54 protein-coding genes and 2 tRNA genes are annotated in these 54,834 nt (G+C 67.1%); 26 read left to right on the top strand and 30 right to left on the bottom strand.

Annotated features, from left to right (window positions below):
- Positions 1-127: 127 nt before the first annotated feature.
- Both ACFPAH_RS10655 and ACFPAH_RS10650 read right to left on the bottom strand, forming a co-directional pair.
- A complete protein-coding gene (locus ACFPAH_RS10655) occupies positions 128-406 on the bottom strand; it encodes a DUF1289 domain-containing protein (protein WP_379744512.1) in 279 nt (92 codons plus the stop codon).
- Complete coding sequence (locus ACFPAH_RS10650; RefSeq protein ID WP_379744510.1) at positions 387-953, bottom strand: DUF1415 domain-containing protein; 567 nt, start codon at positions 951-953, stop codon at positions 387-389. Before ACFPAH_RS10650 ends, ACFPAH_RS10655 begins: the two co-directional genes overlap by 20 nt.
- 451 nt (positions 954-1,404) lie before the next feature.
- On the opposite strand from ACFPAH_RS10650, the gene ACFPAH_RS10645 reads away from it, so the two are divergent.
- The 5 genes from ACFPAH_RS10645 (at position 1,405) to ACFPAH_RS10625 (ending at position 8,192) form a co-directional block, all read left to right on the top strand.
- Positions 1,405-2,715, top strand: coding sequence for a transglycosylase SLT domain-containing protein (locus tag ACFPAH_RS10645; protein WP_379744508.1), 1,311 nt, complete (start codon positions 1,405-1,407; stop codon positions 2,713-2,715).
- A gap of 523 nt (positions 2,716-3,238) precedes the next feature.
- Positions 3,239-4,711: a DEAD/DEAH box helicase gene (locus tag ACFPAH_RS10640; protein ID WP_379744506.1), complete on the top strand. Its 1,473-nt coding sequence runs from the start codon at positions 3,239-3,241 to the stop codon at positions 4,709-4,711.
- A gap of 151 nt (positions 4,712-4,862) precedes the next feature.
- Positions 4,863-5,831 (top strand): selenoneine biosynthesis selenosugar synthase SenB, encoded by a 969-nt coding sequence (gene senB, locus ACFPAH_RS10635; RefSeq protein ID WP_379744504.1) that lies wholly within the window; start codon positions 4,863-4,865, stop codon positions 5,829-5,831.
- A 26-nt stretch (positions 5,832-5,857) separates the two neighbouring features.
- Entirely contained in the window at positions 5,858-6,913 is a 1,056-nt protein-coding gene (gene selD, locus ACFPAH_RS10630; RefSeq protein WP_379744502.1) for a selenide, water dikinase SelD, read from the top strand.
- 130 nt (positions 6,914-7,043) lie between these two features.
- Complete coding sequence (locus ACFPAH_RS10625; RefSeq protein WP_379744500.1) at positions 7,044-8,192, top strand: GGDEF domain-containing protein; 1,149 nt, start codon at positions 7,044-7,046, stop codon at positions 8,190-8,192.
- Positions 8,193-8,257: 65 nt separating this feature from the next.
- Here ACFPAH_RS10625 and ACFPAH_RS10620 read toward each other — a convergent pair whose 3' ends face one another.
- The 4 genes from ACFPAH_RS10620 to egtD form a co-directional block, all read right to left on the bottom strand.
- Positions 8,258-8,428, bottom strand: a complete 171-nt coding sequence (locus ACFPAH_RS10620; RefSeq protein WP_379744498.1) for a hypothetical protein — start codon at positions 8,426-8,428, stop codon at positions 8,258-8,260.
- Positions 8,429-8,599: 171 nt separating this feature from the next.
- The gene (locus tag ACFPAH_RS10615; protein WP_379745982.1) at positions 8,600-9,562 is read right to left on the bottom strand and encodes a YihY/virulence factor BrkB family protein; all 963 of its coding nucleotides are present in this window, start codon (positions 9,560-9,562) and stop codon (positions 8,600-8,602) included.
- A gap of 20 nt (positions 9,563-9,582) precedes the next feature.
- The gene (egtB, locus tag ACFPAH_RS10610) at positions 9,583-10,851 is read right to left on the bottom strand and encodes an ergothioneine biosynthesis protein EgtB (RefSeq protein WP_379744496.1); all 1,269 of its coding nucleotides are present in this window, start codon (positions 10,849-10,851) and stop codon (positions 9,583-9,585) included.
- 11 nt (positions 10,852-10,862) lie between these two features.
- A complete protein-coding gene (gene egtD / locus ACFPAH_RS10605; protein WP_379744494.1) occupies positions 10,863-11,861 on the bottom strand; it encodes an L-histidine N(alpha)-methyltransferase in 999 nt (332 codons plus the stop codon).
- A 141-nt stretch (positions 11,862-12,002) separates the two neighbouring features.
- On the opposite strand from egtD, the gene ACFPAH_RS10600 reads away from it, so the two are divergent.
- The 6 genes from ACFPAH_RS10600 (at position 12,003) to ACFPAH_RS10575 (ending at position 16,460) form a co-directional block, all read left to right on the top strand.
- The gene (locus ACFPAH_RS10600; protein WP_379744492.1) at positions 12,003-12,878 is read left to right on the top strand and encodes a putative selenate ABC transporter substrate-binding protein; all 876 of its coding nucleotides are present in this window, start codon (positions 12,003-12,005) and stop codon (positions 12,876-12,878) included.
- A gap of 13 nt (positions 12,879-12,891) precedes the next feature.
- Entirely contained in the window at positions 12,892-13,704 is an 813-nt protein-coding gene (locus tag ACFPAH_RS10595; RefSeq protein WP_379744490.1) for a phosphonate ABC transporter ATP-binding protein, read from the top strand.
- A 2-nt stretch (positions 13,705-13,706) separates the two neighbouring features.
- On the top strand, positions 13,707-14,534 hold the full coding sequence (locus tag ACFPAH_RS10590; protein WP_379744488.1) for a PhnE/PtxC family ABC transporter permease: 828 nt from the start codon (positions 13,707-13,709) through the stop codon (positions 14,532-14,534).
- Positions 14,531-15,328: a phosphonate ABC transporter, permease protein PhnE gene (gene phnE / locus ACFPAH_RS10585; protein WP_379744486.1), complete on the top strand. Its 798-nt coding sequence runs from the start codon at positions 14,531-14,533 to the stop codon at positions 15,326-15,328. Before ACFPAH_RS10590 ends, phnE begins: the two co-directional genes overlap by 4 nt.
- A 14-nt stretch (positions 15,329-15,342) precedes the next feature.
- The gene (locus ACFPAH_RS10580; RefSeq protein ID WP_379744484.1) at positions 15,343-15,990 is read left to right on the top strand and encodes an ABC transporter ATP-binding protein; all 648 of its coding nucleotides are present in this window, start codon (positions 15,343-15,345) and stop codon (positions 15,988-15,990) included.
- Between the two features lie 182 nt (positions 15,991-16,172).
- Entirely contained in the window at positions 16,173-16,460 is a 288-nt protein-coding gene (locus ACFPAH_RS10575; protein ID WP_379744482.1) for a hypothetical protein, read from the top strand.
- A 25-nt stretch (positions 16,461-16,485) separates the two neighbouring features.
- Here the strand turns inward: ACFPAH_RS10575 and ACFPAH_RS10570 are convergent, their stop codons facing one another.
- The gene (locus ACFPAH_RS10570; protein ID WP_379744480.1) at positions 16,486-16,782 is read right to left on the bottom strand and encodes a hypothetical protein; all 297 of its coding nucleotides are present in this window, start codon (positions 16,780-16,782) and stop codon (positions 16,486-16,488) included.
- On the opposite strand from ACFPAH_RS10570, the gene ACFPAH_RS10565 reads away from it, so the two are divergent.
- Positions 16,781-17,317: a hypothetical protein gene (locus ACFPAH_RS10565; protein ID WP_379744478.1), complete on the top strand. Its 537-nt coding sequence runs from the start codon at positions 16,781-16,783 to the stop codon at positions 17,315-17,317. The genes ACFPAH_RS10570 and ACFPAH_RS10565 overlap by 2 nt on opposite strands.
- A 21-nt stretch (positions 17,318-17,338) precedes the next feature.
- Here the strand turns inward: ACFPAH_RS10565 and ACFPAH_RS10560 are convergent, their stop codons facing one another.
- From ACFPAH_RS10560 to ACFPAH_RS10550, 3 genes are all read right to left on the bottom strand, one after another.
- Positions 17,339-18,310 (bottom strand): hypothetical protein, encoded by a 972-nt coding sequence (locus tag ACFPAH_RS10560; RefSeq protein WP_379744476.1) that lies wholly within the window; start codon positions 18,308-18,310, stop codon positions 17,339-17,341.
- A gap of 67 nt (positions 18,311-18,377) precedes the next feature.
- Complete coding sequence (locus tag ACFPAH_RS10555) at positions 18,378-19,556, bottom strand: GGDEF domain-containing protein (protein WP_379744474.1); 1,179 nt, start codon at positions 19,554-19,556, stop codon at positions 18,378-18,380.
- 8 nt (positions 19,557-19,564) lie between these two features.
- Positions 19,565-19,840, bottom strand: a complete 276-nt coding sequence (locus tag ACFPAH_RS10550; protein WP_379744472.1) for a hypothetical protein — start codon at positions 19,838-19,840, stop codon at positions 19,565-19,567.
- A 140-nt stretch (positions 19,841-19,980) separates the two neighbouring features.
- Between ACFPAH_RS10550 and ACFPAH_RS10545 the strand changes: the two genes are divergently transcribed.
- The 3 genes from ACFPAH_RS10545 to ACFPAH_RS10535 all read left to right on the top strand — a co-directional run bounded on the left by ACFPAH_RS10545 (position 19,981) and on the right by ACFPAH_RS10535 (position 24,052).
- Positions 19,981-20,760, top strand: coding sequence for a fused MFS/spermidine synthase (locus tag ACFPAH_RS10545; protein ID WP_379744470.1), 780 nt, complete (start codon positions 19,981-19,983; stop codon positions 20,758-20,760).
- A gap of 121 nt (positions 20,761-20,881) precedes the next feature.
- Positions 20,882-23,734, top strand: coding sequence for an EAL domain-containing protein (locus tag ACFPAH_RS10540; protein ID WP_379744468.1), 2,853 nt, complete (start codon positions 20,882-20,884; stop codon positions 23,732-23,734).
- Positions 23,735-23,839: 105 nt separating this feature from the next.
- A complete protein-coding gene (locus tag ACFPAH_RS10535) occupies positions 23,840-24,052 on the top strand; it encodes a hypothetical protein (RefSeq protein WP_379744466.1) in 213 nt (70 codons plus the stop codon).
- 129 nt (positions 24,053-24,181) lie between these two features.
- Here the strand turns inward: ACFPAH_RS10535 and ACFPAH_RS10530 are convergent, their stop codons facing one another.
- The gene (locus ACFPAH_RS10530; RefSeq protein ID WP_379744464.1) at positions 24,182-24,553 is read right to left on the bottom strand and encodes a hypothetical protein; all 372 of its coding nucleotides are present in this window, start codon (positions 24,551-24,553) and stop codon (positions 24,182-24,184) included.
- A gap of 101 nt (positions 24,554-24,654) precedes the next feature.
- Complete coding sequence (locus ACFPAH_RS10525) at positions 24,655-24,792, bottom strand: hypothetical protein (RefSeq protein ID WP_379744462.1); 138 nt, start codon at positions 24,790-24,792, stop codon at positions 24,655-24,657.
- A gap of 196 nt (positions 24,793-24,988) precedes the next feature.
- Between ACFPAH_RS10525 and ACFPAH_RS10520 the strand changes: the two genes are divergently transcribed.
- Positions 24,989-25,195, top strand: a complete 207-nt coding sequence (locus ACFPAH_RS10520) for a hypothetical protein (protein WP_379744460.1) — start codon at positions 24,989-24,991, stop codon at positions 25,193-25,195.
- 120 nt (positions 25,196-25,315) lie between these two features.
- On the opposite strand, the gene ACFPAH_RS10515 is transcribed toward ACFPAH_RS10520, so the two are convergent.
- Both ACFPAH_RS10515 and ACFPAH_RS10510 read right to left on the bottom strand, forming a co-directional pair.
- Positions 25,316-25,495, bottom strand: a complete 180-nt coding sequence (locus ACFPAH_RS10515; RefSeq protein WP_379744458.1) for a hypothetical protein — start codon at positions 25,493-25,495, stop codon at positions 25,316-25,318.
- A 108-nt stretch (positions 25,496-25,603) separates the two neighbouring features.
- The gene (locus ACFPAH_RS10510; RefSeq protein WP_379744456.1) at positions 25,604-25,786 is read right to left on the bottom strand and encodes a hypothetical protein; all 183 of its coding nucleotides are present in this window, start codon (positions 25,784-25,786) and stop codon (positions 25,604-25,606) included.
- A 150-nt stretch (positions 25,787-25,936) separates the two neighbouring features.
- Between ACFPAH_RS10510 and ACFPAH_RS10505 the strand changes: the two genes are divergently transcribed.
- Positions 25,937-26,887 carry an alpha/beta hydrolase gene (locus ACFPAH_RS10505; RefSeq protein ID WP_379744454.1) on the top strand — a complete coding sequence of 317 codons (951 nt, stop codon included), beginning with the start codon at positions 25,937-25,939 and terminating at the stop codon, positions 26,885-26,887.
- Here the strand turns inward: ACFPAH_RS10505 and ACFPAH_RS10500 are convergent.
- Positions 26,859-27,167, bottom strand: a complete 309-nt coding sequence (locus ACFPAH_RS10500) for a 2Fe-2S iron-sulfur cluster-binding protein (protein WP_379744452.1) — start codon at positions 27,165-27,167, stop codon at positions 26,859-26,861. The two genes, ACFPAH_RS10505 and ACFPAH_RS10500, sit on opposite strands and share 29 nt — an antisense overlap.
- A gap of 147 nt (positions 27,168-27,314) precedes the next feature.
- Between ACFPAH_RS10500 and ACFPAH_RS10495 the strand changes: the two genes are divergently transcribed.
- Together ACFPAH_RS10495 and ACFPAH_RS10490 are read left to right on the top strand one after the other, a co-directional pair.
- Complete coding sequence (locus tag ACFPAH_RS10495; protein ID WP_379744450.1) at positions 27,315-28,322, top strand: L,D-transpeptidase family protein; 1,008 nt, start codon at positions 27,315-27,317, stop codon at positions 28,320-28,322.
- Between the two features lie 28 nt (positions 28,323-28,350).
- Complete coding sequence (locus ACFPAH_RS10490; protein ID WP_379744448.1) at positions 28,351-29,046, top strand: M23 family metallopeptidase; 696 nt, start codon at positions 28,351-28,353, stop codon at positions 29,044-29,046.
- A gap of 98 nt (positions 29,047-29,144) precedes the next feature.
- Here the strand turns inward: ACFPAH_RS10490 and ACFPAH_RS10485 are convergent, their stop codons facing one another.
- The 5 genes from ACFPAH_RS10485 to ACFPAH_RS10465 all read right to left on the bottom strand — a co-directional run bounded on the left by ACFPAH_RS10485 (position 29,145) and on the right by ACFPAH_RS10465 (position 34,241).
- Complete coding sequence (locus ACFPAH_RS10485) at positions 29,145-30,932, bottom strand: M4 family metallopeptidase (RefSeq protein WP_379744446.1); 1,788 nt, start codon at positions 30,930-30,932, stop codon at positions 29,145-29,147.
- Positions 30,933-31,115: 183 nt separating this feature from the next.
- Positions 31,116-31,808 carry a hypothetical protein gene (locus tag ACFPAH_RS10480; protein WP_379744444.1) on the bottom strand — a complete coding sequence of 231 codons (693 nt, stop codon included), beginning with the start codon at positions 31,806-31,808 and terminating at the stop codon, positions 31,116-31,118.
- A 9-nt stretch (positions 31,809-31,817) separates the two neighbouring features.
- The gene (locus tag ACFPAH_RS10475; RefSeq protein WP_379744442.1) at positions 31,818-33,002 is read right to left on the bottom strand and encodes a zinc-dependent alcohol dehydrogenase; all 1,185 of its coding nucleotides are present in this window, start codon (positions 33,000-33,002) and stop codon (positions 31,818-31,820) included.
- Positions 33,003-33,201: 199 nt separating this feature from the next.
- Complete coding sequence (locus tag ACFPAH_RS10470; protein ID WP_379744440.1) at positions 33,202-34,068, bottom strand: neutral zinc metallopeptidase; 867 nt, start codon at positions 34,066-34,068, stop codon at positions 33,202-33,204.
- A complete protein-coding gene (locus ACFPAH_RS10465; protein ID WP_379744438.1) occupies positions 34,065-34,241 on the bottom strand; it encodes a hypothetical protein in 177 nt (58 codons plus the stop codon). The genes ACFPAH_RS10470 and ACFPAH_RS10465 overlap by 4 nt, the downstream gene beginning before the upstream one ends.
- A 200-nt stretch (positions 34,242-34,441) precedes the next feature.
- Here ACFPAH_RS10465 and ACFPAH_RS10460 point away from each other — a divergent pair, with 200 nt between their 5' ends.
- Complete coding sequence (locus ACFPAH_RS10460; RefSeq protein ID WP_379744436.1) at positions 34,442-35,377, top strand: methyltransferase; 936 nt, start codon at positions 34,442-34,444, stop codon at positions 35,375-35,377.
- On the opposite strand, the gene ACFPAH_RS10455 is transcribed toward ACFPAH_RS10460, so the two are convergent.
- Together ACFPAH_RS10455 and ACFPAH_RS10450 are read right to left on the bottom strand one after the other, a co-directional pair.
- Positions 35,374-36,573: an MFS transporter gene (locus ACFPAH_RS10455; RefSeq protein ID WP_379744434.1), complete on the bottom strand. Its 1,200-nt coding sequence runs from the start codon at positions 36,571-36,573 to the stop codon at positions 35,374-35,376. The genes ACFPAH_RS10460 and ACFPAH_RS10455 overlap by 4 nt on opposite strands.
- A gap of 70 nt (positions 36,574-36,643) precedes the next feature.
- Entirely contained in the window at positions 36,644-37,702 is a 1,059-nt protein-coding gene (locus tag ACFPAH_RS10450) for an NAD(P)-dependent alcohol dehydrogenase (protein ID WP_379744432.1), read from the bottom strand.
- A gap of 275 nt (positions 37,703-37,977) precedes the next feature.
- Between ACFPAH_RS10450 and ACFPAH_RS10445 the strand changes: the two genes are divergently transcribed.
- A complete protein-coding gene (locus ACFPAH_RS10445; RefSeq protein ID WP_379744430.1) occupies positions 37,978-38,871 on the top strand; it encodes a LysR family transcriptional regulator in 894 nt (297 codons plus the stop codon).
- Between the two features lie 494 nt (positions 38,872-39,365).
- Here the strand turns inward: ACFPAH_RS10445 and ACFPAH_RS10440 are convergent.
- The 6 genes from ACFPAH_RS10440 to ACFPAH_RS10415 all read right to left on the bottom strand — a co-directional run bounded on the left by ACFPAH_RS10440 (position 39,366) and on the right by ACFPAH_RS10415 (position 46,111).
- Positions 39,366-39,455: transfer RNA gene (locus ACFPAH_RS10440), tRNA-Ser, on the bottom strand.
- A gap of 412 nt (positions 39,456-39,867) precedes the next feature.
- Positions 39,868-39,957: transfer RNA gene (locus tag ACFPAH_RS10435), tRNA-Ser, on the bottom strand.
- A gap of 108 nt (positions 39,958-40,065) precedes the next feature.
- Positions 40,066-41,364, bottom strand: coding sequence for a serine--tRNA ligase (serS, locus tag ACFPAH_RS10430; protein ID WP_379744428.1), 1,299 nt, complete (start codon positions 41,362-41,364; stop codon positions 40,066-40,068).
- Between the two features lie 108 nt (positions 41,365-41,472).
- Positions 41,473-42,777 carry a replication-associated recombination protein A gene (locus ACFPAH_RS10425; protein WP_379744426.1) on the bottom strand — a complete coding sequence of 435 codons (1,305 nt, stop codon included), beginning with the start codon at positions 42,775-42,777 and terminating at the stop codon, positions 41,473-41,475.
- Between the two features lie 127 nt (positions 42,778-42,904).
- Entirely contained in the window at positions 42,905-43,537 is a 633-nt protein-coding gene (lolA, locus tag ACFPAH_RS10420; RefSeq protein ID WP_379744424.1) for an outer membrane lipoprotein chaperone LolA, read from the bottom strand.
- 105 nt (positions 43,538-43,642) lie between these two features.
- Positions 43,643-46,111: a DNA translocase FtsK gene (locus ACFPAH_RS10415; RefSeq protein ID WP_379744422.1), complete on the bottom strand. Its 2,469-nt coding sequence runs from the start codon at positions 46,109-46,111 to the stop codon at positions 43,643-43,645.
- A 195-nt stretch (positions 46,112-46,306) separates the two neighbouring features.
- Here ACFPAH_RS10415 and trxB point away from each other — a divergent pair, with 195 nt between their 5' ends.
- From trxB to ACFPAH_RS10395, 4 genes are all read left to right on the top strand, one after another.
- Complete coding sequence (gene trxB / locus ACFPAH_RS10410) at positions 46,307-47,266, top strand: thioredoxin-disulfide reductase (protein WP_379744420.1); 960 nt, start codon at positions 46,307-46,309, stop codon at positions 47,264-47,266.
- 38 nt (positions 47,267-47,304) lie between these two features.
- Positions 47,305-47,967 (top strand): Smr/MutS family protein, encoded by a 663-nt coding sequence (locus ACFPAH_RS10405; RefSeq protein WP_379744418.1) that lies wholly within the window; start codon positions 47,305-47,307, stop codon positions 47,965-47,967.
- A gap of 148 nt (positions 47,968-48,115) precedes the next feature.
- Positions 48,116-50,284, top strand: coding sequence for an ATP-binding protein (locus ACFPAH_RS10400; RefSeq protein WP_379744416.1), 2,169 nt, complete (start codon positions 48,116-48,118; stop codon positions 50,282-50,284).
- 102 nt (positions 50,285-50,386) lie between these two features.
- The gene (locus ACFPAH_RS10395; RefSeq protein ID WP_379744414.1) at positions 50,387-50,995 is read left to right on the top strand and encodes a trimeric intracellular cation channel family protein; all 609 of its coding nucleotides are present in this window, start codon (positions 50,387-50,389) and stop codon (positions 50,993-50,995) included.
- A 121-nt stretch (positions 50,996-51,116) separates the two neighbouring features.
- Here ACFPAH_RS10395 and ACFPAH_RS10390 read toward each other — a convergent pair whose 3' ends face one another.
- Positions 51,117-51,455 (bottom strand): P-II family nitrogen regulator, encoded by a 339-nt coding sequence (locus ACFPAH_RS10390; protein WP_379744412.1) that lies wholly within the window; start codon positions 51,453-51,455, stop codon positions 51,117-51,119.
- A 24-nt stretch (positions 51,456-51,479) separates the two neighbouring features.
- Positions 51,480-53,528, bottom strand: coding sequence for an NAD(+) synthase (locus ACFPAH_RS10385; protein WP_379744410.1), 2,049 nt, complete (start codon positions 53,526-53,528; stop codon positions 51,480-51,482).
- Between the two features lie 76 nt (positions 53,529-53,604).
- Here ACFPAH_RS10385 and ACFPAH_RS10380 point away from each other — a divergent pair, with 76 nt between their 5' ends.
- Positions 53,605-54,750 carry a GNAT family N-acetyltransferase gene (locus ACFPAH_RS10380; protein WP_379744408.1) on the top strand — a complete coding sequence of 382 codons (1,146 nt, stop codon included), beginning with the start codon at positions 53,605-53,607 and terminating at the stop codon, positions 54,748-54,750.
- Positions 54,751-54,834 lie beyond the last annotated feature (84 nt).

The raw sequence follows: 54,834 nt of genomic DNA, 5'->3' as shown, positions 1-54,834 counted from the left end.
CTCCGAAGTGCGTGGCGCCACCCGGAATCGGCCCGCAACTGCCGGTTGCAGGCCGGGCGAACCCGCCTGTCACAAGCCTATGATCGCACAGGCGCGGGCGGTCTGGCGGCCTGGTGTGCAAGCGTGTTCAGGTGTTGCGGCGGGGATAGCCTTGCGCCAGGATGCGCTGCCACACGATTTCCTTCTGCGCCGGCGTCATCGACACCCAGTGCGCCACCTCGGCCACGGTGCGCCCGCAGCCGCGGCAGATCTCGTCGAAGGTGGTCGAGCAGACGGCAACGCAGGGAGTGTCGGGGCGCTGCGGGAGCGCCCCGACAGGGCGCTGCGGGAGCGCCCCGACAGGTCGCCCATTGTCCGGCTCGTTGGGCGCGGCTGCGCCCGACGGGTCAGCGTGCAGGTCCGACATCGAGCTTGTCCCAGCCTTCGTGGCCGAGCTGTTCCAGGGTCTCGATATTCTTCTCGAAGATCGCCTCGGCCTCCGGGAAGGCCTCGACCGCGCGCTCGATGCTGTCTTCGCGCAGCAACTGCAGGATCGGGTAAGGTGCGCGGTTGGTGTAATTCGAGATATCGTTCTTGTCGGTGTCGGCGAACTGGTATTCCGGGTGGAAGCTGGCCACCTGCAGTTCGCCGTCGAGATGCATGTCTTCGACCGCGGCATCGGCCACGTCGAGGAATTCGTTGTAGTCGAGGAAATCGCCGAGGACGAAGGGGTGGATCAGCAGCGTCGTGTCCACCTGCTCGGCCGGGGTGTCGGACAGCAGTTGCAGCTCGTCCATCAGTTGCTCGAGCAAGGCCTCGGGCGTGCGCGCCGGCGAGACGACATAGCGCACCTGCTCCTTGACATAGACCGCCTTGGCGAACGGGCACAGGTTCAGGCCGATGACGGCCTTTTCCAGCCAGCGGCGGGTGGCGCCGACGATCGCGTCGTCGTCGGCATGGGTATTCGTGTTCATGAGTGCTTTCGATAAGAAAAACGCCGGAGGCGATATGCGGATTGTACGCACAGTTTGCGTGTGCTCATAGGTCAGCTATTCGCAAGGCGTAAGTTGACAGCTTAACCGGCGCATGCGGGAAGCATTGCAGTTATTAAATCTTTTGCAATGTTTTAAAGCTGATCTTTTGTTGCTCGAAAGAAGTTATATTTGGTGAAAGGCTTTTTATACTCCCACGGGGTATCCTGAATTGACGGCTTCACAGCCCTATGAAAAACAGGTGGCCCGGCCAGCATACCCCAGGTACCCTCGTCCAAAATCGTTGAGTGTTAGCAAAAAGAATAGACAAGAAAATTTGTAACCGTCCGGGCTTATTGCTTGACTGGCTCGACAGGGGCTCCTTACACTCCCCCCTGATCATCAGTCCCGTAGTTCCTGGACGCAACACTGGAAGGCCAAGTACGACATGACCATGACCCGCTCTACCTCGATTGCCGCCGCGCTGGCGCTCCTGCTTTCGGCTCCCCTCGCCCACGCCGTCGACACCATGTCGAGCAGCGCGCTGCAAGGCGTCGCCGCCCGAGCCGGCGCCCCGACCGGCGCCGTGTCGTTCAAGGTCGACGAGTACAAGGAAACCGACGTCTGGGGCCGTATCCGCAGCGGTTACGCCATTCCCGACATCAACAACAACCTGGTCGAACGCCACACCAAGTCGTACAGCCTGAAGCCTGATTACATGGCGCGCATCTCCGGCCGCGCCTCGCCCTACCTGTACCACGTGGTCCAGGAACTGGAAAAGCGCGGCATGCCGACCGAACTGGCCCTGCTGCCGGTGATCGAGTCCGCCTTCAACCCGCAGGCCCTGTCGACCGCCAGCGCGGCCGGCATCTGGCAGTTCATGCCGGGCACCGGCAAGGACTTCAACCTCAAGCAGAACATGTTCAAGGACGAGCGCCGCGGCGTGCTGGCCTCGACCGACGCCGCCCTGACCTACCTGCAGCGCCTGTACTCGATGTTCGGCGACTGGCAGCTGGCCCTGGCCGCCTATAACTGGGGCGAAGGCAACGTTCTGAAGGCGATCAAGAAGAACCAGCAACTCGGCAAGCCGACCGATTTCGAAAGCCTGGCCGACCTCATGCCGGCCGAAACCCGCAACTATGTACCGAAGCTGCAGGCGGTCAAGAATATCGTCAGCAACCCGAGCCAGTACAACGTCGTTCTGCCGGTGATCGACAACCAGCCGTATTTCACGGCCATCGACAAGACCAGCGACATCGACCTGGCGATTGCCGCCCAGCTGGCCGAAATGTCGCTCGACGAATTCAAGGCGCTCAACCCGCAGTTCAACCGCCCGGTGATCACCGGCGGCGAACGGACCAAGATCCTGCTGCCCAAGGAAAACGCCGAGAAATTCCACCTGAACCTGGCATCCTGGGGCCAGGCGCTGTCGACCTGGACTACGCACAAGATCACGGGCGCCAAGGAAAGCATCTCGTCGCTGGCCTCGAAGTTCGGCACCACCCCGGAAGTCATTCGCCAGGCCAACAACATCCCGGCCCAGACCCGCCTGAAGGCCGGCTCCACGATCCTGGTGCCGAAGACCTCGGCCTCGATGCACTCGGACATCGCCGAGAACATCGTCGAGAGCGCCGTGCTGGCGCTCGAAGCGGACCGCGGCGAGAAGCGCAGCGGCGCGCGCACCCAGCGTTTCAAGGCAAAGGCCGTGACGTCGTCGAAGTCGCGCGTGTCCCGCAATACCAACAGCCGCCGCAAACAACGGTGAGGGGACCTCGATAAACCTACTGCGCGTCGGAGCTTTGTCCTGCGATGCTCGCTGTACTACTCGTACAGCTGTGCGTCTCGGACAAATCTCCTTCCGCTCGCTACGGTTTCTCGAGGCCCCGATGCGCTAGTGGTTTCAAGGTCAAACCCAAAAGCTCGTTTTGTGTTCAAGATGCCGGTGGTTTGCGCGGCGTTAGGTATTTGTTTGCGCTAGCTCAAAGTGAGCGGCCTGTGCAAGCATTTACAAACTACTGTATAGTGTCGTTTGTGCGCTGCAATAAGACACTTCGTCGCAGCAGCAAGCAGTACAACAAGCAGCATCGCAACCCAGGCCTGCCACTTTCCGGCAGCCCTCCATAAAGCCCTCCCGCCCTGCGTGTCGAACCTTTGACACCGTCCCGGCGCAAAGCTTTTGTGCCGAAATTTCTTTCATTTCTGAGTCATTTCGTTCTGTTGGTTCGCGTTGCTATTTCGCGCCCGTTCATACCGACGAGCGCTGATCACTACCGAAAGAAAAGCAAACAATGAGTTTTGAAGCACTAGGCCTCCACGCCACGATCGTCAAAGCAGTCAGCGAAGCCGGTTACACGGTCCCGACCCCGGTCCAGGCACAAGCCGTCCCGGCCGCCATCGAAGGCCGCGACCTGCTGGTGTCGTCGCAGACCGGTTCGGGCAAGACCGCCGCGTTCATGCTGCCCGCCCTGCACAAGCTGGTGAGCGCCGAGCCGGCAGCAGCGCCAGGCCGCACCCCTGCGCAAGAAGCGCAGTCGGCCCGTTCGCGCGGCGAGCGCGTCCGTTTCACCGCAGCCAAGCCGAAGATGCTGGTGCTGACCCCGACGCGCGAACTGGCCCTGCAGGTCACCACCGCGACCGAAAAATACGGCAGCTACATGCGCCGCATCCGCGCCGTGTCGATCCTGGGCGGCATGCCTTACCCGAAGCAGATGCAACTGCTGTCGAAGAACCCTGAAATCCTGGTGGCAACGCCGGGCCGCCTGATCGACCACATGGAATCGGGCAAGATCGACTTCTCCCAGCTGGAAATCCTGGTGCTCGACGAAGCCGACCGCATGCTGGACATGGGCTTCATCGAAGACATCGAGAAGATCGTCGCCGCCACCCCGAGCACCCGCCAGACCATGCTGTTCTCGGCCACGCTCGACGGCGTCGTCGGCAACATGGCGCGCCGCATCACGAAAGACCCGCTGACGATCCAGATCGCCAGCGGCACCAAGCGTCACGAGAACATCGTGCAGCGCGTGCACTTCGTCGACGACCTGTCGCACAAGAACCGCCTGCTCGACCACCTGCTGCGCGACGAGTCGATGGACCAGGCCGTGGTGTTTACCGCCACCAAGCGTGACGCCGACACCATCGCCGACCGCCTGAACATCGCCGGCTTCGCAGCCGCTGCGCTGCACGGCGACATGCACCAGGGCGCGCGCAACCGCACGCTCGACAGCATGCGCCGCGGCCAGGTGCGCGTGCTGGTGGCAACCGACGTCGCCGCCCGCGGCATCGACGTGCCGACCATCACCCACGTGGTGAACTACGACCTGCCGAAGTTCCCCGAGGACTACGTGCACCGTATCGGCCGTACCGGCCGCGCCGGCCGCAATGGTGTCGCCGTTTCGCTGGTGAACCACGCCGAGGGCATGAACGTCAAGCGCATCGAGCGCTTCACCAAGCAGACCATCCCGGTCGACGTGGTGGAAGGTTTCGAGCCGAAGCGTTCGGCACCTGCTGCACGCAGCAACGCCCGTCCAGGCGGTTGGAAGCCGGGCGACGGCCGCAGCGCCGCCAAGCCGGGCCAGCGCAGCTTCAGCAAGCCTTCGGCTCCGCGCGAAGGCGGCTACAACCGTGACGCGGCACCGCGCGAAGGCTTCCGCACCGGCCCGAGCGCAGGCGCACCGCGCCGCGAAGGCAGCGGCGGCGGCTACCGCGGCGCCCACCCGCGCTCGTCGGACGGCGCACGCCGCAGCTTCGGCGACAACTGATCGTTGAAGTGCGAGTAGAGAACGGCTGCCTCGGCAGCCGTTTTTTTTCGCCTGCCGGATCGCGCCTTGCCGCCGCCGGATGCACGCGTCACGGCGGCTCATATGCGGCGCACGCCGTATAATCGCCTACCGACCTGCCCAGCCCTACCGAATGGACCTGCCCCGCATCACCATCGCCAGCCCCGCCAGCGCGCGCGACAACAACGGCAACTGGCAAACCGCCAGCCGCTGGGCGCAGTTCCTCGCCGGCCGCCATGCGGTCGAGGTGTGCGGGCAGTGGCCGGACGGGGAAACGGCGCCCGATCTCCTGATCGCCCTGCACGCGCGCCGCTCGGCCGCTTCGCTGGCTGCCTTCCGCGCCGCCTTTCCGCAGCGTCCCACGATCCTGGTCCTGACCGGCACCGACCTGTACCGCGACATCGACACCTCGCCCGAGGCGCGCGCATCGCTCGAGGGGGCGAGCGCGCTGGTAGTATTGCAGGAGGCGGGCCTGGCGCGCCTGCCGGCGCCGCTGCGGGCCAAGGCGCGTGTCATTTACCAGTCGGCACCCGCCCTGCCCCGCGCCGGCGCGCAGGCGCCGGGCGACGGCCCGTTCGAGATCTGCATGATTGGCCACCTGCGCCCCGAAAAGGATCCGCTGACCTTCATGCGCAGCGCCGCCTTCGTCACCGATGAGCGCGTGCGACTGCTGCACATCGGCGCCGCCCTCGACGAGAACCTGGCGGCGGCCGCGCGCGCGACCGAGCGCGACACGCCCCGCTACCGCTGGCTCGGCCCCTTGCCCCACGCCGACGCGCGGGCACGCCTGGCCGCCTGCCACGCGATGGCGATCGCGTCGACGATGGAGGGCGGCGCCAACGTCATCATCGAAGCCGTCACCAGCGGTGTGCCGGTGCTGGCATCCGGCATCGACGGCAACCGCGGCATGCTCGGCCCCGATTACGCCGGCTACTTTCCGGCCGGCGACGCGGCCGCACTGGCGCGCCTGATCGACCGCTGCGCCGGCGACGCCGCCTTCCACGGGCAGCTGGCGCGCCAGTGCGCGGCGCGCGCCCCGCTGTTCGCACCAGGCGCCGAGCAAGCGGCATTGACCGACTTGGTGGATAATCTTCTCCCTTGAGCAACCGATATGGACGTGGAATCGACATGAATGCCCCAGAACAGACCATCAAACTGACTTCCTTCTCGCACGGCGGCGGCTGCGGCTGCAAGATCGCGCCGGGCGTACTGGCGGAAATCCTGAAGAAGTCGAGCGGCTTCCCCGTGCCGCCCCAGCTGATGGTCGGCATCGAGACGGCCGACGACGCCGCCGTCTACAAGCTCAACGACGAACAGGCGCTGATCGCCACCACCGACTTCTTCATGCCGATCGTCGACGATCCCTTCGACTTCGGCCGGATTGCCGCCACCAACGCCATTTCCGACGTCTACGCGATGGGCGGCACCCCAATCATGGCCCTGGCCCTGGTCGGCATGCCGATCAACAAGCTGCCGCTCGAGACGATCGGCGAGATCATCCGCGGCGGCGAGTCGATCTGCGCCGAAGCCGGCATCCCGATCGCCGGCGGCCACACCATCGATTCGGTCGAACCGATCTATGGCCTGGTCGTGATGGGCCTGGTGCACCCCAGCAAGGTCAAGCGCAACGCCGATGCCAGGGCCGGGGATGTGCTCATCCTCGGCAAGCCGCTCGGCGTGGGCGTGCTCTCGGCCGCACTCAAGAAAGAAGTGCTCGGCGCCGACGGTTACGCCGCCATGATCGCCAACACCACCAAGCTCAACAAGCCAGGCAAGGCGCTGGCCGAGATGGACGGCGTGCACGCACTGACCGACGTCACCGGCTTCGGCCTGCTCGGCCACCTGCTCGAACTGGCGCGCGGCGCCGGCGTCACGGCCGAACTCGACATGGCATCGATTCCCCTGCTCCCTGGCGTGCTGCAACTGGCGCAGGACGGCTTCATCACCGGTGCCTCCGGCCGCAACTGGGCAGCCTATGGCGGCGACGTGGTCCTGGGCGAAGCGGTGACGCCGGCGCAGCAGGCGCTGCTGACCGACCCGCAAACCTCGGGCGGGCTGCTGGTCTCCTGCGACGCTGCCGTTGCCGACGACGTGCTGGCCCTGTTTGCGCGCGAAGGCTTCGGCGACGCCCAGGTCATCGGCCGCATGGCGGCCGGCGCAGCGCGCGTCGTCGTCCAGGCCTGAGGCGTCACCCGGGCCGCCGCCAGGCCTGTTTTCGCATCCACAGAGCAATAAATTGTATTTTTGAGAATTGTCGGTTGTATAATCGCAGGTTGCCGGCGCAGACCGGCCCTTAACAAATTCTCTTGAGACAATGCGTATGCAACAGGAAGCCCATGCGGCTACCGACCCTGGCCACCCGCCCTGCCTGCGGGCCCGGCTGGGCGCCTTCTTCCTCGGCAGCGACAGCCGGCAGCGCCTGACCCTTGGGCTGCTGGGCCTGGCGGTGCTCGTCACGGCCATGATCGTCATGCTGCTCGTGTATGCCGCCGCGATCGGCGTGGCCGATGCGCGCCAGGTCGCCGTGCTCTCGCTTGCCTTCTTCGCGTTCATCGGCGGTTTCTACGCGGTGATCCGCAGCGGCCACAACCGCCGCTTCAGCGACCCGACCCTGGCCATGCCCCAGGCCATCATGGCCCAGACCCTGATCGCCTGTGCCTATGCGATCACCGGTCCGGTGCATGGCGCGACCGTCATCATGCTGGCGCTGGTGATGGTGTTCGGCATGTTCAGCCTGCGCGCGGCGGCCGTGCGCATTCTCAGCGCCTACACCGTCGCGGTGATGGGCGCGGTGATGCTCTGGTGCACCCGGCACCAGCCCGAGTATTACCAGCCGCAGCGCGAACTGTTCAATTTTGGTATGACGGCCGTCGTCATGCTGGCCATTGCCCTGCTCTCGGGCCGGCTGCTGGCCATGCGCGCCCGCCTCAAGACCCAGAAGCTTGCGCTCGAGCAAGCGCTCGCCCACATCAAGGAAATGGCGGCGCGCGACGAGTTGACCGGCTTGCCGAACCGGCGCCGCATGATGACGCTGCTGCAGGAGCACGCCACGCGCCAGGCGCGCGGCGGGCCGCGCTTCTACGTGTGCATCGTCGACCTCGACCACTTCAAGAGCATCAACGACAGCCACGGCCACGCCGCCGGCGACGCCGTCCTGCGCTGGTTCGCGACCCAGGCCCAGGCCGTCCTGCGCAGCACCGACATCATCGGCCGCTGGGGTGGCGAGGAATTCCTGCTGCTGCTGCCGGAAACCCCGCCGGGCGAGCCGACGCTCGGTGTGGCACGCCTGCGCGAAGCCCTGCGCGTCGCCGCGAGCCCGGCACTGCCGAACGTGCGCATCCGGTTTTCGGCAGGTTTTGCCAGGTACGAGGAAGGCGAGCCGATCGACCAGGCCATCGAACGCGCCGACCGCGCCCTGTATGCGGCGAAGTCGGCGGGACGCAACTGCAGCGTCGTGCTGTAAGCGGCTCAGTTACGATCAGCTGAGCTCAGTTGCGCTGAGTTGCGCTGAGGCGCGCGCAGTCGAGCTCAGTCGAGCTGCGACTGGCGGCGCCCGCGCGGGTCCGCGGCGCCGCTGCGCACCACGGCGGGCTTGTGCAGCTGGTGCAGCTGGCGCGCCACCAGCACCAGCCCGAACAACATCAAGACGAACGCCACCAGGACCGGCAGCGGTAACCCCAGGAATACGCCTGCCTCCATGACACCTCCCGTTCTCACATTGTGCCCAGCGTTGTGCTGGCGCAAGAACTTACTGTGCCACCGGGTTTCATCGCGGAAATTGCGGCAACGCAAGAAATACGCTCGCCGCCTCTGCAGCGCTCGGCAAAGCGCCCCGGGGCAAGACCGTGCAACGCCGCCATCGACGCTCTGTCAGGCGCGCTTGACGGCAGGGGCGGTGGTCATCGGAGGATGCCGTTCCGGCTTGCCGCGACCGACGCGCTCGTACTCGGCAATGACCTGGGCGCCGAACAGCAGCAGCGTGGCGCCGATCTCGAGGCTGAACATGACGACGATTGCCGTCGTCATCGAGCCGTAGACGACGTTGACCTGGGACAGGGTCGAGAAATACCAGACCAGCACGTGGCGCGCCGCTTCCCACAGCAGCGCCGCCGTGATGCCGCCGACCAGCGCATGCGAGAGCGACAGGCGCCCGACCGGCATCACCAGGTAAATCGAGGTCAGCACCAGGATTTCCCCAGCCAGGCCCAGCAGATACAGCAGGGCGCCCGAGACGCCGCCCAGCGACCAGTCGCTGCCGAGCAGGTGCACGCTCTCCGTGCCCAGCACCTGCAAGGTGCCGGCCACGACCGTCACCAGCATCACGCCGATGCCCAGGGCCAGCATGTAGCAGTAAGGCAGCAAGGCCGAGACCAGGAAGTGACGGCGCCGGATCGCGACCCGGTGCACGAAGATGACGCTCATCGCATTTTCCAGCACCGTGAAGGCGAAGGAGCTGAAGAACAGCATGGTCCCGCCCAGCACCCAGGTGATGAGCTCGCGGTTGTCGAGGAAGTTCGCGACTTCGGCCACGATCGAGACCGACTGCCCCGGCATCAGCAATTCCAGGTAGCGGCGCAGCGTGTCGAGCAGTTCGTCCTGGGCGATGACATGCGACAGCGCGACCACCACCAGCATCAGGAAGGGCACGATCGACAGCAGCGCGTAATAGGCCACCGCGCCGGCCAGCAGCAGGCCCTGGTTGGCCCGGAAAGCCTTGAGCACGCTCAGGATAAACGCGAGCGGATGCTTGAGGATGTAGGCGTTGGCGCGCCGGTTCAGGATCCGTACCCGCTTGCGCCGCTTGCGCAAGCGGTGCAGGCGCAGGCGCGTCATGTCCATGCGGCTTACGCCCTTCATCGCGCCAGCCTGATTCCAGTAAATTGCCAGCGCGCGCCAGCGGGGAAGAAATTGCGGTAACTGGCCCGCGCATGGCCGGCCGGGGTCGCGCAGGAGGCGCCGCGCAGCACGTACTGGTTGACCATGAACTTGCCGTTGTATTCGCCGATCGCGCCTGGCGCCGGGGCATAGCCCGGATACGGCGCGTAGCTGCTGCTCGTCCATTGCCAGCAGGCGCCAAACATGTGGGCCAGCCCCTCGCCCAGCGCGCCGCCCGGATGCAGGTGGCCGGTCTCGATACTGGCCTGGCGCGCGGCAAACTCCCACTCGGATTCGGTCGGCAGCCGCGCCCCGGCCCAGCGCGCATAGGCATCGGCCTCGTACAGCGAGACGTGGGTGACCGGACGATGGGCGTCGAGCGCGGCCAGTCCGTGCAGCGTGAATTCCTGCCAGGCGCCGTCCTCGCCGCGCTGCCAGTAAAGGGGCGCCGCCAGTTCGCCGGCCGCCACCAGGTCCCAGCCTTCGGCCAGCCAGAGGCTGGGATCGCGGTAGCCGCCGGCCTCGATGAAGGCGCAATATTCGCCATTGGTCACCAGGCGCGAGGCGAGCGCAAACGGCGCGACATAGGTCCAGTGGCGCGGCAGTTCGTTGTCGAAGCAGAAGCCGCGTCCATCGTGGCCGATCTCGACTAGCCCGCCGTCGAAAGGCAGGAAGGCGAGCGCGGGCGGCGCCAGGTCCGGCGCCAGCGGATCGTCGGCATAGGCCGGCATCAGGGGATTCTGCGCCAGCAGGTGCTTGAGGTCGGTGAGCATCAATTCCTGGTGCTGCTGCTCGTGCTGCAGGCCCAGTTCCACCAACGCCGCCAGGCCCGGGTCGTCCGCCTCGGCCGCCAGCAGGCGCGCCATGCGAACGTCGACGTCGGCGCGGTAGGCGAGGACTTCGTCCAGCGAGGGCCGCGTCAGCAGTCCGCGCCTGGCACGCGGGTGCCTGGCGCCGACGCCGTTGTAATACGAATTGAACAGCATCCGGAAGCCCGGATGGAAGGGTGCGAAACCCGGCTCGCGCGGCTCCAGGAGGAAGGTCTCGAAGAACCAGCTCGTGTGCGCCAGGTGCCATTTGACCGGGCTCGCGTCCGGCATCGACTGCGCGCTGCAGTCTTCCGGCGACAGCGGCGCGGCCAATTGCAGCGAGCGCTGGCGCACTTGCGCATAGCGGCTTGCCTGGGCATGCAGCGTAGCCTGTACGGGCGTGTCCGCAGGAGTTTGCGCCTGAGCCTGTGCCCCCATCGCGCGCCCCGTCAGCTTGATGCCTGCGCGTGGATGACCGCGAACGGGAAGCGCGCATCGAGCCAGATGCGCGTCGCTTCGAAGCCCGATTGCTCGAGCAAGGCGATGGCGTCTGCCTGGCGGTACTTGTAGCTGTTCTCGGTATGGATGCGTTCGCCGGCAGCGAAGTCGCGCCCGCCGCCCGCCCAGCGCACGTGCTGGGCGCTGCGTGCCTCGAGGTGCATTTCGACCCGTCCGCACGCATCGTTATAAAAGGCGACGTGGCGCCAGCCGCGCACATCGAAGTCGGCGCCGAGCAGGCGGTTGACGTGACGCAGGATGTTCAGGTTGAAGGCGGCGGTGACGCCCAGCGCATCGTCGTACGCCGCGTCGAGCACGGCCTTCTCCTTGACCAGGTCGATGCCGATGAGGAGCGCACCGTCCGGGCCGCAGTTCTTGCGCAGGCGCTGCAGGAAGGCTCGCGCCTCCGGCGGCGTGAAATTGCCCAGAGACGAACCCGGGTAGAAAAACAGGCGGCGCTTCGCGGGGACGCTGTCGGGCAGCGCCAGGCCGCTCGAGAAATCGAGTCCGAGCGCTTCCATGGCGATGTGCGGGAAGCGCGCGCGCAGGCGCGCCAGGGCGTCGGTGACGAAATCGGCGGAAATGTCGACCGCGACATAGCGCGCCGGGCACAACCGCGGGAACAGCGACGCGGCCTTGGCGCAGTTGCCGGCGCCGAGGTCGATCAGCGTCGTGCCGACCCCGCAGGCACGCGCGATCTCGGCGCCGTAACGCGCGAAGAGCGCCGCCTCGGTACGGGTCGGATAGTATTCATCGAGTTCGCAGATCGCCTCGAACAGTGTCGAGCCGAGTCCGTCGTAGAGGAATTTCGGGGAGATCCGGGCCTCGGGCGCGGCCAGGCCGTCGGCCAGTTCGGCCGCAGTATCGGCCGGCCCGGGCGCCGGGGCCGGGTTCGTTGGTGTGGCGCAGCGGTTCTCGATTGTGCAGGAGGTCAGCATAAGGTTTATCATTCGTGCCGCCGGGGCGCAGATGCGCCCAGGACCGGAGAAGTTGCTGTTTTTGCTATCATAACGGAATACCCGATTTCCCCGCGTTTGCCAGCCGCCGAACCGTGCTGGCGTCCCGTTCCCCTCATGAAAAAGAAGGCCAACATGTCCTCGATGTCCCGTAGGAAACTGCTGCTCGGCGCCAGCGCCGCCCTGGCGCTGTCGACCGCCGCGTTCAACGCCGCCGCCCAGAACACGCCCGGCGTGCTGCGCGTGTCCGCCATCCCCGACGAAGCACCGACCGAATTGCAGCGCAAATTCAAGCCGCTGGGCGAATACCTGGCCAAGGCCACCGGCCTGAAGGTCGAGTTCACCCCGGTGACCGACTACGCGGCCTCGGTCGAGGGACTGATCAACCACAAGATCGACATGGTCTGGTTCGGCGGCTTCACCTTCGTGCAGGCCAACGTGCGCAGCAAGGGCCAGGTCGTGCCGCTGGTGCAGCGCGCCGAGGACGCCAGCTTCCGCTCGGTGTTCATCACGACCTCCCCCGCCATCAAGAAGCTGGACGACTTGCGCGGGAAAACCCTGGCCTTCGGTTCGGAGTCCTCGACCTCGGGCCACCTGATGCCGCGCTCCTTCCTGCTGGCCGCGAACATCAATCCGGATACCGACCTCAAGCGCGTGGCATTCTCGGGCGCGCACGACGCCACCGTGGCCGCGGTCAGCGGCGGCAAGGTCGATGCCGGCGCGCTCAACATCTCGGTCTGGCAAAAGCTGGTCGAGGCAAACAAGGTCGACCCGAAGGTGCGCGTGTTCTACACGACGCCCGGCTATGTCGACTACAACTGGTCGGTCCACAGCAACATGAACCCGGCCCTGCAAAAGAAGATCCGCGATGCCTTCCTGGCGCTCGACGCGTCGACCCCGCAAGGCCGCGAGATCCTCGAACTGCAGCGCGCCACGAAGTTCATCCCGACCTCGGCCGAACTGTATCGCCCGATCGAAACCGCGGCGCGCAGTGCCGGCCTGCTGAAGTAACCCCCGAGGCCCGATGAGTTTCAAGCTCGACAAACTGACGGTGCGCCACCTGGCTGGCGAAGGCCTGCCCGTCCTGCACGAGCTCGACCTGGCGGTCGGGCAAGGCGAGCAGCTGGCCCTGATCGGCCCGTCGGGCGCCGGCAAGACCACGCTGCTGTCCACGCTCGCCTGTGCGCACCGCCCTGCCGCCGGCAGTTTCGCCGTGTTTGGCGAGGCCCCCTGGGCGCTCGGGGAGCAGGCGCGCCACCGCCTGCGCGCGCGCCTGTTCCTGGCGCCGCAGACGCCGCCGCTGCCGCCGCGCCAGCGCGTGGTCACGGCCGTGCTGGCCGCGCGCCTGCCGCACTGGAGCTTCTGGCGGGCGCTGGCCTCGCTGTTCCGCCCGGCCGACCCGGACGCGGCCCACGCCGCCCTGGCGCGCTTCGGCCTGGGCGACAAGCTGTACGCGCGGGTCGACCGGCTCTCGGGCGGCGAGCGCCAGCGCTGCTCGCTGGCGCGCCTGCTGCTATCCTCCGCCGATGCCTTCCTGGTCGACGAGCCGATCTCCGCGCTCGACCCGACGCTGGCGCGCCTGACGCTGGCGACGCTGCAGGCCGAAGCGGCGGCGCGCAAGGCCACCCTGGTGTGCAGCCTGCACCAGGTGGAGATGGCGCGCGCCCATTTCGACCGCCTGGTCGGGCTGAAGGGCGGGCGCATCGTGTTCGACCTGCCGCGCGAGCGCGTCACCGACGCCATGATCGCGGCCCTCTACGAGAACGACAGCGCCGCGCCGCAGCCGCCGCGGCCGCACGAGCCGCCCGAACGCATCGCCGTGGGCGCCTGCTTCTGACGATGGCGCGCCAGATACTGCATCCGGACCCGGCATGGCGCTGGCGCCTGCTGGCATGCGCCGGCGGCATCGCCCTGTTGTGGCCGATGCTCGTCTTCAGCGAGTTCAAGCCCTGGCTGTTGTTCGACCTGCAAAGCCTGGCGGCCGCCGGCAGCTTCCTGTCGGACTTCCTGCGCCCGGCGCACTCGCTCGAATTCCTGCTGATGGTCTTGCGCGACACCTGGGTCACGGTAGCGATCGCCACCGCCGGCCTGACCCTGGCCCTGCTCGGCGCGATCCCCGCCACGCTGCTGGTGAGCGAGCGGCTGTCGATCTCGCGCCTGGGGACCGGACGCATGCGTCCACTGGCCGCCGGCCTGCGCCAGCTGGTGCGCTGGGTGCTGGTGCTGCTGCGCAGCGTGCCGGAGCTGGTCTGGGCGCTGCTGTTCGTGCGCGTGGTCGGGCTCGGCCCCACGGCCGGGGTGCTGGCGATCGCGCTCACCTATTCCGGCATGCTGGCCAAGGTGTATGCCGAAATCCTCGAGTCGGGCGACGCCCACGCGACCGACGCCCTGCTCGCGGGCGGCAGCCCGCGCTTGTCCGCCCTGCTCTACGGCGCGCTGCCGGACGCCGCGGCCGAACTGGTCTCGTACACGGTCTACCGCTGGGAGTGCGCGATCCGCGGCTCGGCCATCATGGGCTTCGTCGGCGCCGGCGGCCTGGGCCAGCGGATGGACGAATCGACCCGCATGATGGCCGGCGGCGAAGTGGCCACCATGCTGATCGTGTTCGTGCTGCTGGTAGCCTGCGCCGACCTGGTCTCCAAACTGCTGCGCAGGAGGCTCGGATGACGGCCCGCGCGCCGCTGCCGCCCGCCCCGCCGCGTTCGTGGGGCACGCCCCTGCTCCTGCTGGCCCTGCTGGCACTGGTGATCGCCAGCTTCGCCAGCCTGCAACTGGAGCTGACGGCCTTTTTCACGCCCGAGGCGCTGGCGACGGCGCGCGAATTCCTGGCAGGCTTCGCGCCGCCCGACCTGGCCCCGGCCTTCCTGCGCAAGACGCTGGGCGCGGCGCTGGAAACGCTGTCGATGTCGGCCCTGGGCACCCTGCTGGCGGTGGGCGCCGGCCTGCTGCTGGCCCTGCCCGCCTCCGGCCGCTGGGGTGCGCCCGCGCGCGCCGCGGTGCGCCTGGTGCTCAACGTGCTGCGCTCGATCCCCGAACTGGTGTGGGCGGCGCTGCTGCTGGTGGCTGCCGGCCTGGGACCGTTTGCCGGCACCCTGGCGCTGGCCGCGCACACGGCGGGCGTGCTGGGACGGCTGTTCGCCGACGCCCTCGAAAATGCCGAGCCGCTGCCGGAGGCGGCGCTGCGCAGCAACGGCGCCTCCGCGGCGGCCGCCTTCCTGTACGCGACCCTGCCCCAGACCCTGCCGCAAATGCTGTCCTATACCCTGTACCGCTGGGAGAACAACATCCGCGCCGCCGCCGTGCTGGGCGTGGTCGGCGCGGGCGGCCTGGGGCAGATGCTGAAATACCATTTGTCGCTGTTCCAGATGCAGAGCGCCGCCACCGTGGTGCTGGCGATGCTGCTGCTGGTAGCCCTGGTCGATGCGGCCAGTTTCGCGCTGCGGCGCGCCCTGACCCGATAACCGGCACCCAACCCATGCTCGAACTGGCAAGCCTGACCAAGACCTACGGCGGACGCGCCGTGCTGTCGAACCTGTCGTACCGCTTCGCGCCCGGGCGCTTCGTCGCCATCATGGGCGAATCGGGCGTCGGCAAGTCGACCCTGCTGAACCTGATCGCCGGCCTCGACGTCCCCGACAGCGGCGAGGTGATCGTCGACGGCGCGCCCATGTCCGCGCTCGACGACGATGCCGCAACCGGCCTGCGCCGCACGCGCATGGGCTTCATCTTCCAGGCCTTCCACGTGCTGCCGCACCTGACGCTGCAGCAGAACGTGGCGCTGCCGCTGCTGCTCAACCGCGAGGGCACGGCGCGCGCCGAGGCGATGCTGGCGGCGGTCGGACTGGCCGGGCGCGGCGCCGACTTCCCGCGCCAGCTCTCGGGCGGCGAACTGCAGCGCGTCGCGATCGCGCGCGCCCTGGTGCACCGCCCGGCCCTGCTGCTGGCCGACGAGCCGACCGGCAACCTCGACCCGGAAACGGCAGGCGGCATCCTGCGCCTGCTGCGCGCCGAAATTCGCGCCACCGGCGCCGGCGCGATCATGGTCACCCACTCGCACGCTGCGGCGGAGATGGCCGACGAGGTGCTGCTGCTGACGCGCGACGGCCTCAAACCCGCAGCTTAAAAACGTGAATTAGCGCAACTTCCGCGAGGAAACAAACATGTTACGTTCAGTTACAGTGAATAGTGCGTCGTTTACAACGATGTCGTAGTAATATCACAACGACCCGCACGCATAAGCTAACAAAAATCCGGGCGTCTCCAGAACGGTCCTGTCCCCTCAACCAAAGTATTTTGGAGGAGTACATGAACGTACGCCAAAAAAAACAGGAAATGCTCGCCGCGATGCATCGTGCGCGCGCCCTCGAGCCCTCGAGCTTCGTCCCCAACAAGCTGCTCGACACGCTGATCGAAAAGCTGCACCTCAAGAATGACGCCGAACTCTGCCGGGTGCTCGAGGTCCAGCCGCCGATCATCAGCAAGATCCGTCACCGCAAGCTCAACGTCGGTGCGACGATCCTGCTGCGCATGCACGAAAAATCGAACATCCCGATCCGCGAACTGAAGGAACTGACGACCGCCTCGCTGCACTAGCCGGCGCCGGCGCGCACGGCGCACATCAGCGGCCCGGCGGGCGCCCCGTCTTGAGCTGGGGCAGGCTGTCGAGCACCTGGCGCAGGGTCGCCATGTCGAGGCGGCCGACGAGCGCGACGCCGATGCGCAGCAGTTCGCTCTTCTTGACCTCGACACCCGCCTTCAGGCATGCCTGCTTGACGGCGGCCAGCACCGCATACTCTTCCTCGGGCATGGTGAAGCTGTCGCGCACCAGCGCGGGACGCGCCGTGTCGACCGGCGGCGCATCCAGCGTGCGGGCGCGGCCGGCCACTGCGCCCCTGGCCGCCTTCACGACCGCCATGGCGGCGCTTTTCACGGCCGCGGCGGGCTGCTTCGCGCTGGCGCCGGCCGCCCTGGAGGCGGCTTTCGGCGCCTTGCCGGACTTCGCAGCGCTCTTTGCGGGCGCCCTGGCCGGCTTGGCCGCCGGCGCCGGCTTCGCGGCTGCCTTGGCAGCCGGCCTGACGGCCGCTTTTGCAGCGGGCTTAGCCACCGCTTTGCTTGCCGCCGCCGCTTTTACCGGTGCTGCTTTTACCGGCGCTGCTTTTACCGGCGCTGCTTTTGCCGGTGCTGCTTTTACTGCCGATTTTGCGGCCGGCTTTGCCGTCGCCTTGGCGGCCGCTTTCGCCGCAGCCCCGGCCTTGGACGGCGCCTTCGCAGCGCGTGGCGGCGCTTCGCTTGCGGCCTGGGTGGCGGAACTGGTCGCGCGCCGTGTGCGCGGGACTGCTGGAGATGCCGGGACTGCCTGGGAGGATGCTGCCTTTGCCCGCGCCGGCGGGGTCGCGCCCCGGGCCGCCGCAGGAACCGATTTTCTGGTCATTGGGTATTCCACTACTTAACAAGATAAACAATATAGTCGATCACGCGCATTCCGGATAGGGCGCGTACGATTGCGCGCCCCTTCCCCCGCCCTCCCCGGCCCGGCTGTGCAAGTCGCGGATGGCGCCGGCGCGCAGGCCTGCCTGGACCGGCACCAGCTCGCGGATGCCGAGCTCCTGCACCAGGGCCAGCAGCAACGCGAGCCCGCCGGCCAGCTGGATCGCACGCCCCGGATGGGGCCAGGCGCGCGCCAGCCCGCCCTCCTCTACCAGCGCGCGCCGCAGCGCCTGCAAGCCGGCCAGGTCCAGCACCGGCGTGTGCGCCAGTTCGGCCAGCGCCCGCAGCGTGCCGGAAGCGCCGTAGGCGCGCTCCCATCCGTGCTTGCCCGCCAGCATGGCGGCATCGGCCACCCGGCTGCGCGCGGAGGCCAGCGCGGCCTCGAAGGCGGCGCCCGAGATGCCGTCGCCGAAAAAGGCGAGTCCCTGGCGCAGGGCGCCGACGCCGAAGGACTGCACCAGCTCGACCTGCATGCCGCGCCCGAGCGCCACTTCGGTCGAGCCGCTGCCGATGTCGAGCACCAGGCGGCGCGCGCCGGGATCGCCGGGATCGCCGGAGGCGCCAAGCGCGCCGGCCACGCCCAGGTAGATCAGGCGCCCTTCCTCCTCGCCGCTGATGACCTCCACCGGATGGCCGAGCGCGGCCTGGGCCGCCGGCAGGAAGGCCGGCGTATCGCAGGCCAGGCGCAGCGCGGCGGTGGCGACGGCGCGCACTGCGCGCGGCTCCCAGGGCGCGAGGCGGGCCCGGAAGTCGCGCAGGCAGGCCAGCGCGCGCCGCATCGTTTCCGGCCCCAGGCAGCCGTTGGCGCCGAGCGCGGCGCCGAGGCGGATCGGCTCGTCCACGGTGGCAAGGATCTGCACGGCGCCATGCTCGACGCTGGCGACGTGCAGGCGGAAGCTGTCGGACCCGAGTTCGACGGCGGCATAGACGGGTGGTGCTTGGGTGGAATCGGCCATGGTTCGTCCGGCGGGTGGAGGAACCTGGAGTATGGTCCGGCCGTATGACAGCCGGATGACCTGAGTTTTACTCTACTTCTGGCGCCGCTGCGCGCGGCGCCAGATGCACGGCGTTGCGCCCGCCTTCCTTGGCCGCCTTCAGCGCCGCCCCGGCGCGCTGGAACAGGGTCAGCTGGCTGTCGTCGGGGCGGATCGTCGTGACGCCGAAGCTGGCCGTCATCGAGATCAGCGCGCGCTCGGTCTTGACCGGCGTGCTTTCGATCGCGGCCCGCATGCGCTCGGCGACCAGCATCGCCTCTTCGCCGCCGGTACGCGGCAGCAGCAGCGCGAACTCGCCGCCGACCAGGCGTCCCAGCAGGTCGCTATCGCGCAGCTGGCGGCGGCACAGGTCGGCCACGTGGCGCAGCACCACGTCGCCGGCCGGGTGGCCGTAACCGTCGTTCACGCGCGTGAAACCGTCCAGGTCGAGCACGACGAGCGAGGTCGGCGAACCGGGCCGGCGCGCCAGCGCCAGCCACGGCGCCAGCGCCTGGAAAAAGCCGCGCCGGTTGGCCGTCTCGGTCACCAGGTCGATCACTTCGAGGCGCGCGATGTCGCGCTGCAGGCCTTCGCGCGCCAGCAGCAGCCAGCCGAAACCGCTGATCAGCATCAACAGGTAGAAGGCGGCGGTCGAGAGCTCGCGCAGCAGGTCGTGCGAGAGCCAGCGCCAGCCGCCCGGCATGACCAGCACCAGGATGCCGCGCGCGGCCACCACCAGGGCCAGCAAGCCGATCGCAACGGCCAGCGTGCGCTGCAGCATGCTGGCCTGGCCCCAGTTGCGCGCCAGCGCCGCCGCGCCCACCAGGTAGAGGGCGCCGAGCAGCAAGGCGCTGGCCAGCGCGCGCAGGCCGATCGGGTCGATCAGGTAGCACACCAGGAAGGCGAGCACCGCGGCCACCGCCAGCGGCACCATCGCGCGCCGCCAGCGGGGGCTGCCCGACGCTTCCCACAGCGCCCCGCTTTCCAGCGCGACGCCGCCGACGAGAAGGGCCCAGCCGGCCGGGAACGCCAGCGCTTCGGGCAGCACCCGCGCGCCGCCCAGGCACAGCAGGATCCAGCTTGCCGCCTGCACCTGTTTCGACAGGCCCCAGGTGGCGGCCGCCGGGCTGCGCTGGCCGCCGTAGTCGGAAAAGAACAGCACGCTGCACAGGACCAGGTTGCCCAGCGCGAGCACCAGCACCATCGTGGTCGGATCCATCGTCGTCATGGCCGCGCTCAGCATTCGTGCTCGACGCTGGCCGTGGCGTCGCCGGTCTGGCTGGCCCAGGCGCGCGCGAAGATGGCGCGTTCCGGCTCGCCCGGCACCAGGTTCCAGAACACGATCAGGGTGTCCTTGTGGTCGTGTAACTGGGTCAACTTGTCGGCGAAAGCGGCGTCGCCCGCGCTGTCGGCCAGCGCCAGCGCGTAGCCATACACGCGGTGCAGTCGCTCGATGCGCTCGGGCTGGTCCTGGCTGTCGGTGGCGGTGATCGATGGGTGATCGGGGAACATGGAAAACTCCGGGTGGCGGCAAGGGCCAGCTTATCAGAATTTCATGCCTGTGAACAAGTTTCAGGCAGCCCGGAGGATGCGGCCGCGCGCCGCTGCGCAGGTCGGTTCGTCGCGCCCGCGCTCATCGCTATACTGGCGTCATGCCACACCGATCCGCACCCACCCAGGACCGTTCCGCGCCGCTGGTTCGCACCCGCGGCAACCGGCGCACGCTCGAGTTCCAGGAGGGCGACATCCAGAGCGAGATGCTGCTCTCGCGCCCCGACGCGCTGGTGCTCGACTACGCGCGGGCAATGATGTGCTTCGCCCTGTTCGCGCCGCGGCCGCGCCACATCCTGATGGTGGGCCTGGGCGGCGGCTCGCTGGTCAAGTTCTGCTACCGCCACTTTCCCGGCACGCGCATCACGGTGCTCGAAATCAGCGCCGAGGTGATCGCCCTGCGCGAGCAGTTCTGCGTGCCGGCCGACGACGCGCGCCTGCGCATCGTCCACACCGACGCCGCCGAGTACATCGGCGCCGCGCCCGCCAGCTTCGACGTCATCCTGGTCGACGGCTTCGACGCCGCCGGCATGCCCCAGGCACTCGGCAGCGCGCCCTTCTACGCCGGCTGCCGGCGCGCGCTGCGCGAAGGGGGGGTGCTGGTGGCGAACATCCTCGCCTACGATCCGGCCCACGCCGCGCTGGTGGCGCGCGTGAAGGCGGCGTTCGCCGACCGCGTCTGCGATTTCCATGGCATTGCCGGCAACAACCACCTGCTGTTCGCCGTCAAGGCCACGCCCGATCCCGCGCCGGGTTCGCCTGCGCGCCGCGCGCTGCGCCTCCAGCAAGGCGTGGCGCGCCGGCGTGGCCTGGCTTTCGCCTTCCTGAACCGGCTGCTGGCGCGGGCCGTGGTCGCCTGGCTGGCCTGGCGCCCTGTCTGATCGCGGCGACAGACCCATCCCTACACGGACCCCGCCGCGACAATAGTTTGCGGAAAGGACCGGAAATGTGACAAACTTGTCTGTTTAATGCCCACAGGCAAATAATTTCCTGGAACGGAACATGTCGCGTCGCCTCCTGTTTTCCCCGACCCGTGCCGCCGCCCTGACCTTCGGGGCCGGTCTTGCCGCGTCGATCGCATTGTTCCTGGGAGTGTGCCACCTGGAATACGACAACCTGGCCCTGTCGTTTGCCCAGCGCGCCGACCAGCGAGTGGCCGCCGTGCGCGAAGGCCTGCACGACGCGGTCGAGGTGATCACGGTGGCGAACCGCCTGTTTGCCCTCGGCACCCCGGTCACGCGCGCCCAGTTCCACGATTTTACGGCGCCCCTGCTGCAGCGCCATCCGTTCATCAAGGCCTTCAATTACCACCGGCTGGTGGCCGACGGCGAGCGCGCCGCGGTGGAGGCCGAACTGCAGGCCGTGATTCCCGGCACCGTGATCCGCGAAGAGCGCGACAGCCGCCAGGCGCCGGCAGAGCAGCGCCCGTTCTACAGCATCGTGTACTACCTGGAGCCGATGGCCGGCAACGAACCGGCCTTCGGTTTCGACTCCGCCACGCGCGCGCCGGTCAACGAGGCGCTGGCGCGCTCGCAGGCCGAAGGCCGGGCCGCCGCCACGCCGCTGTTTCCGCTGATCCAGGATCCGAACCCGCAGCCGAGTTTCCAGGTGATCCTGCCCGTGCACGACCGCGCCGGCAAACTGGTCGGCGACACCTCGGTGGTGGTGCGCGCGCGCGAACTGGTGCACAAATCACTGGCCGACGCCGGCCTGCTGGGCGACGACCAGGTCGTGATGGCGGTCTACGCCGGCGCCAGGGCCACCGCCGCCGACCTGGTCTTTAGCAACGGCAACGGCGGCGCCCTGCCGGCGGACGATCCGCTCTCGCGCTGGATCGCCCCCGAGCACAGCAACCGCACGGTCCGCAAGCTGGACCTGGCCGGCCGCCCATGGCTGGTCGAGGTCGCCGCAACGCCGCGTCCGTTCGCGGCCGACCACCTGGCCTCGCTGGCGCTGCTGGCCGGCGGCATCCTGCTCAGCCTGTTGACGGCGGCCTGGGTACAGTACTCGGGCGAGCGCGCCCGCCGCGTCCAGCAGCTGGTGCGCACCCGTACCGCCGACCTCAAGCGCACCAACCGGCGCCTGGTCGACGACATGGTCGCGCGCGAGCGCACCGAAAAAGCCCTGCAGCAAAGCGAACAGCGCTTCCGCCAGCTGGTGTCGATGTCCTCGGACTGGTACTGGGAGCAGGATGCGCAGTTGCGCTTCACGATGGTGACCGGCGGCTTTTCCGAAAAGGCCGGCGTGCTGGTCGAACACGTGCTGGGCAAGACGCGCTGGGAATACGTGCCGTCGCTGGCCGAGACCGAGAGCGGCCGCGCCCACATCGCCCGGGTCAAGGGTTACCTGCCCTTCAACGATCTCGAATACCAGGTGGTCGACGACCATGGCGAAACCCGCTGGTTCTGCGTCAACGGCCAGCCCGTGTTCGACCAGAACGGCAATTTCACCGGCTACCGCGGCACCGGCAGCGACATCACCGAGCGCAAGCTGACCGAGCAGCGCGTGCACCACGTGGCCCAGCACGACGTGCTGACCGGCCTGCCGAACCGCTCGCTGCTGCAGGACCGGCTGGGCCAGGCGGTGGCCTATGCCAACCGCAGCGGCAATCCGGTCTGGGTCATGCTGATCGACCTCGACCGCTTCAAGTTCGTCAACGACAGCATGGGCCACAAGGCCGGGGACGTGCTCCTGATGACGGTGGCGGCGCGCCTGCGCGGGGCCCTGCGCGACCTCGACACGGTGGCGCGCCTGTCGGGTGACGAGTTCGTGGTGATCGTGTCGGAACATGGCGAGCAGCAGCTGACCCAGGACATCGTCGAACGCGTCATGGCCGCCGTTGCCCAGCCGGTAATGCTCGGCACCAAGGAATTTTTTGTGACCTGCAGCATCGGCGTCGCCGTCTACCCGAGCGAGGCGACCGATGCCGACGTCCTGATCGAGCACGCCGACATCGCGATGTACCGCGCGAAAAAGCTGGGCCGTAATAACTTCCAGTTCTACACGCCCGCCATGAACGAGGAATCGCTGGAGCGGGTGCGCATCGAAGGCGCGCTGCGCAATGCCCTCGAGCGCGACGAGTTCGTGCTGTACTACCAGCCCCAGGTCGACATCAAGAGCGGCAAGATCGTCGGCATGGAAGCGCTGCTGCGCTGGCAGCACCCGGAACTGGGCATGGTGCCCCCCGGCCGCTTCATCGGCATTGCCGAAGACACCGGCCTGGTCGTGCCGATCGGGGCCTGGGTGCTGCGCACCGCCTGCGCCCAGAACAAGGCCTGGCACGATGCCGGCTACGACAAGCTGCGGGTGGCGGTCAACCTGTCGGCGCGCCAGTTCGGCGCACCCGACCTGCTCGAAGGCCTGGAAGCGGTGTTGCGCGACACCGGGCTGGAGCCGAAATACCTCGAGATCGAGCTCACCGAGAGCCTGTTCATGAGCGACATCACGCCGGCCGTCGACCTGCTGCACCGCATGAAGGCGCTCGGCGTGAACCTGTCGATCGACGATTTCGGCACCGGCTATTCGAGCCTGTCCTACCTGTCGCGCTTCCCGATCGACGTGCTCAAGATCGACCGCAGTTTTGTGGCCGACATCACGCGCGACGCCAACGACGAGGCCATCGTCACCTCGATCATCGCGCTGGCGCACAACCTGAAGCTGGCCGTGATCGCGGAAGGCGTGGAAACGGCAGAGCAGCTCGACTACCTGCGGCGCCATGGCTGCGACGAGATGCAGGGCTATTACTTCAGCAAGCCGCTGGCGGGCCCCCAGTTCGAGCAATTGCTGCGCGAGGGACGCGGATTGCGCGTCATCGAGCATCCGGCCGAGGCGGAGACGGAAGCGGCCGACGCCTGAGGCAGCCTGGCAATGTTGTCAGGTACCAAGTGAGGTATTGAGATGTGGCAATTTTCATATCGTTGCTCTACAATAGGCGTGTCTCTATTGCAATTTCGGGAAACGATGATGGAAGAAGTGAATGCACGGCCGGCGCAGGGAGCGCAGGCACGTGTGGTGAGGACCGACCTGCGCACCCGCGACCTGGTCAACCAGGCGGTAGCCTCGGTTCCGACGCTGGGCCTGCAACGCGCGGCAGAGTTTTTGGCGGCGATGAACGTCCCGGCCGAAATCGCCGTGCGCACCCTCGTCTATCCGCAACGCCGCCGGCGTTATTAGCCAGGCCGGGATGACACGCCAGCCATCCATGCGCACACGCAAACGCCGACGCCCTTCGCGTCGGCGTTTTGCTTTGCGGCCGCCGGCGGCCTGCCTACTGCGGGCGCCGCAGGCGGCGCCCCGGAACCATCATTTGCGCGGCTCTTGCGCCCGGATGTCCGCCAGCGATTCGCGGCCCCTGGCGGTGACCTCGAAGCTGCCGTCCTCACGCTGCGCAATATGCGACTTGCGGATCAGGAACTGGGCGACGTCACCCGGCACCGATGCCGCCGGATCCGCCTCCAGCGCCGTCAGCGCCTCGACGCAGGCGCGCAGGAACAGGACCTGCTGGCCCTTTTCCGTCAGGTCGACCCGACCGTCGCGGCCATAGGAAATCATCTTCAGGCCCGACAGGCGCTTGGCGTTGCGTCCGACGCAGGCATTGACCCGGTCGGTGCGCGCGCCGCGCCGGATGAACTCGAGCGCGTTATATTCGTCTGTCGTCAGTTTTTCGTTCTTCATTGCCGCTTTCTGGTTCGTATGCGGCCGTCATGGTAACCGGCGCGACGCCCTGCGGCAACTAATGGATGAGAAGCCCGGACCCGCTGCCCGGGCCCCGCGCCTTAGCGCACGCTGCGCAGGGCAATCCACAACAGGCCTGCGGCGACGATGCCGCCCACGGCCAGCACGCCCTGGAAGCGGCGCGAAGCAAAGCCGGTGTTCCGGCCCAGGTAAATTTTGTTATACAGCGAATTGCCCATCTGTTTCTCCGTCAATCAATCAACAAGACCATGAACGGATATTATAAAAAAAATCACACTTCGACACTGTTCGACACCGAACATAATTGTAACTTTGTGTGTGATTAGGCAACGACGCAACACCCTCGTACTGCGCGCCGGTGCCGAGTGGCGGCTGTTAGGATGTTCCCGACCTTGACTAGCACTGGAGCGCACCATGACACACCCGAAACACTCTGCCGACCCTGCCGCATCCGGCCGTCCCTTCCTCGACGAAGGCGATATCGGCAGCGGCGAAAAGACGCCGGCCCAGCAGGAAACCGAAGACATGATCAGGGAGATTCCGCCGCTTCAGCCCGGCAGCGCGCGCGAGCACGGCGCACCACACCACAAGAGCCACGACCAGGGGCAGGCGAAACCGTGACGCAGGGCGCTGCCGCCGGGTGCGGCAGTGTCGTGACAGGAAGGGGATAACGGCAGGCGGCGGCAGGCCGACGGGCACTGGCGCCGCGCGTGGCCGGGGCCAGGCTGGCCCCGCAAGGACTCAGTGCGCCCGGATCGGCGGCTCGGGCAGTTTCGGCTCTTCGACCGGCGCATGCATCGGATCGGGCACGTCGTCCGGCACCGGAATCGGTTGCGGCGGCGCCGGTTCCGGGTCCGGCGTCGAATGGGCATGCAGCGCGCCGGAGGGTTCGCCGCCACGCGGATCGGTCGTATCCATCATCAACATTTCTCCTCAGTGCGGGCCCGGACGCACAGCCGTGAGACCGCGCAACCCGGGGATCGTTCAACGCAGCGCCGGCGGCCGGGCAAGCCGCCCCCGGCGCCTGTTTCAGTGGTTCTGCTTCTGCTTGGCGCCGCCGCCGGCGCCTTCGCCGGTGCCGGCGCGCACGCGCGACTTGGCATCATGGCTGCTCTTGTCCTGCTCGCCGGCGCGCTTCTTCGCCATCTCCTCTTCCGACATGTGGGCCTCGGATTGCTTGCTCTGGGTGTCGTTCGCTTTCGATTCGTTCATGGTGATTCCTCCCGTGGTAGATGAAAACAGTAACGTTTGGCGCAGCCTAGCATGGAAGAACCGCCAAGGTTTTCAATCGTGCGCATCAGGCAAACTTGCGTATAGTTCAAGCTTTCCGCTCCCGAGCACACCATGAGAACCCGTCCGCTTTTGTCAACCTCCCTGCTGTCCATCCTGCTGCCGGCCCTGCTGTCGGCCCCACTCTCCGCCCTTGCCTTCGCACCGATGAAACTTGCCGACTACATGGCCCTGACCGGCCCCGCCCCTTCCGCGCGCATCGCCTATGGTCCTGCCCCTTCGCAATATGCCGAGCTCTTCGTTCCCGAGGGTACCGGGCCGTTCCCGGTCGCGGTGCTCGTGCATGGCGGCTGCTGGACCGAACAATTCGGCGGCATCGCCCAGCTGCGCAACATGGCCGGCGCCTTGCGCGAACGCGGCATCGCCGTCTGGAACGTGGAATACCGGCGCGTCGACGAACCCGGCGGCGGCTATCCCGGCATGTACCAGGACATGCATGCCGCGCTCGATGCCCTGGCCGCCCTGGCCGCCCGGCCCGGCAGCGCCAGGCTCGACCTGGAACGGGTGGTGGCGGTCGGCCATTCGGCGGGCGGCCAGCTGGTGCAGTGGATTGCGGGCCGCAGCCGCATTCCCGCCAGCAGCCCGCTCCACCGCAGCAAGATGTTGCCGGTGCGCGCCGTCGTCAGCCTGGGCGGCCTGGCCGACCTGCGCCGCGAACGCGAACTGATCAAGGCGAACTGCGGGCGCGACACGCCCGAGCTTGCCGGCGAGCCGAGCCGCGAGCGGCCGGACGTCTACGTCGACACGAATGCCGCCGAACTGCTGCCCAACGGCAGCCACACGATCCTCGTGACGGGCGAGCTCGACACGATTTCGCCGCCGCGCGTGGCGCACGACTACGCGGCGCGGGCGCGCGCAGCCGGCGACCGCGCCGACGTGGTGATCCTGCCCGGCGCCAGCCATTACGACGAGGTGGCGGCAAGTTCGCCTTCCTGGCCGCTGGTGGCCGCCGCCATCGAACGCGCGCTGGCCGCGACGGCCCGGCCGGCACCGATCAAGGACGCCGCGCCAGCGGCGCGTTGAGCACCAGGTCGGTGGTCGGCACGGCAACGCAGGGCAGCAGGTAGCGATCGCGCTTTTCCTCGATCGACAGGCCCGGCCATTCGACCAGGTAGCGCACGCTGCCGCTGTCGAGACGGCACAGGCAGGTGCGGCAGGTGCCGTTGCGGCAGGAATTGGGGAGCGTGAAGCCGGCCGCCTCGGCAGCCGCGAGCACGGTCGTGCCCTGCGCCGGGAAGCTGCAGCCGAGCGGCGCGAGCGTGATGACAAAGGGGTGAGGAGGAGTGGTGGCAGGTTCGCTCATGCACGGATTGTAGCGCTGGTTGATGTGTCGACGGGTGTGCCGATTGGCGCGGCGCCGGCCCCGGATGCCTGGGTACGTTCCCGCACAGACCGATGAGTGCGGCAAGCCTAGGCTGGAGTTTCCTTAAGTCAGCATTGCAGGTGCCCCATGAAAAAAATCGTCGCCCCCGTCGTCGTCGCCGCTCTTGCAGGCGCCCTTTCCTTGCCCGCCGCCGCGCAAGCGCCCCAGCCGGCCACGCAGGCAGCGCCCCAGGCCGGCCAGGCCTTGCCGGCCCAGGCCGCGGCACACGATCCGGCCACGCGCAAGCGCGCCGAATTCGAGCGCCTGCTGCGCGCCCAGGTCCTGCTCGACCGGATGCATTTTTCGCCTGGCGAGATCGACGGCGCCTACGGCTCGAACATGCGCCAGGCCTTGTCGGCCTTCCAGAAATCGCGCGACCTGCCGGCCACCGGCAAGCTCGACGAGGCGACCTGGAACGCCCTGAACCAGGACACCACCGCCACCCTCGTCAATTACACGATCGCCGAGGAAGACGTCGCCGGTCCCTTCCATGACGTCCCGGAAGACATGATGGAAAAGGCCAAGCTGGAAAAGCTCGGCTATGCCAATCCGCTCGAGGGCCTGGGCGAAAAATTCCACGCCAGCCCCGCCCTGCTCCAGCGCCTCAACCCCGGCAAGGACTTCAGCCGCGCCGGCGAGCAGATCGTCGTGCCGAGCGTGCATGGCGGCGCGCCGCTGCCGGCGGCGAGCAAGGTCGTGGTCAGCGACAGCCGCAAGGTGCTGATGCTGTTCGACGCGTCGGACCGCCTGATCGCGCAATATCCGGCCTCGACCGGCAGCCAGTACGATCCGCTGCCGATCGGCACCTGGAAGATCGAGGGCGTGCACCCGAACCCGACCTACCACTACAACCCGAAACTGTTCTGGGATGCCGAGCCGGGCGACAAGAAAGCCAAGGTTGCCCCCGGCCCGAACAACCCGGTGGGCGTGGTCTGGATCGACCTGTCCAAGCCGCACTACGGCATCCACGGCACGCCGGTGCCCAAGTTCATCGGCAAGACCGAATCGCACGGCTGCATCCGCCTGACCAACTGGAGCGCCGCCGCCGTGGCGGGCGCGGTGGCGGCCGGGACCCAGGTCGTGCTGGAGAAATAATTTGCTTGTTTAACCCAGGGAGGCTTCGATGAAATGGCTGGTTACGTTCCTGCTCGGCGTGGTGGTCGGCGCCGCCGGTTTGTTCGTCTATCTGCGCGAGATCGCTGACGCGCCCGATCCGATCGTCACCGAAGCGAGCGCCGGCGCGCCAGCGGCAGCAGCAGCGCCGCCTGCGCCACAGGCGGCCGCTGCGAACGCCATGCCGGCCGAGCTGGGCGACGCCGAGCTGCCGATCCGGCCTGCGGCGGGCGCCGCCGGCGCGGCCGCGCCGGAACTGACGGCCGCGGGCGGCATGCCGGCCAAGCTGCTGGTGCCCGTCGAGGGCGTCGCCTATGGCGCCCTGACCGACACCTTCGACCAGCCGCGCGGGCAGGAACGCCACCATGAAGCGCTCGACATCATGGCGCCGACAGGCACCCCGGTGCGCGCCGCCGGCGACGGCAAGGTCGTCAAGCTGTTCAACAGCAAGGCCGGCGGCATGACCTTGTACCAGTTCGATCCAGCCGAGCAATACGCGTATTACTACGCCCACCTCGACCGCTACGCCGACGGCATCAAGGAAGGCATGCAGCTCAAGCGCGGCGACCTGCTCGGGTATGTGGGCGCAAGCGGCAACGCCGACCCGAACGCGCCGCACCTGCATTTCGCGGTGTTCGCGCTGACGCCCGAGAAGCAGTGGTGGAAAGGGACGCCGGTCAATCCGTATCCGTTGCTGGGGGATTGATCAGGCAAGTGTCAGGTAGGGTGGACGGGTTCCCCGTCCACGCGTTCAAGCAGCAGTGACCTGGCCGCCGCCAGGGCAAGGCCGCGCCCACCCTACGGTTACAAGGCGGCGTTCGTCTCGGCTGCCGGTTCGTCCACATCGGCGCCGACATTGATCGCCGCATACGCACGCTGCACGGCAATCGCTTCGCGGCTGGCGGCGCCATACAATTCCTGCGCCGATTCGATCATCTTCGCGCGCGCCTCGGCGTAATTGGTGCTGGAGGTGAACTTGGTGGTGTTCGCCTTGAACCAGATGCGGAAAGCCTTGTCGAGGCCGATGCCCGTCATCGCCTGGGGCGACGCGACCAGGTATTTGCTGTAGTAGTCGCCCTCCTTGTCCGCCTTCGAGCCCTGCGCCAGGAAATAGAACATCCGGTTGTTCGGGCCGCTGCTGTAGTGGACGTCGAGGCGCTTGAGCGAGGTGCTCCAGGCGTCCGGGCTGTTGCCGTCCTTGCTGGGCCGGTACATCCAGCGCAGCGGCTTGCCTGCGGGGCTGATCTCGGTGCCGAGCATCCAGTCGTTGCCGCTCGGCGGGACGAGTTCGCCCTTGCCGCCGGCCCGCGCATAGGCCTCGACCACTTCCCCCTTGATGTCGGAACTCGACTCGTTGAGCCCGCCCGACTCGCCCGAATAGATCAGGTCGGAGGTGGCGGCCGTGACGCCGTGGCCCATCTCGTGGCCGATGACGTCGATCGAGCCCAGGCTGGTGAAGCTGTTGCCGTCGCCGATGAACATGCAGCGGCAGGTGTCGCTGTAATAGGCGTTGTCGTAGGCGGTATTGACGTGCACGGCGATGTAGGTGGCCGTGTTGTGCCCGTCGAGCGATTGCCAGCCGAGCACGTTCTTCATGGCGTCGTAGGTGTTCATCAGGCCCCACATGGCGTTCACGGCCGCGGTCTGGCCGTTCGCGTCCGTTGTGCTGCCGCCGCGCACGTACTGTTTGCCGTCGCCCCAGGTGTTGCTGGTGTGGGTGTACATCTTGCCGGCGCTGCTGGTGCCGTTGGCGTTGGTGATCGCCATCGCGCCGAAGGTGCCGCCGGTGCCGCGCTCGGGATCGAGCATCTGGAAGCTGCCGTTGGCCTCGGTGGTGCTGATCGGCACCTCGCCGTTGTACTGGCTCTTGCCGACCCCGATCACGGTCTGCAGGGCGTCCCAGCGGTCGATCACGCGGCCGTCCTTCGCGCTGACGATGGTGTCGTGGTAGAGCGGCCGGTCGGCGCGCTGCATGCGGGTGCGCACCAGGTAGGCCAGCTCGTAATGGTCCACCACTTCCTGCACGTCGAGCGCATTCAGTTCGGCCTCGAGCTTGGCTTCGGCGCCCGCCACGCGCTCCATCTTCATCACCGGATAAATCAGCAGTTCGACGCTGGGCGGCTTGATGTGGGTGGCGCCGGCCCCGGTCGCCGCGACCGCGGTGTCGATGGCGGCTTTCGGCGGCAGCGCGGGTCGCACGCTGAAATCGGCGGTCGCCGCGCCGAGCCGGTTGGCAGGACCGCGCCCGAGGTGCAGGCGGCGGTCGGAGGCGGCCTCGGAGACGATCGCGCCGGAGGCGTCGAGCACCACCACCGATTCCGAACCGAACACCCGCAAGCCCTTGTAGGTGTGGGCGGCGCGCACCACCTGCGTGCCCTGCATGCCCGGATGCTGGAGGGCCACCGTGAAGCCGTGGTTGTGATCGAGCCCGCGCGCGACGCGGGCCTGGGCGAGCTTCGACACCAGGGCCGCCCTGGCCTCGGGCGACGGCAGCTTGGGTGCGCTCATCATCGGCGCGGCGCCGGCACCGGCGCAATAGCTTGCAATCAGGACGCCAAGGGGCGCGGCCAGCAGGCGGGTGCGAAGCTTCATCTCGTCTCCATTCGAAGGTAGCCAGGGAGTTTCCCAACCGCAAAATTACGGTGGGCCTCTTCGAAGTGTGGACGAGCCTCAAAAACAGTAATTGCTTAAACGCAAGAAGCCCCGCCGGCGCGTCGAGACGCAGCGGCGGGGCCACAGTGCCGGCGGGCGGATGCCCGACGGTGAAGGCGTGCTTCAGTAGCGGTCGTCGTAGCGATGGTCGTAACGCGCATAGCGCTCGTTACGATTGTCGCCGCGGTCATCGTCGCGGCCGTCGTCGCGATCGTTCCGCTTCATCAGGTAATACGCGGCCCCGGCCAGCACGCCGGCAATCGCCAGCTTTTTCGCCAGCCCGGCCTTGTTGTGCTGCCACTCGGCCTTGATACCCATTTCTGCCAGGATGTTGGGCACATGGCCATGGGAGATGTCCTCGACCACGCCCTCGACCACGTTGATGCGGTCGGCGCCGAGCAGGATCAGCCAGTGGCGCAGGTCGTTCTCGGAGTACTTGAAGGCGGCGCGGCGCAGCATGCCCGACAGGCCCGAGGGTGGCTGGACCGTTCCATGCAGCTGGGTAATGCCGGGGCGCTCGTTCGACACCAGCACTTCGACGTGCTGCTCCTGGGCCGGTGGCGTAGGCATGTTGGCCGGCGTGTAGCGCGGCGGCGTGCGTTCCATCGGCACTGCCGGACGGTTCTTGTGGTCGAGATCGGCGCCCCAGCCCTTGATGTGCGTCAGCTGCTCGCGCGTGCGGCGGGTCTGCTTCGCCTCGGGCTGCACCGGGTGGCGGTAGCCATGCTCGTGGTCATGGGTATGGTCGTGGCCCAGCCGGTCGAGGCTGGCTTCGTTTGGATGTGCGTGCGTGGTCATGGCGGTTCGGCTTTCCATGCGTCCTCCTTATGGCGTGACACTGGCCGCGACGGCGCGCACTTCGTGGGCGCGTGGCGGGATCAGGATCGGTTTTATGCAGTTGTCGAGCTTGCTCGAGAAGAGGTGATAGGCATCCGCCACTTCTTCCAGCGGAATGCGGTGCGTGATGATCTGCTTGGGGTCGATGTGGCCGGCACGGATGTGCTCGATCAGGCGCGGCAGGTGGCGCTTGACGCTGGCCTGGTTCATGCGCATCGTGATGCCCTTGTTCATGGCATTCCCGATCGGCACGGCATTGAAGGTCGGGCCGTAGACGCCGACGATCGACACGTTGCCGCCCTTGCGCACCGAGTTGATGCACCAGTGCAGCACGATGGCCGAACCGGACTGCGCCTTCATGAGGCGGCCGGTGATGGTTTGCAGGGTGCTGCCGGCGGCGTCGCAGCCGACCGCGTCGATGCAGACGTCGGCGCCCAGGCCATCGGTCATCTTCTTGATGTGGATCGCCATGTCCTGCACGTCCTTGAAGTTGACCACTTCGCACTGGGCGTAGTTCTTGACGAACTCGAGGCGGTATTCGACCTCGTCGACCACGATCACGCGCCCGGCGCCGAACAGCCAGGCCGACTTGGCGGCGAAGATGCCGACCGGTCCGGCGCCGAACACGACCACCGTGTCGCCTTCCTTGATGTCGCCCATCTCGGCCGCCTGGTAGCCGGTCGGCAGCGCATCGGTGAGCAGCACGGCGTCGTCGTCGTGGATGTCGTCCGGAATCTTGATCGGGGCGACGTCGGCCATCGGGATGCGCACGTATTCGGCCTGTCCGCCGTCGTAGCCGCCGGCCGTGTGCGAATAGCCGTAGATGGCGCCGACGGCGGTCGCCGCCGCGTTCACGTTATGGCAATTACCGTAGAGTTCTTTCTGGCAGAAGAAGCAGGAGCCGCAGAAAATGTTGAACGGCACCAGCACGCGGTCGCCCACCTCCAGCGTCGTCACCATCGGCCCGACATCCTCGACGATGCCGATGAATTCGTGGCCGAAGGTGTGGCCGACGCGGGTATCGGGAACCATGCCGTGGTACAGGTGCAGGTCGGACCCGCAAATGCACGAGCGCGTGACACGGATGATGGCGTCGCCTGGATGCTCGATGACGGGATCGGACTTGTGTTGGGCGCGCACACGGTAGGGCCCCCGGTAGTTCATTGCCAGCATAAATTCCTCCTCGAAAGTTTCTGCTTGTCCGGTATCGAATGCGGACGCATGAGTTCTAAACTTATGTCAAAACGCTACTAATTACGATATGCGCACGGAAACGAACGCAGGTTTTTTAACCGGATTTACACGAACTTTAGCAACTGTTCGCCACAGGAAAGCGAAACTTCCCCGTGGCATCGAGGTTGGACTCGCCTGATTACAGCTGGCGCGCCTCGAAGGTATTGCACTGCTCGACCTCGCCCGTCTCGAAGCCGCGCTTGAACCAGCGCACCCGCTGGGCCGAGCTGCCGTGGGTGAAGGAATCCGGCACCACGGTGCCCTGCGAGCGGCGCTGGATCGCGTCGTCGCCGATCGCCGTTGCCGTCGCCAGTGCCTGCTCGATGTCGCCGGTCTCGAGGAAGGCTTCCTTCTTTTGCGTGTGATAGGCCCAGACGCCGGCGAAACAGTCGGCCTGCAGCTCCAGCCGTACCGAGAGCGCATTGCCCTGGGTTTCGGACATCGCGCGCTGCGCCTGCTGGACCTTGTCGGAGATGCCGGTCAGGTTCTGCACGTGGTGACCGACCTCGTGCGCGATCACATAGGCTTGCGCGAACTCGCCGCCGACGTTGAAGCGCTGCTCCATGAGGCGGAAGAAGCTCAGGTCGATGTAGACCTTGCTGTCGCCCGGACAATAGAAGGGGCCGCTGGCGCTGCTGCCCGTGCCGCAGGCGGTGGGAACGCGCCCTTCGAACAGCACCAGCCTGGGCGCCTGGTAGCGTGCGCCCTGGGCCGCGAACAGGGGCGTCCAGGCATCCTCGGTATAGGCCAGCACGGTGCGCACGAAGCGGGTTTGCGGGTCGTTGGCGGGCGCCGCGTCCGGCCCCGGCTGCTGCACCTGGGGCGCCGGCCCGCCGCCGCCCATCATGCCGATCACGGTGCCGGGGTCGACGCCGAAGAACAGCGAAGCGACCAGGGCGATCGCGATCGTGCCCAGCCCCACCGACTTGCCGCCGATGCCAAAGCCGCCACCGCCGCCGCGGCGGTCCTCGACGTTGCTGCTCTCGCGGTCGCCTTCCCACTTCATCGCGACCTCCGCAGCTGTGCCGAGTTCATGCTTTCGCGCGCGTCCTTCAGGCGGAATTCGTCGTCGAGGGCCAGGCCGGAGCGGGCCTCGTCGTTGAGCGTGCGTTCATGCCGTTCGCGTTCGACCTCGCGGTCCACGCGCTGGTGTTCCTGATCCGGGAGCAATGGCTTCATGATTATCCTTGGCTGTTTTGGTCGCTGCGCCGGCACCCTGGCCGGCCCTGGCGTTGTTGCCAGTATGGACGCGCAGTAGCAGGCGGTATGTTCGGACATTCACATAAGAAGCTTGTCAGGTAAATAAGTACGCGACAGTCCTGCGGCGCTTCGTACGCCAGCGAACAGAGGCCGCCCGCGCGATATCGCATGCTGGACGGATGACCGCCACCATCGACCCCGACGCCCTGCTCGCCCTGGGCCAGGCCCTGCAGCGCGCAGGCTACCGATTCATCACCGTGACCCCGGCCACCCACCGCCGCGTGAATGGCCGCGAAGGCAATGCCTGGGCCGGCGACCTGCGCGGCGTATTCGGCTGGAGCAGGCCGTTCCGCGAGAACACGCTGGCGCCCGACATCCTGGCGCTGATGCGCCGCGCCGGCGTGCTCGAGGAGAAAGACGGGGCCTTGCGCGCCACCGTGCGCGCGTCGAGCATCGGCGAGCGCCTGTACTTCCACTCGGCCTTTCCGACCCGGGACGACGACGCCGTCTTCTTCGGCCCCGACACCTACCGCTATATCGCGGCGGCCAGGCGCGCCATGGAGGGGCTGGCGCCGCCGCGCCGGGCGGTCGACATCGGCGCCGGCGGCGGGCCGGGCGCGATCGAAGCGGCGGCGCGCTTTCCGAGTGCGGTGTCGATCGCGGCCGACATCAACGAGCGCGCGCTGGCGCTGGCCGGCGTCAACGCGCGCCTGGCGGGCAGCGCGAACGTCGAGCTGCGCCACAGCGACCTGTTGAAAGGCATCGAAGGCGGCTTCGACCTGGTCATGTCGAATCCCCCCTACATCCTCGACCCCGACCAGCTGCGCTACCGCCACGGCGGCGAGATGCGCGGGGCCGGGCTCTCGCTGGCCATCGTCGAGGCGGCGCTCGAGCGCCTGGACCCGGGCGGGGCCCTGCTCCTGTACACGGGCATCGCCATCGTCGACGGCCGCGACGAGTTCCTGGACACGATCCGCCCCAGGCTGGACGCGGCCTGCAGCCGCTGGTCCTACGAGGAGCTCGATCCCGACATCTTCGGCGGCCAGCTCGACTGCGAGGGCTACGAGGAGGTCGAGCGGATCGCGGCCGTCTGGCTGCACGCCACCAAACGCTAGCGCCGCTGCTCGGCCGCGGCGGCGCGCATCGCCAGCGCCGCCAGCATGGCAGCGAGCACCAGCAGCACGGCGCCCAGGCTGAAGCTGGCCTGGTGCCCGCCGGCGTCGAACAGCATGCCGCCGCCGGTCGCGCCGACCATGATCGCCAGCTGCACCACCGCCACCACCAGCCCGCCGCCGGCCTCGGCATCGTGCGGCAGGGTTTTCGCCAGCCAGGTCCACCAGCCGACCGGCGCCGCGGTGCCGATCAGGCCCCACACGGCGAGCAGCACCGTGGTGGCGGCCAGCGAGCCGCCGAAGGCGATGAAGGCCAGCGCAATGACGGCCATCACGGCCGGGATCACGATCAGCGTCCGGTACAGGCCCTCTTTCAGGAAGCGGCCGATGAAGACCGTCCCGGCAAAGCCCGCCAGGCCATTGACGAGCAGCAGCAGCGACAGGGTGGCGACATCGACCCCGGTGACCCGCTCGAGGAAGGGCCGCAGATAGGTAAACAGCGCGAACTGTCCCATGAAGAAGAAGCCGGTCGCGGCCATGCCGTAGGCCACCACCGGCCGCCGCAACAGGCGGAAGGGATTGCCGGCGCGCTTGCCCGGCACGGCAGGCATGGACGGCAGGCTCAGCAGCTTCCAGGCGAAGGCCAGCGCGGCAATCGGCACCATGCAGAAGAAGGCGCCGCGCCAGCCGACGATGCCGCCCAGGAAGCTCCCCAAAGGCGCGGCCACCACGGTGGCCAGGGCGTTGCCGCCGTTCACGATGGCCAGCGCGCGCGGTACCTGGTGGATCGGCACCAGGCGCATCGCGGTGGCAGCCGACATCGACCAGAAGCCGCCGATCGCCACGCCGATCAGGGCGCGCCCGGCCATGAACAGGAAGTAGTTCGGTGCGAACGCGGACAGCGTGCTCGAGGCGATCATCAGCAGGGTCAGCCCGAGCAGCAGGGTCTTGCGGTCGAGCCGGCCGGCGAGAATGGGAATCAGCAGGCTGGTGAACAGGGCGAAGGCGCCGGAGATGCCGATCGATTGCCCGGCCTGCCCTTCGCTGATGGCCAGTTCCGTGGCGATCGGCGTCAGCAGGCTGACCGGCATGAATTCGGAGGCGACCAGGACGAAGGCGCCGAGGGCCAGCGCGCAGACGGCGCCCCAGACTGCGTCCGGCTGGGCCGCCTGCGGCGCCGGAGGGTGTGCGAGTTTCATTGAAAAAGTCTTTCGTGCGCCGCCGGCGCGCCGGCCGGCGGCGGTGCCCGAGGGGGAACCAGGCGGGGAATCAGGCGGCGAGGGTCGCGAGGGTCGTATTGTCGATCACGAAGCGGTATTTCACGTCGCCCTTGAGCATGCGTTCGTAGGCCTCGTTGATGCCGTCGGCGCGGATCATCTCGATGTCGGCGACGATGCCGTGCTGGGCGCAGAAGTCGAGCATTTCCTGGGTTTCCGGAATGCCGCCGATCATCGAGCCGGCGATCGCGCGCCGCTTGCCGATCAGGTTGAAGACCTCGGGCGAGGGGTGCGGGGTGGCCGGCGCGCCGACCAGCACCATCGTGCCGTCGCGCTTGAGCAGCGCGGTGAACGCGTCCAGGTTGTGCGGCGCGGCGACCGTGTTGACGATCAGGTCGAGGCTTTTGGCGTGGGCAGCCATGGCGTCCGGGTCCTTCGACACGACGACTTCGTGGGCGCCCAGCGCCTCGGCATCGCGCCGCTTCGATTCCGAGGTGGTGAAGGCGACCACGTGCGCGCCCATCGCCCGCGCCAGCTTGATGCCCATGTGGCCGAGCCCGCCGATGCCGACGATGCCGACCCGCTTGCCCGGACCAGCGCCCCAGTGGCGCAGCGGCGAATACGTCGTGATGCCGGCGCACAGCAGCGGCGCGACGGCGGCCAGCTGCTCCTGCGGATGGGTGACGCGCAGCACGTAGCGCTCGTGCACGACGATCTGCTCGGAATAGCCGCCCAGGGTATGGCCGGGGGCGTCCGGGGTCGGGCTGTTGTAGGTGCCGGTCATGCTGTCGCAGTAGTTCTCGAGGCCCTCCTCGCAATCGGCGCAGCCCTGGCAGCTGTCGACGATGCAGCCGACGCCGACCAGGTCGCCCACCCGGTGGCGCGACACATGCGCGCCGACCGCGGAGACGCGGCCGACGATCTCGTGGCCGGGAACGCAGGGATACTGGGTGCCGGCCCACTCGCCGCGCACCTGGTGCAGGTCGGAGTGGCAGACGCCGCAAAAGGCGATGTCGATCTGGACGTCATGCGGACCCGGCGCGCGGCGCGTGATGTCCATCGGTTCCAGGGGCTGGTCGGCGGCGTCGGCGCCGTAGGCTTTGACGGTCATGGGAAATCCTTTCGTGTTGCTTGAATTGAAAACGGCCGGGATCGCTCCGGCCGCTCTGGCGGTCTATGCAAATCAGATGGACTAGCATGATAGCGGCAAAGGCCGATCGCAGCCGCGCCGGATATTGGATGACCTTATGAGCCAGCGTCATGAATCCATGGCGGAATTCATATTGCAAATCACTGATTCCTCGCGTAGGCTCATGAGCGCCTCTCATGAGTCAAGCGCTTGATTCTGCTGCAGGATTCATGAACCACCCGACCAGGACCCGCCCGATGGCCAGAGATAACCTCAACGATATCCTCGTCTTCCTCGCCGTCGCCCGCGAACGCAGCTTCACGCGCGCCGCGGGCAAGCTGGGCATGACCCAATCGGCGCTCAGCCACATCATCCGCTCGCTCGAGGGCCGGCTCGGCGTGCGCCTGCTCACGCGCACCACGCGCAGCGTCTCCCCGACCGAAGCCGGCGAGCGCCTGCTGCAGAACGTGGCGCCGCGCCTGGAAGAAATCGAAGCCGAGATCGCCGCCATCAGCGACCTGGGCGGCAAACCGGCCGGCACGGTCCGCATCACGGCGATCGACCACGTGATCGACACCGTCCTGTGGCCGCGCATCGCGCCGCTGCTGCCCCAGTATCCCGACCTGCACGTCGAGATCAGTTCCGACTACCGCCTGGTCGACATCGCGGCCGAACGCTACGACATCGGCGTGCGCTACGGCGACCAGGTCGAGAAGGACATGATCGCCGTTCGCCTCACCACCGACGTCGCCATGCGCATCGTCGCCTCCCCGGCTTATTTCGCGCACCGGCCCAGGCCGGCAACGCTGCAGGACCTCATGAAACACAACTGCATCAACCTGCGCCTGGCCAGCAGCGGCGGCCTGTACGCCTGGGAACTGCAGCACGAGGGACAGGCCGTCGAAGCGCGCGTGCGCGGCCAGGCGGTCTTCACCAACGCCTACCACATCCTGGCCGCCGCGCTCGGCGGTTGCGGGCTGGGCTTCCTGCCCGACAGCCTGGTCGATCCCCACATCCGCGCAGGGCGGCTGCTCAGCGTCATGGAAGAGTGGTGCCCGGCCTTCCCCGGCCTGCACGCCTACTACCCGAGCCGGCGCCACTCCTCGCGGGCGCTGGGCCTGGTGATCGACGCGATCCGGCACCAGGGCTGACGGCGCGGCCCGTCGACAAAGGGGCGTAGGGTGGTCGGCTACACCCGAACAATGAGCACACCGCTTGCCGCAATGCCGCCCACGCGTTCAAGCAGCCGATGCTCTGCCGCGCAATAATTTGACGCGCACGCCTGCAAGTGAACCAGTAAATAAAAAAGGCTCCCGGTGGGAGCCTTTTTTATTACTACTGGCGGAGAGGGTGGGATTCGCCTACATCCTGCAGGCCGCCCTGGCGCAAGCATGCGCCAGTCTTCGAATCCTACACGCAAGCCCCTCAGGGGCTTGCTCCTTCCGCGTACGCAATAAAAAAGGCTCCCGGTGGGAGCCTTTTTTATTACTACTGGCGGAGAGGGTGGGATTCGCCTACATCCTGCAGGCCGCCCTGGCGCAAGCATGCGCCAGTCTTCGAATCCTACACGCTAGCCCCTCAGGGGCTTGCTCCTTCCGCGTACGCAATAAAAAAGGCTCCCGGTGGGAGCCTTTTTTATTACTACTGGCGGAGAGGGTGGGATTCGAACCCACGGTACGATTTAACGTACGCCTGATTTCGAGTCAGGTACATTCGACCACTCTGCCACCTCTCCTGAATCGGTGTTGCGGTCGCTGTAAGCGAGGCCGCATTATAGCGACTGTCTGCCCGTTTGTGGAAGAAAAAAATGTTCTGCGCGTAAATTATTCAGTGGCGCCCGGGATACCTGCCCCTCTTGCTTGCGCGTTCCACGCAAAGCACGCGACGCCAATGAGCGGACGCCGTACCGCGTGCTCAGGAGTGCACACCCTACATACTTACTCCTTCCGCGCACGCAATAAAAAAGGCTCCCGAGGGAGCCTTTTTTATTACTACTGGCGGAGAGGGTGGGATTCGCCCACGTCCCGCCGGCCCGCCGCGCCCTGCAGGGCGACGGCTTTCGAATCCCACGCGCAAGGCCCGCAGGGCCTTGCTCCTCTCCGTCAGCAAATAAAAAAGGCTCCCGAGGGAGCCTTTTTTATTACTACTGGCGGAGAGGGTGGGATTCGAACCCACGGTACGATTTAACGTACGCCTGATTTCGAGTCAGGTACATTCGACCACTCTGCCACCTCTCCTAAATCGGTGTTGCGGTCGCTGCAAGAGACACGCATTATAGCCAGCGTCCGCTAAAAACGGAAGAGCAAATTCGGGGCGCGCGAAAAAATTGCGGCCCCTGCCCTGCCTCAGGCGGCTGCCGGAACCAGGCGCTCCAGGCCGCCCATGTAGGGGCGCAGCACTTCCGGGATCACGACGCTGCCGTCAAGCTGCTGGTAGTTCTCCAGCACCGCGACCAGGGTGCGGCCCACCGCCAGGCCGGAGCCGTTCAGGGTGTGCAGCAGTTCCGGCTTGTTCTGGGCGTTGCGGAAGCGGGCGGACATGCGGCGCGCCTGGAAGGCTTCGCAGTTCGACAGCGAGGAAATCTCGCGGTAGGTGTTCTGCGCCGGCAGCCAGACTTCGAGGTCATAGGTCTTGGCGGCGCTGAAGCCCATGTCGCCGGTGCAGAGCGCCATCACGCGGTACGGCAGGCCCAGCGCCTGCAGGATGGTTTCGGCGTGGCCGACCATCTCCTCGAGCGCCGCATACGACTGCTCCGGATGCACGACCTGGACCAGTTCCACCTTGTCGAACTGGTGCTGGCGGATCATGCCGCGCGTGTCGCGGCCATAGCTGCCCGCCTCCGAACGGAAGCACGGGGTGTGCGCCGTCATCTTCAAGGGCAAGTCGCCCTGCGCCACTATCTCGTCGCGCACGATGTTCGTCAGCGACACTTCCGAGGTCGGGATCAGGTAGAAGGTCTCGCCCTCGCCTTCCACGCCGCCCTTCTTGACCGAGAACAGGTCTGCTTCGAACTTGGGCAGCTGGCCGGTGCCGCGCAGCGAATCGGCGTTGACCATGTACGGGGTATAGCATTCGGTATAGCCATGCTGCCCGGTATGGGTGTCGAGCATGTACTGGGCCAGCGCGCGGTGCAGGCGCGCGATGCCGCCCTTCATGAGCGAGAAGCGCGAGCCGGTCAGCTTGGTCGCTGTATCGAAGTCCAGGCCCAGCTTTTCGCCGATGTCGACGTGGTCCTTCACCTCGAAATCGAACTGCGGCGGCGTGCCGACTCTCCGCACTTCGACGTTGCCGGTTTCGTCCAGACCCTGCGGCACCGACTCGTGCGGCAGGTTCGGCAGCGCCTCCATGAAGCGCGCCATCTTTTCCTGCACCTCGCCCAGGGCCGCTTCGTTGGCCTTGAGCTCGTCGCCCAGGCCCGCCACTTCCGCCATCACGCCCGCGGTGTCCTCGCCCTTGCCCTTGAGGATGCCGATCTGCTTCGACAGCGAGTTGCGCTTGCCCTGCAGCTCTTCGGTGCGGGTCTGGAGCGACTTGCGCTCGGCCTCGATGGCATTGAAGCCTGCCACGTCGAGCTGGAACTTGCGCGCTGCCAGGCGCGCGGCGACGTTGTCGATGTCTTTGCGGAGGAGTTGGATGTCTATCATTGTCTGATTATCGGGTTATGGGTCAGGCCGGCAGTATGTCGCGCAGTGTGCCACGCAGTGTGCCAAACCTGCAATTGTACCAAGTGGGCCGGTGTTCTACAGCGAGATTCAGCCCTCGCCGGCGTCGGCGTCGAGCTGGCGCAGGAAAGCGAGCTTCTCCGCGATCTTCGCCTCCACCCCGCGCGGCACCGGCTGGTACCAGCCCGGCTCCGGCAGGCCGTCGGGCAGGTAGGTTTCGCCGGCCGCATAGGCGTGCGGCTCGTCGTGCGCGTAGCGGTATTCGTGGCCGTAGCCGAGTTCCTTCATCAGCTTGGTCGGCGCATTGCGCAGGTGCACGGGCACTTCGCGCGACTTGTCCTTGCGCACGAAGGCCATCGCCGCATTGAAGGCGTTGTAGCCCGCATTGCTCTTGGCGGCAATGGCCAGGTAGACCACGGCCTGGCCGAGCGCCAGCTCCCCCTCTGGCGAACCGAGGCGCTCGTAGGTGGTCGCGGCGTCGTTCGCGATCTGCAGCGCGCGCGGGTCGGCCAGGCCGATGTCTTCCCAGGCCATGCGCACGATGCGGCGCGACAGGTATTTGGCGTCCGCGCCGCCGTCTAACATGCGGCACAGCCAGTACAGGGCCGCATCCGGATGCGAGCCGCGCACCGACTTGTGCAGGGCCGAGATCTGGTCGTAGAAATTGTCGCCGCCCTTGTCGAAGCGGCGCGAATTGAGGGTCAGCGCGTTATCGACGAAGTCGCCGGTGATCTGGGTGATGCCCGAGGTCTCGGCCGAGGTCTTGGTTTGCTCCAGCAGGTTCAGGAAGCGCCGCGCGTCGCCGTCGGCGTAGCCGATCAGGGTGCTCACGGCGATCTCGTCGAACTGCAGGTGGGACAGCACCCGTTCCTGGGCGCGCTTGAGCAAGAGGCGCATCTCGTCGTCGGTGAGCGCCTTGAGCACATATACCTGCGAGCGCGACAGCAGCGCCGAGTTGACTTCGAACGAGGGGTTCTCGGTGGTGGCGCCGATCAGCGTCACCAGCCCCGACTCCACGAAGGGCAGCAAGGCGTCCTGCTGCGACTTGTTGAAACGGTGGATCTCGTCGATGAAGAGGATCGTGTGCTTGCCGCGCGCCAGGTACTGCTCGGCCTGCTCGACCGAGGCGCGGATGTCCTTCACGCCCGACAGCACGGCAGACAGCGCGATGAATTCGCAGTCGAAGGCGTAGGCGGTGAGGCGCGCCAGCGTGGTCTTGCCGACCCCGGGCGGGCCCCACAGGATCATCGAATGGGGCTTGCCGGACTTGAAGACCAGGTTCAGCGGCTTGCCCGGCCCCAGCAGGTGGCTCTGGCCGATGACTTCTTCGATCGTGCGCGGGCGCAGCGCCTCGGCCAGCGGCGCGGCCGGCTCGTTGCGGAACAGGTCATCCACGGAGGCCTCCGGTGGCGCGTGGCGGGATCATGGGGCGTAGGAGCGTGTTGTACATGTGGCTAGTGTAGCCGAAGCGCCCTCGCCTTGCGGCATGCACGGGCGCCGCCGCGTCCCGCTTAGTGGCGGTTCATTGCCTGTTCACGTCCGCACCCTTCGGAATCTCGAACTTGAACTGCTGCGCGCCCAGCGCCGGGTTGCGCTCGAAGCGGGTGAATTTCAATACCGAGGTCTGGCCGAAGTTGTCTTTCAGTTCCATCGCTTCCGGCACGCCGTTCTTCAGGCCGATGCTGATCTGCTCGAAACTCGTGTCGCGCGCCTTGGGCACCGCGTTCAGCCATTCGAGGCCGTCGCGGGTGCCCGCTTCCGACAGGGTGAAGTTCTTTTCCAGGTCGTTGCTGCCGAACAGGATCGCGGCCGGCGAGGAGCCGAGCGCGTTGCCCAGCTTCTTGATCGTGACCTGGTTCAGGTCCTTGTCGTAGACGTAGAGCTGGTCGCCGTCGGCCTGCAGCAGCTGGTCGTAGGGTTTCTGGTAGTTCCAGATGAACTTGCCGGGACGGGCGAAGACAAAACTGCCGCTCGAGACCGGGGCCACCTTGCTGGTGGCGGACTTGCGTTGCTGCTGCTGGGTGAATTCGCCCTTGGCCGACTTGGTGTTGGCAACAAAGGATTTGAATTGGTCGAGGGCCGCCGCGTGGGTGGCGCCGGACAGGGCCAGGGTGGCGGTGGCGATCAGCAGGGCAAGTTTGTTTTTGATGGTCATCGTGGTCCTTTGTTGTGCGCGAAGCATTTGATGTAAGCAGCGCGGCAGTGCATCGGTGCGTTGAACGCGTGGACGGCGAAGCCATCCACCCTACGCCCCTCCGTTCTACTCCGCCTGGGTTGCCGGCACGAGGATGTCGCGGTTGCCGTTGCTTTGCATCGGCGAGACCACGCCGCTCTGCTCCATCTGCTCGAGCAGGCGCGCGGCGCGGTTGTAGCCGATGCGCAGGTGGCGCTGCACCAGCGAGATCGAGGCGCGGCGGTTCTTCAGCACCACGGCCACGGCCTGGTCGTACATGGCGTCGGACTCGCCGCCGCCTTCGCCGGCCATGGCATCGCCGCCACCGCCCGCACCGCCCTCTTCCAGCGTGCCGCCTTCGAGGATGCCTTCAATGTAATTCGGCTCGCCCAGCGATTGAAGATGTTTTACAACTCGATGCACTTCGTCGTCCGAGACGAAGGCGCCGTGCACCCGCACCGGCAGGCCGGTACCGGGCGGCATGTAGAGCATGTCGCCCATGCCCAGCAGCGCTTCCGCGCCCATCTGGTCGAGAATGGTGCGCGAGTCGATTTTCGAGCTCACCTGGAACGCGATACGGGTCGGGATGTTCGCCTTGATCAGGCCGGTGATGACGTCGACCGACGGACGCTGGGTCGCCAGGATCAGGTGGATGCCCGCCGCGCGCGCCTTTTGCGCGATACGCGCGATCAGCTCTTCCACCTTCTTGCCGACGACCATCATCAGGTCGGCCAGCTCGTCGATGATGATGACGATGGTCGGCAGCTTTTCCAGCGGCTCCGGATTGTCCGGCATGATCGAGAACGGGTTCGGGATGTGCTCCTCGCGCTTGGCCGCCTCCGCGATCTTGGCGTTGTAGCCGGCCAGGTTGCGCACGCCGAGCTTACTCATGAGCTTGTAGCGGCGCTCCATCTCGTTGACCGCCCAGTTCAGCGCATGGCCGGCCTGGCGCATGTCGGTCACGACCGGCGCCAGCAGGTGCGGAATGCCTTCGTAGACCGACATTTCCAGCATCTTCGGGTCGATCAGGATCAGGCGCACGTCGGCCGGATCGGATTTGTACAGCAGCGACAGGATGGTCGCGTTGATGCCGACCGACTTGCCCGAACCGGTGGTGCCGGCCACCAGCAGGTGCGGCATCTTGGCCAGGTCGGCCACCACCGGCTTGCCGGCGATGTCCTTGCCCAGGGCGACGGTCAGGTTCGAGGGGCTGTCGTTATACACCTTGGAGCCGACGATTTCCGTCAGGCGCACGATCTGGCGCTTCGGGTTCGGCAGCTCGAGCGCCATGTAGTTCTTGCCGGGGATGGTCTCGACCACGCGGATCGAGGTCAGCGACAGCGAACGCGCCAGGTCGCGCGCCAGGTTGACGATCTGGCTGCCCTTGACGCCGGTGGCGGGCTCGATCTCGTAGCGGGTCACGACCGGGCCCGGGAAGGCGGCCACGACCTTGGCTTCGACGCCGAAGTCCGACAGCTTCTTCTCGATCAGGCGGCTGGTGTATTCCAGGGTATCGACGGCGACGGTTTCCTGCACCGGCGGCGGCTCGTCGAGCAGGGACAGCGGCGGCAGCGGCGAATCGCCCGGCAGGTCGCGGAACAGCGGCGTCTGCTGCTCCTTGTGCGCGCGCTCGCCTTTCGGCACCGACAGCATCTGCGGTTCGATCTTGATCGGCGACGGCGCGGCCGGCTCGGCAGCGAGCGCGGGCGCAACCGCCAGCGCGGGATTGGGCATGAGCTTCGGCGCCGGCGCCGGGGCGTCCGCATCGCCCTGGGCGAGCTGCGGCTCGGCGCGCCGGGCGGGCGCCGGCTTGTCGCCGCGGGTACGCTCGGACACCAGCGCCTCGTCGCGCCGCTCGGCCGCATCGATGCCCTGGCGGCGGTCTTCGCGGTCCTCGACGCGCAGGCGGAACCAGTCCAGCGTCGCTTCGATCTTTTCGCCGATGCGCTCGGCAACGGCCAGCCACGACACCTGGAAGAACAGCGAAAAGCCGAGGCCGAACAGCAGCAGCAGCAGCAAGGTCGCGCCGGTCGAGCCGAAGGCGACCTGGGCGGCATGGCCCAGCATCTGGCCCAGCACCCCGCCGGGCGAGCGCGGCAGTTCCACGTCCCACGACCACATGCGCAGGTACTCGAGGCCGACGCTGCCGGCAAACATCAGCGCGAAGCCGATCCAGCGGATGATGAATTCGTCCTGGTGTTCCGGTTCGCTCGGGGCGGCCAGCTTGCCGGTCAGGTGGCGCCAGCCGCGCCAGACGGCGCGCAGGAACAGCACGCCCCACCACCAGGCCGAGAAACCGAAAATGAACAGCATCAGGTCGGCGATCCAAGCGCCGGCGCGCCCGCCCATGTTGGCGATGTCCGGCACCGTGTTCGCGTGCGACCACCCCGGATCAGCCTTGTTGTAGCTTAGCAAAATCATCACGAAGTACAGGAACACGACGGCCATGGCGATCCAGCGCGCTTCCAGCAGGAGGCGCGCGAGGCGGCTTGGCAACGGCGTGCGTGACGTGTTGCGGGGTACGTTGGTAGGGGTGGCGGGACTCTTCTTGCTCATGCTGCTGCGTCGATCTGTTCGCTTTATGCGGAATCCAGCCATTCTAAGCCATATGGCGCTGAACAGGCCGCTGATTCATGCTGAGATAGGTTCTCCAACGCATCATCGTCTATAATCGGCCCCGCATCGGGCGGCCTTGATTCCCGTCGCCCCGTCCCCAGTTTCCCATCACATATTCACTACTCTTCGCACCCAATGACCACTAAGAAACACGCTAAAGTCCTGATCCTCGGTTCCGGTCCCGCCGGCTACAGCGCCGCCGTGTACGCCGCGCGCGCCAATTTGAGCCCGATGCTGGTCACCGGTGTCGAACAGGGCGGCCAGCTGATGACCACGACCGACGTCGAAAACTGGCCGGGCGACCCGCTGGGCGTGCAGGGCCCGGAACTGATGGCGCGCCTGCTGCAGCATGCCGAGCGCTTCAATACCGAGATCGTGTTCGACCACATCCACACGACCTATTTGAACGAAAAGCCGATCCGCCTGGTCGGCGACTCGCACGAATTCACCTGCGACGCCCTGATCATCGCCACCGGCGCCTCGGCCCAGTACCTCGGCCTGGAATCGGAACAGGCCTTCATGGGCCGCGGCGTGTCGGCCTGCGCCACCTGCGACGGCTTCTTCTACCGTAACCAGGAAGTGGCGGTCATCGGCGGCGGCAATACCGCGGTCGAGGAAGCGCTCTACCTGGCCGGCATCGCCTCGAAAGTCACCCTGATCCACCGCCGCGACAAGTTCCGCGCCGAGCCGATCCTGGTCGACCGCCTGATGCACAAGGTCAAGGAAGGCAAGATTGTGTTGGAACTGAACCACACGCTGGACGAGGTGGTCGGCGACAACAGCGGCGTCACCGGCCTCAAGATCCGCTCGACCGCGGACGGCAGCCAGAAAGACCTGACCGTGCACGGCCTGTTCGTGGCGATCGGCCACAAGCCGAACACGATGATCTTCGAAGGCCAGCTCGACATGCACAACGGCTACATCAAGACCCGCAGCGGCCTGGAAGGCATGGCCACCGCCACCAGCGTGCCGGGCGTGTTCGCGGCCGGCGACGTGCAGGACCATGTCTACCGCCAGGCGATCACGAGCTCGGGCACCGGCTGCATGGCCGCGCTCGACGCCCAGCGCTACCTCGAGGCCCTCGAAGATTCGTGACACGCAGTGTTTGATGCAGGTGGAAGCCGATGGCGGGCATGAAAGACTTTGCTGACCTGAAATCCTTGCGCGACCGTCTCAAGGAAGAGGAACGGCTGCGCGCCATCGAGCAGGCCGAGCGCGAAAAGCGCGAGCGCATCGCGCGCGAACGCGCGGTCGAGTTCCGCAGCGCCATGGAAGGCGTCAAGCGCATGCCCGAGTCGAACCGCTACGTCTATCGCCCGGTGCAGGAAGCCCTGCTGCGCGAGCAGCCGTCCCGCCCGCGGCCGCTGAGCCAGGAGGAAGACGACGCCCTGGTGCTGCAGCAGTCGCTGTCGGACGCCTTCGACGTCGACGGCCTGCTCGACGACGACCCGACGCTGTCCTGGGCCGCGCCCGGGGTCGGCCCCGACGTCGTCAAGAAGCTGCGCAAGCGCCACTGGAAGGTGGAGGCCGAACTCGACCTGCACGGCATGACCGTCGACGCCGCCCGCGGCCAGCTCGGCGACTTCGTGCGGCGCGTCCTGCGCCGCAACCTGCGCTGCGTGCGCGTCATCCACGGCGTCGGCTACGGCTCGCCCGGCGGCCAGCCGGTGCTGCGTTCGGTCGTGCACAGCTGGCTGGTGCAGCTCGACGAGGTGGTCGCCTTTTGCGTGGCCGGCCGTGCCGATGGCGGCAACGGCGCGCTGATCGTGCTGCTCAAGCCCGCGCTCGACCTGTAGGAAGGCGCCGGTGACCAAGCGTTACAGCACGTTCCGGTCTTGTCATTGTAAAATCCCTACCATTCCGCGGGCGGCTGCCCATCCTGCGGCCCGCCCACGCGTTGCCCACCTCTAGGGAAGATAATTGAAGCCAGTTCCGGCCGAGCCCATGCCCGCCCCCCGCCAGGTCGACCTGGCCTCCTGTGCCGACGAGCCGATTCATACGCCCGGATCGATCCAGCCGCACGGCTTCCTCCTGTTCATGGACGGCGACGGCCTGCTGGCCGGCTGGAGCGAAAACGTCCCGCCCTTCCTGCAGCCTTTCCTGCAGCTCGGGCACAGCTTCGCCAAACTGCCGCTGCCGCCGGCCGGCCTCGACCTGATCGCCGATTGCGCCGGGCTGCTGGTCGACGGCGAATGTCCGCCGGCGATGGCGGCGGTCGCGGTCGACGGCCGCGACTACGACGCGATCGTGCACGCAAGCCAGGGGCGCATCGTTGCCGAATTCGAATCGCGCGCGGTGCCTGCCGACGAGGTCGCCCTGTTCGCCGTCAAGGCGCACAGCTCGATCGAGCGCGTGCGGCGCCAGCGCAACATCGACGCCCTGCTGGAAACGGCGGTGCGCCAGGTGCGCGAGTTCACCGGCTTCGACCGCGTCATGGCCTACCGTTTCCGCCCCGACGACAGCGGCGACGTGGTGGCCGAGGCGCGCCGCGCCGAACTGCCGCCCTACCTCGGCCAGCGCTACCCGGCCGGCGACATCCCGGCCCAGGCGCGCCGCCTGTACGTGCTCAACACCCTGCGCATGATTGCCGACATCGGGTACCGGCCCGTCCCGCTGCTGGGCGCGCCCGGCGCCACCCCGCTCGACATGAGCTTCGCCGTGCTGCGCAGCGTCTCGCCGATCCACGTCGAGTACCTGCAGAACATGGGCGTGCAGGCCTCGATGAGCGTGTCGATCGTGATCAACGGGCGCCTCTGGGGCCTGCTGGCCTGCCACCACATGACGCCGAAGGCCGTGCCCTACGCCATCCGGATGGCGGCCGACGTGCTGGCGCAAGTGCTGGCCTCGACCATCCAGAGCATCGAAGCACGCCTGGACGCCGCGCTGGTCGAACGCGCGGCGCGCGTGCGCACCGACCTGATCGAGTCGCTGCTGGTGGACGAGGAACCGCTCGACGCGCTCGAGCGCCACGCCGGCTCGATGCTCGAGGCGACCGGTTCCCAGGCCATGCTCTGCCTCCATAACGGCAAGCTGGTGCGCCATGGCCCGATCGAGCGCGACACGGCCGAAACCATCGCCAGCGCGCTGCCGCTTGATGCCAGCGAGTTGCTGGTGCGCGAACACGTGGGCGAGTGGCCGCCCGAACAGCAGCCGCTGCTGGGCAAATGGGTCGGCATGCTGGCCCTGCCCTTCGACCCGCCGGGCGGCGGCTGGTGCCTGCTGCTGCGGACCGAACAGATCGAACACGTTTACTGGGCCGGGCGCCCCGAAAAATCGGTCGAGTGGGGACCGCACGGCGCGCGCCTGACGCCGCGCGGCTCCTTCGACGCCTGGCACGAAACCGTGGCCGGACGCGCCCACCCGTGGGAAGCGGCGGTGCTCGACAACGCCCGCCTGATGCTGTCGGAATTGCTGCGCGCCTCGAACGCGCGCCGCGCCCAGACCGAATCGACCCGCGCCCAGCTGCTGGCCATGCTCGGCCACGACCTGCGCGATCCGCTCCATTCGATCAACATGGCCGGCACCCTGCTCGAGCGCGGCAACAACCAGCCGACGCTGGGCAAGCGCATCCAGTCCTCCAGCAACCGCATGCAGCGCCTGATCGGGCAAGTGCTCGACATGAGCCGCATCGACGGCGGCCTGGGCCTGGGCCTGCAGCTCGAGCCGCTCGACCTGGCCGAGCTGGCCACCGATCTGGTCGACGAGATGCGCCTGGCCTATCCGGCGATCCGCTATGAATACGCGAGCCCGGGCCCGACCTGGGTGCGCGCCGACAGCGGACGCATGGCCCAGGTGCTGTCCAACCTGCTGAGCAATGCGCGCCACCACGGCCATGTCGGCACCGCGATCCAGCTGCGGCTGTTGACCAGCCACGGCTGGGCCAATCTCGAAGTGGCGAATGCAGGGGACCCGATCCCGGAGGACCTGGCCGCCTCGCTGTTCAACCCGTTCAAGCGCAGCTCGCTCCAGAATCCGCGCAACCGCACCGGCATGGGGCTGGGCCTGTACATCGTGGCGAGCATCGTGCGCGAGCACGGCGGCGAGATCGCCTACCGTTTCGACGCCGGCGAGGTCACCTTCAGCGTGCGCCTGCCGCTGTCCGAACCGGCCTGATCGCCGGCCCGATTGCGAGCGCATGCATTTCGCATGCATGCGCTACCGCCGGGCCGGCTCGGCATGTTAGGCTAGCAACATGCCAACAGCGCGGTCCCCTGCATGACCCTCATCAAGTTCATCGAAATCATGGCGATCCTGGTCGGCGCATTCTCCGGCTTCATCGAAGCGCGCCGCAAGCGCATGGACCTGGTCGGGGTGTTCACCGTCGCCTTCATCGCCGCCTTCGGCGGCGGCACCCTGCGCGACATCCTGCTCGACCGGCGCCCGCTGTTCTGGGTCACGCACCAGGAATACGCGATCCTGATCTTCGTGCTGGCCCTGATCGCCTCGCCCCTGATCCGCACCCTGCGCCACATCGTCTCCGAGCGCCTGATCGTCATTGCCGACGCGGTCGGCCTGGGCCTGTTCTCGATTGCCGGGGTCTCGGCCGCGCTGGACGCCAACATGCCGCTCTTCATCGCCTCGATGATGGGCGTGATCACCGGGATCTTCGGCGGGGTGCTGCGCGACATCGTCTGCAACGAAGTGCCGATGGTGTTCCGCGACGGCAAACCCTACGCCATCTGCGCTTTCCTGGGCAACTGGATGTTCCTGCTGATGGGCCTGTACACGAGCGTGTCGCACGATTTCGCGCTGTGGAGCAGCGCGCTGTTCATCAGCGTGTTGCGGCTGGTGACGTGGAAGTTCGATATCCAGATGGGGCGCTGAGCGGCGTAGGGTGGACGGCTTTGCCGTCCACGCGGTGATCGTTGGCGGCGAGATCAGCGCGCGCGACGTCGAAGCCCTTGACTATCGACGCGTGGACGGGAAGACCCGTCCACCCTACGATTCAGACCGCGTCGGGCCCGGTTTCTCCGGTACGGATGCGAATCACCTGCTGCACGTCCTGCACGAAAATCTTGCCGTCGCCGATCTTGCCGGTGCGCGCGGCCTTGATGATGGCGTCCACCACCTGCTCGACGATGGCGTCGTCCACCACCACCTCGATTTTGACCTTCGGCAGGAAGTCGACCACGTATTCGGCGCCGCGATAGAGTTCCGTGTGGCCCTTCTGGCGGCCGAAGCCCTTGACTTCGGTGACGGTCAGGCCGGTGACGTTGACGTCGGCCAGCGCCTCGCGTACTTCGTCGAGTTTGAACGGTTTGATTACGCAGGTAATCTGCTTCATGTCTGCTCCTTGTTGTCTCGGTTTTTAATCAGGAATATTCTTCAAGTCGTCGAGCCAGACGGTCGCCTCCGAATCGCTCGGGGCGCGCCAGTCGCCGCGCGGCGAGAGCGAACCGCCGTTGCCGACCTTCGGCCCGTTCGGCACGCAGCTGCGCTTGAACTGGCTGGTCTTGAAGAAGCGCCACAGGAAGGTTTTCAGGTGACGCTTGATGTCGGCAAGCAGGTATTCGTTGCGCGATCCATGCTCGTCCGGCCAACGGCCTTCCGCCTTCGCATGCCAGGCGGACCAGGAAAGGAAAGCCACTTTCGAGGGCAGCATGCCGTAGCGCAGGGTGTAGTACAAATTAAAATCCTGCAACTCGTAGGGGCCGATCACGCTTTCGGTGATCTGGGCCGGCTTGTCGTCGCCTTCCTTGCCGGGCACCAGCTCGGGGCTGATTTCCGTATTCAGGATATTCAGCAGCACCTCTTCCCCGCCCTTGACCACGGCGCCGGTTTCGGCCACCCAGCGCACCAGGTGGGTGATCAGGGTCTTGGGCACGCTGGCGTTGACGTTGTAGTGCGACATGTGGTCGCCCACGCCATAGGTGCACCAGCCCAGCGCCAGCTCGGACAGGTCGCCGGTGCCGATCACAATCGCGCCCAGGTGGTTCGCGAGCCGGAACAGGTGGTTCGTGCGCTCTCCCGCCTGCACGTTTTCGAAGGTGACGTCGTACTGCTCCTTGCCTTCGGCGTAAGGGTGGTTCAGGTCGCGCAGCATCTGCAGGCAGCTCGGGCGGATGTCGATTTCGCGCGCCGTGCAGCCGACCACGCGCATCAATTCGTGCGCCTGCTTGAGGGTGCGCCCGCTGGTGGCGAAGCCCGGCATGGTGTAGGCGAGGATGTTGGTGCGCGGCAGGCCGAGGCGGTCCATGGCGGCCGCGCAGACCAGCAGGGCGTGGGTCGAATCGAGCCCACCCGAGACGCCGATCACCACCTTCTCGATGCCGCTCGAGTACAGGCGCTGGATCAGGGCCTGTACCTGGATGTTGTAGACCTCGGTGCAGCGCTCGTCGCGCAGCGCGCGGTCGGCCGGCACGTAGGGGAAGCGCTCGACTTCGCGCTGCAATGGCAGCCTGCCTTCGAACGGCAGCGCAAGCAGGCAGCGCTGCACGCGGAACTTCGCCACCTCGTCGGCGTGGCGCCGCGCCGACTGCGCGAAGGTGGTCGCGCGCATGCGCTCCTGCGACATCCGCTCGAGGTCGACGTCGGCGAAGATGATGTGCGATTCGTCCAGAAAACGCGCCGACTCGGCCAGCAGGTCGCCCTTCTCGTAGATCAGCGCCTGGCCGTCCCAGGCCATGTCGGTGGTCGACTCGCCGCGCCCGGCCGAGGTGTACAGGTAGGCCGCCATGCAGCGCGCCGACTGCTGGCTCACCAGCTGGTGGCGGTAGGTGCTTTTGCCGACCAGTACGTTCGAGGCCGACAGATTCACCAGCACCGTCGCGCCGGCCATCGCCGCGAACGAGGACGGCGGCACCGGCACCCAGACGTCTTCGCAGATCTCGACATGGAAGCGCAGCAGCGGCAGGTTCTCGACTTCGAACACCTGGTGCGGGCCGAAGGGCACGTCCTCGCCGAACAGGCGCACGGCCTCGACGGCGGCGCAATCGGCGCTCGAAAACTGGCGCGACTCGTAGAATTCGCCGTAGTTCGGCAGGAAGCTCTTCGGCACCAGGCCGAGCACACGCCCGCCGGCGACCACCGCCGCACAATTGAACAGCTGGTGATTGACCCGCAGGGGCAGGCCCACTACCATCGCCAGGGGCAGCTCGGTGGATGCCTCGACCACGGCCAGCAGCGCGGCCTCGCAGGCTTCCAGCAAAGCGCGCTGGTGGAACAGGTCTTCGCAGCTGTAGCTTGATAAGCCCAGTTCCGGGAATGCAACCAGTGCCGCGCCCTGCTCTGCCGCCTGGCGCGCCAGTAAAATGGTCTGCTCCACGTTGTAGGCCGGGTCGGCGATGCGGCAGCGCGGGATCGCGACGGCCACGCGCGCAAAGCCATGCGCGTACAGGTTATAAAAACGGTCGTTCATCTTGGCCTTTCGCAGTGCGTCAAAAAGTGCGGAGTCACCTTGGCCAGGCCCTCTCGAACGCACTTCTTTTCTAGGTATGAAAGCAATTTTGAATTATCGCACGCATATCGCCTCTTCCCTGTCCGAGATCGGCCAGCCGGCCTGGGATGGCCTGCTCGCGCTGCAGGGTGACACCAACCCCTTCCTGTCCTACGCCTTCCTGCACGCGCTGCACGAATCGGGCAGCGCGGCGCCCGAGACGGGCTGGCAGCCGCAGTACATCGCGCTCTACGATGGCAAGCAGCTGGCGGCCGCGATGCCGCTTTACGTCAAGGAGCATTCGTATGGCGAATACGTGTTCGACTGGGCCTGGGCCGACGCCTACCAGCGCCATGGGCTCGACTACTATCCGAAACTGCTGTGCGCGATTCCCTTCACCCCGGTGGCCGGCCCGCGCCTGCTGGCGCGCGACGCGCCCGCGCGCGCGGCGTTGATCGAGGTACTGACGGCGACCCAGCAGGCAAGCGGCGTGTCGTCGACCCACATCCTGTTCCCGCCGGAAGAGCACGCGCGCCAGCTGGCCGATGCAGGGTTCCTGCTCAGGAGCGGCGTGCAGTTCCATTGGCTGAACCAGGGATTCGCCGGCTTCGACGACTTCCTTGCCACGCTCGAGCAGAAGAAACGCAAGAACATCCGCGCCGAACGGCGCAAGGTCCTTGATGCCGGCGTGACCCTGCGGCGGGTGCGCGGGGCCGACGCCCTCGACGCCGACTGGGTGTTCTTCAACCGCTGCTACCGGCATACCTATGCGGCCCACTATTCGACGCCCTACCTGAACCTGGACTTCTTCCGGCGCATCGGCGCCACCATGCCCGACAATATCCTGCTCGTCATCGCCGAGCGCGCAGGCCGGCCGATCGCCGCCTCGCTCGTCATCCACACGGCCGACACCCTCTACGGCCGCTACTGGGGCGAACTGGAGCACGTGCCCTGCCTGCATTTCGAGGCGGCCTACTACCAGCCGCTCGAGTTCTGCATCGAACAGGGCATCGGGGTCTTCGAGGGCGGCGCCCAGGGCGAACACAAGATGGCGCGCGGCTTCCTGCCGACCCGCACCTGGTCGGCGCACTGGCTGGCGCATCCTTCGTTCGCGGATGCCATCGAACGCTTCCTGGAGCGCGAGGCGGGCGGGATCGACGACTACATGAGCGAGCTGAACGAGCGGAACCCGTTCAAGGCGTAGGGTGGAGTCCCTATTCAGCACAGGGACATCCTAAACACTTGGCTAGGGACATAGGTAACACCTTTTATGATCATTGCACTGCTG

It is taken from the genome of Massilia sp. GCM10023247 (assembly GCF_042653325.1).
In the GTDB taxonomy this organism is placed as follows: Bacteria; Pseudomonadota; Gammaproteobacteria; order Burkholderiales; family Burkholderiaceae_D; genus Telluria.
Note: the sequence above shows the minus strand (reverse complement) of the source record. Positions and strands in the feature narration are given on the sequence as shown.

Coding starts and splice junctions, on each gene's coding strand:
- ACFPAH_RS10655 (WP_379744512.1), bottom strand. CDS start 406: ATGTCGGACCTGCACGCTGACCCGTCGGGCGCAGCCGCGCCCAACGAG.
- ACFPAH_RS10650 (WP_379744510.1), bottom strand. CDS start 953: ATGAACACGAATACCCATGCCGACGACGACGCGATCGTCGGCGCCACC.
- ACFPAH_RS10645 (WP_379744508.1), top strand. CDS start 1,405: ATGACCCGCTCTACCTCGATTGCCGCCGCGCTGGCGCTCCTGCTTTCG.
- ACFPAH_RS10640 (WP_379744506.1), top strand. CDS start 3,239: ATGAGTTTTGAAGCACTAGGCCTCCACGCCACGATCGTCAAAGCAGTC.
- senB (WP_379744504.1), top strand. CDS start 4,863: ATGGACCTGCCCCGCATCACCATCGCCAGCCCCGCCAGCGCGCGCGAC.
- selD (WP_379744502.1), top strand. CDS start 5,858: ATGAATGCCCCAGAACAGACCATCAAACTGACTTCCTTCTCGCACGGC.
- ACFPAH_RS10625 (WP_379744500.1), top strand. CDS start 7,044: ATGCGTATGCAACAGGAAGCCCATGCGGCTACCGACCCTGGCCACCCG.
- ACFPAH_RS10620 (WP_379744498.1), bottom strand. CDS start 8,428: ATGGAGGCAGGCGTATTCCTGGGGTTACCGCTGCCGGTCCTGGTGGCG.
- ACFPAH_RS10615 (WP_379745982.1), bottom strand. CDS start 9,562: ATGACGCGCCTGCGCCTGCACCGCTTGCGCAAGCGGCGCAAGCGGGTA.
- egtB (WP_379744496.1), bottom strand. CDS start 10,851: ATGGGGGCACAGGCTCAGGCGCAAACTCCTGCGGACACGCCCGTACAG.
- egtD (WP_379744494.1), bottom strand. CDS start 11,861: ATGATAAACCTTATGCTGACCTCCTGCACAATCGAGAACCGCTGCGCC.
- ACFPAH_RS10600 (WP_379744492.1), top strand. CDS start 12,003: ATGTCCTCGATGTCCCGTAGGAAACTGCTGCTCGGCGCCAGCGCCGCC.
- ACFPAH_RS10595 (WP_379744490.1), top strand. CDS start 12,892: ATGAGTTTCAAGCTCGACAAACTGACGGTGCGCCACCTGGCTGGCGAA.
- ACFPAH_RS10590 (WP_379744488.1), top strand. CDS start 13,707: ATGGCGCGCCAGATACTGCATCCGGACCCGGCATGGCGCTGGCGCCTG.
- phnE (WP_379744486.1), top strand. CDS start 14,531: ATGACGGCCCGCGCGCCGCTGCCGCCCGCCCCGCCGCGTTCGTGGGGC.
- ACFPAH_RS10580 (WP_379744484.1), top strand. CDS start 15,343: ATGCTCGAACTGGCAAGCCTGACCAAGACCTACGGCGGACGCGCCGTG.
- ACFPAH_RS10575 (WP_379744482.1), top strand. CDS start 16,173: ATGAACGTACGCCAAAAAAAACAGGAAATGCTCGCCGCGATGCATCGT.
- ACFPAH_RS10565 (WP_379744478.1), top strand. CDS start 16,781: ATGGCGGCGCTTTTCACGGCCGCGGCGGGCTGCTTCGCGCTGGCGCCG.
- ACFPAH_RS10570 (WP_379744480.1), bottom strand. CDS start 16,782: ATGGCGGTCGTGAAGGCGGCCAGGGGCGCAGTGGCCGGCCGCGCCCGC.
- ACFPAH_RS10560 (WP_379744476.1), bottom strand. CDS start 18,310: ATGGCCGATTCCACCCAAGCACCACCCGTCTATGCCGCCGTCGAACTC.
- ACFPAH_RS10555 (WP_379744474.1), bottom strand. CDS start 19,556: ATGACGACGATGGATCCGACCACGATGGTGCTGGTGCTCGCGCTGGGC.
- ACFPAH_RS10550 (WP_379744472.1), bottom strand. CDS start 19,840: ATGTTCCCCGATCACCCATCGATCACCGCCACCGACAGCCAGGACCAG.
- ACFPAH_RS10545 (WP_379744470.1), top strand. CDS start 19,981: ATGCCACACCGATCCGCACCCACCCAGGACCGTTCCGCGCCGCTGGTT.
- ACFPAH_RS10540 (WP_379744468.1), top strand. CDS start 20,882: ATGTCGCGTCGCCTCCTGTTTTCCCCGACCCGTGCCGCCGCCCTGACC.
- ACFPAH_RS10535 (WP_379744466.1), top strand. CDS start 23,840: ATGATGGAAGAAGTGAATGCACGGCCGGCGCAGGGAGCGCAGGCACGT.
- ACFPAH_RS10530 (WP_379744464.1), bottom strand. CDS start 24,553: ATGAAGAACGAAAAACTGACGACAGACGAATATAACGCGCTCGAGTTC.
- ACFPAH_RS10525 (WP_379744462.1), bottom strand. CDS start 24,792: ATGGGCAATTCGCTGTATAACAAAATTTACCTGGGCCGGAACACCGGC.
- ACFPAH_RS10520 (WP_379744460.1), top strand. CDS start 24,989: ATGACACACCCGAAACACTCTGCCGACCCTGCCGCATCCGGCCGTCCC.
- ACFPAH_RS10515 (WP_379744458.1), bottom strand. CDS start 25,495: ATGATGGATACGACCGATCCGCGTGGCGGCGAACCCTCCGGCGCGCTG.
- ACFPAH_RS10510 (WP_379744456.1), bottom strand. CDS start 25,786: ATGAACGAATCGAAAGCGAACGACACCCAGAGCAAGCAATCCGAGGCC.
- ACFPAH_RS10500 (WP_379744452.1), bottom strand. CDS start 27,167: ATGAGCGAACCTGCCACCACTCCTCCTCACCCCTTTGTCATCACGCTC.
- ACFPAH_RS10495 (WP_379744450.1), top strand. CDS start 27,315: ATGAAAAAAATCGTCGCCCCCGTCGTCGTCGCCGCTCTTGCAGGCGCC.
- ACFPAH_RS10490 (WP_379744448.1), top strand. CDS start 28,351: ATGAAATGGCTGGTTACGTTCCTGCTCGGCGTGGTGGTCGGCGCCGCC.
- ACFPAH_RS10485 (WP_379744446.1), bottom strand. CDS start 30,932: ATGAAGCTTCGCACCCGCCTGCTGGCCGCGCCCCTTGGCGTCCTGATT.
- ACFPAH_RS10480 (WP_379744444.1), bottom strand. CDS start 31,808: ATGGAAAGCCGAACCGCCATGACCACGCACGCACATCCAAACGAAGCC.
- ACFPAH_RS10475 (WP_379744442.1), bottom strand. CDS start 33,002: ATGCTGGCAATGAACTACCGGGGGCCCTACCGTGTGCGCGCCCAACAC.
- ACFPAH_RS10470 (WP_379744440.1), bottom strand. CDS start 34,068: ATGAAGTGGGAAGGCGACCGCGAGAGCAGCAACGTCGAGGACCGCCGC.
- ACFPAH_RS10465 (WP_379744438.1), bottom strand. CDS start 34,241: ATGAAGCCATTGCTCCCGGATCAGGAACACCAGCGCGTGGACCGCGAG.
- ACFPAH_RS10460 (WP_379744436.1), top strand. CDS start 34,442: ATGACCGCCACCATCGACCCCGACGCCCTGCTCGCCCTGGGCCAGGCC.
- ACFPAH_RS10455 (WP_379744434.1), bottom strand. CDS start 36,573: ATGAAACTCGCACACCCTCCGGCGCCGCAGGCGGCCCAGCCGGACGCA.
- ACFPAH_RS10450 (WP_379744432.1), bottom strand. CDS start 37,702: ATGACCGTCAAAGCCTACGGCGCCGACGCCGCCGACCAGCCCCTGGAA.
- ACFPAH_RS10445 (WP_379744430.1), top strand. CDS start 37,978: ATGGCCAGAGATAACCTCAACGATATCCTCGTCTTCCTCGCCGTCGCC.
- serS (WP_379744428.1), bottom strand. CDS start 41,364: ATGATAGACATCCAACTCCTCCGCAAAGACATCGACAACGTCGCCGCG.
- lolA (WP_379744424.1), bottom strand. CDS start 43,537: ATGACCATCAAAAACAAACTTGCCCTGCTGATCGCCACCGCCACCCTG.
- ACFPAH_RS10415 (WP_379744422.1), bottom strand. CDS start 46,111: ATGAGCAAGAAGAGTCCCGCCACCCCTACCAACGTACCCCGCAACACG.
- trxB (WP_379744420.1), top strand. CDS start 46,307: ATGACCACTAAGAAACACGCTAAAGTCCTGATCCTCGGTTCCGGTCCC.
- ACFPAH_RS10405 (WP_379744418.1), top strand. CDS start 47,305: ATGAAAGACTTTGCTGACCTGAAATCCTTGCGCGACCGTCTCAAGGAA.
- ACFPAH_RS10400 (WP_379744416.1), top strand. CDS start 48,116: ATGCCCGCCCCCCGCCAGGTCGACCTGGCCTCCTGTGCCGACGAGCCG.
- ACFPAH_RS10395 (WP_379744414.1), top strand. CDS start 50,387: ATGACCCTCATCAAGTTCATCGAAATCATGGCGATCCTGGTCGGCGCA.
- ACFPAH_RS10390 (WP_379744412.1), bottom strand. CDS start 51,455: ATGAAGCAGATTACCTGCGTAATCAAACCGTTCAAACTCGACGAAGTA.
- ACFPAH_RS10385 (WP_379744410.1), bottom strand. CDS start 53,528: ATGAACGACCGTTTTTATAACCTGTACGCGCATGGCTTTGCGCGCGTG.
- ACFPAH_RS10380 (WP_379744408.1), top strand. CDS start 53,605: ATGAAAGCAATTTTGAATTATCGCACGCATATCGCCTCTTCCCTGTCC.